The 57,671-nt window shown below is 44.6% G+C and carries 36 protein-coding genes and 1 pseudogene (1 of these 37 running past the window's edge); 34 read left to right on the top strand and 3 right to left on the bottom strand.

What is annotated here, in order from left to right:
* Positions 1 to 484: 484 nt before the first annotated feature.
* The gene (locus HQN88_RS06915; RefSeq protein WP_173109525.1) at positions 485 to 1,102 is read right to left on the bottom strand and encodes a TetR/AcrR family transcriptional regulator; all 618 of its coding nucleotides are present in this window, start codon (positions 1,100 to 1,102) and stop codon (positions 485 to 487) included.
* A gap of 298 nt (positions 1,103 to 1,400) precedes the next feature.
* Between HQN88_RS06915 and HQN88_RS06920 the strand changes: the two genes are divergently transcribed.
* The 12 genes and pseudogenes from HQN88_RS06920 to HQN88_RS06975 all read left to right on the top strand — a co-directional run bounded on the left by HQN88_RS06920 (position 1,401) and on the right by HQN88_RS06975 (position 23,286).
* On the top strand, positions 1,401 to 3,098 hold the full coding sequence (locus HQN88_RS06920) for a CocE/NonD family hydrolase (RefSeq protein ID WP_173109526.1): 1,698 nt from the start codon (positions 1,401 to 1,403) through the stop codon (positions 3,096 to 3,098).
* Between the two features lie 146 nt (positions 3,099 to 3,244).
* Positions 3,245 to 4,183 (top strand): magnesium transporter CorA family protein, encoded by a 939-nt coding sequence (locus tag HQN88_RS06925; protein ID WP_173109527.1) that lies wholly within the window; start codon positions 3,245 to 3,247, stop codon positions 4,181 to 4,183.
* Between the two features lie 233 nt (positions 4,184 to 4,416).
* Complete coding sequence (locus HQN88_RS06930; RefSeq protein ID WP_173109528.1) at positions 4,417 to 5,454, top strand: galactose ABC transporter substrate-binding protein; 1,038 nt, start codon at positions 4,417 to 4,419, stop codon at positions 5,452 to 5,454.
* An 88-nt stretch (positions 5,455 to 5,542) separates the two neighbouring features.
* The gene (locus HQN88_RS06935; RefSeq protein ID WP_173109529.1) at positions 5,543 to 6,844 is read left to right on the top strand and encodes an ABC transporter substrate-binding protein; all 1,302 of its coding nucleotides are present in this window, start codon (positions 5,543 to 5,545) and stop codon (positions 6,842 to 6,844) included.
* Positions 6,845 to 6,873: 29 nt separating this feature from the next.
* Positions 6,874 to 7,743, top strand: coding sequence for a cache domain-containing protein (locus tag HQN88_RS06940; protein WP_173109530.1), 870 nt, complete (start codon positions 6,874 to 6,876; stop codon positions 7,741 to 7,743).
* Positions 7,713 to 8,594: a sensor histidine kinase gene (locus tag HQN88_RS06945; protein WP_173109531.1), complete on the top strand. Its 882-nt coding sequence runs from the start codon at positions 7,713 to 7,715 to the stop codon at positions 8,592 to 8,594. Before HQN88_RS06940 ends, HQN88_RS06945 begins: the two co-directional genes overlap by 31 nt.
* A complete protein-coding gene (locus HQN88_RS06950) occupies positions 8,591 to 10,081 on the top strand; it encodes a response regulator (RefSeq protein WP_173109532.1) in 1,491 nt (496 codons plus the stop codon). Before HQN88_RS06945 ends, HQN88_RS06950 begins: the two co-directional genes overlap by 4 nt.
* Before the next feature lie 380 nt (positions 10,082 to 10,461).
* Positions 10,462 to 15,375: a glycoside hydrolase family 97 N-terminal domain-containing protein gene (locus tag HQN88_RS06955; protein WP_173109533.1), complete on the top strand. Its 4,914-nt coding sequence runs from the start codon at positions 10,462 to 10,464 to the stop codon at positions 15,373 to 15,375.
* A gap of 235 nt (positions 15,376 to 15,610) precedes the next feature.
* Positions 15,611 to 17,635 (top strand): glycosyl hydrolase 115 family protein, encoded by a 2,025-nt coding sequence (locus tag HQN88_RS06960; protein WP_173109534.1) that lies wholly within the window; start codon positions 15,611 to 15,613, stop codon positions 17,633 to 17,635.
* Between the two features lie 47 nt (positions 17,636 to 17,682).
* Positions 17,683 to 19,182 (top strand): glycoside hydrolase family protein, encoded by a 1,500-nt coding sequence (locus HQN88_RS06965; protein WP_173109535.1) that lies wholly within the window; start codon positions 17,683 to 17,685, stop codon positions 19,180 to 19,182.
* Positions 19,179 to 20,202, top strand: a pseudogene (locus HQN88_RS06970) (Gfo/Idh/MocA family protein). The gene HQN88_RS06965 and the pseudogene HQN88_RS06970 overlap by 4 nt, the downstream one beginning before the upstream one ends.
* A 1,089-nt stretch (positions 20,203 to 21,291) precedes the next feature.
* Positions 21,292 to 23,286: an RICIN domain-containing protein gene (locus HQN88_RS06975; RefSeq protein WP_173109536.1), complete on the top strand. Its 1,995-nt coding sequence runs from the start codon at positions 21,292 to 21,294 to the stop codon at positions 23,284 to 23,286.
* A 72-nt stretch (positions 23,287 to 23,358) separates the two neighbouring features.
* Here HQN88_RS06975 and HQN88_RS06980 read toward each other — a convergent pair whose 3' ends face one another.
* Complete coding sequence (locus HQN88_RS06980) at positions 23,359 to 24,231, bottom strand: NAD-dependent epimerase/dehydratase family protein (RefSeq protein WP_173109537.1); 873 nt, start codon at positions 24,229 to 24,231, stop codon at positions 23,359 to 23,361.
* Positions 24,232 to 24,570: 339 nt separating this feature from the next.
* Between HQN88_RS06980 and mgrA the strand changes: the two genes are divergently transcribed.
* The 3 genes from mgrA to HQN88_RS06995 all read left to right on the top strand — a co-directional run bounded on the left by mgrA (position 24,571) and on the right by HQN88_RS06995 (position 29,471).
* A complete protein-coding gene (mgrA, locus tag HQN88_RS06985; RefSeq protein WP_173109538.1) occupies positions 24,571 to 25,560 on the top strand; it encodes an L-glyceraldehyde 3-phosphate reductase in 990 nt (329 codons plus the stop codon).
* 18 nt (positions 25,561 to 25,578) lie between these two features.
* The gene (lacZ, locus tag HQN88_RS06990; protein WP_173109539.1) at positions 25,579 to 28,716 is read left to right on the top strand and encodes a beta-galactosidase, LacZ type; all 3,138 of its coding nucleotides are present in this window, start codon (positions 25,579 to 25,581) and stop codon (positions 28,714 to 28,716) included.
* A gap of 152 nt (positions 28,717 to 28,868) precedes the next feature.
* Positions 28,869 to 29,471, top strand: a complete 603-nt coding sequence (locus tag HQN88_RS06995) for a DUF1349 domain-containing protein (RefSeq protein WP_173109540.1) — start codon at positions 28,869 to 28,871, stop codon at positions 29,469 to 29,471.
* A 252-nt stretch (positions 29,472 to 29,723) separates the two neighbouring features.
* On the opposite strand, the gene HQN88_RS07000 is transcribed toward HQN88_RS06995, so the two are convergent.
* Positions 29,724 to 30,218 (bottom strand): hypothetical protein, encoded by a 495-nt coding sequence (locus tag HQN88_RS07000; protein ID WP_173109541.1) that lies wholly within the window; start codon positions 30,216 to 30,218, stop codon positions 29,724 to 29,726.
* 293 nt (positions 30,219 to 30,511) lie between these two features.
* On the opposite strand from HQN88_RS07000, the gene HQN88_RS07005 reads away from it, so the two are divergent.
* The 19 genes from HQN88_RS07005 to HQN88_RS07095 form a co-directional block, all read left to right on the top strand.
* Complete coding sequence (locus HQN88_RS07005) at positions 30,512 to 31,429, top strand: ABC transporter permease (protein ID WP_173109542.1); 918 nt, start codon at positions 30,512 to 30,514, stop codon at positions 31,427 to 31,429.
* 38 nt (positions 31,430 to 31,467) lie between these two features.
* Positions 31,468 to 32,352 carry a carbohydrate ABC transporter permease gene (locus HQN88_RS07010; RefSeq protein ID WP_173109543.1) on the top strand — a complete coding sequence of 295 codons (885 nt, stop codon included), beginning with the start codon at positions 31,468 to 31,470 and terminating at the stop codon, positions 32,350 to 32,352.
* 142 nt (positions 32,353 to 32,494) lie between these two features.
* On the top strand, positions 32,495 to 34,204 hold the full coding sequence (locus HQN88_RS07015; protein WP_173109544.1) for a type 2 periplasmic-binding domain-containing protein: 1,710 nt from the start codon (positions 32,495 to 32,497) through the stop codon (positions 34,202 to 34,204).
* A gap of 107 nt (positions 34,205 to 34,311) precedes the next feature.
* Complete coding sequence (locus HQN88_RS07020; RefSeq protein ID WP_173109545.1) at positions 34,312 to 35,760, top strand: response regulator transcription factor; 1,449 nt, start codon at positions 34,312 to 34,314, stop codon at positions 35,758 to 35,760.
* Positions 35,747 to 37,564, top strand: a complete 1,818-nt coding sequence (locus tag HQN88_RS07025; RefSeq protein WP_173109546.1) for a sensor histidine kinase — start codon at positions 35,747 to 35,749, stop codon at positions 37,562 to 37,564. Before HQN88_RS07020 ends, HQN88_RS07025 begins: the two co-directional genes overlap by 14 nt.
* A gap of 26 nt (positions 37,565 to 37,590) precedes the next feature.
* Positions 37,591 to 39,621: a hypothetical protein gene (locus HQN88_RS07030; RefSeq protein WP_173109547.1), complete on the top strand. Its 2,031-nt coding sequence runs from the start codon at positions 37,591 to 37,593 to the stop codon at positions 39,619 to 39,621.
* Positions 39,622 to 39,779: 158 nt separating this feature from the next.
* The gene (locus HQN88_RS07035; protein ID WP_173109548.1) at positions 39,780 to 40,640 is read left to right on the top strand and encodes a DUF421 domain-containing protein; all 861 of its coding nucleotides are present in this window, start codon (positions 39,780 to 39,782) and stop codon (positions 40,638 to 40,640) included.
* 278 nt (positions 40,641 to 40,918) lie between these two features.
* Positions 40,919 to 42,487 (top strand): histidine ammonia-lyase, encoded by a 1,569-nt coding sequence (hutH, locus tag HQN88_RS07040; protein ID WP_420794141.1) that lies wholly within the window; start codon positions 40,919 to 40,921, stop codon positions 42,485 to 42,487.
* Between the two features lie 17 nt (positions 42,488 to 42,504).
* The gene (gene hutU, locus HQN88_RS07045; RefSeq protein WP_246320104.1) at positions 42,505 to 44,181 is read left to right on the top strand and encodes a urocanate hydratase; all 1,677 of its coding nucleotides are present in this window, start codon (positions 42,505 to 42,507) and stop codon (positions 44,179 to 44,181) included.
* Between the two features lie 15 nt (positions 44,182 to 44,196).
* Positions 44,197 to 45,510, top strand: coding sequence for an imidazolonepropionase (gene hutI, locus HQN88_RS07050; protein WP_173109549.1), 1,314 nt, complete (start codon positions 44,197 to 44,199; stop codon positions 45,508 to 45,510).
* The gene (gene hutG / locus HQN88_RS07055) at positions 45,473 to 46,468 is read left to right on the top strand and encodes a formimidoylglutamase (protein WP_246320105.1); all 996 of its coding nucleotides are present in this window, start codon (positions 45,473 to 45,475) and stop codon (positions 46,466 to 46,468) included. Before hutI ends, hutG begins: the two co-directional genes overlap by 38 nt.
* Positions 46,469 to 46,674: 206 nt before the next feature.
* Positions 46,675 to 47,649 carry an ABC transporter permease gene (locus HQN88_RS07060; protein ID WP_173109550.1) on the top strand — a complete coding sequence of 325 codons (975 nt, stop codon included), beginning with the start codon at positions 46,675 to 46,677 and terminating at the stop codon, positions 47,647 to 47,649.
* A complete protein-coding gene (locus HQN88_RS07065) occupies positions 47,643 to 48,506 on the top strand; it encodes a carbohydrate ABC transporter permease (RefSeq protein ID WP_173109551.1) in 864 nt (287 codons plus the stop codon). Before HQN88_RS07060 ends, HQN88_RS07065 begins: the two co-directional genes overlap by 7 nt.
* 113 nt (positions 48,507 to 48,619) lie before the next feature.
* The gene (locus HQN88_RS07070) at positions 48,620 to 50,173 is read left to right on the top strand and encodes an extracellular solute-binding protein (protein WP_246320106.1); all 1,554 of its coding nucleotides are present in this window, start codon (positions 48,620 to 48,622) and stop codon (positions 50,171 to 50,173) included.
* Between the two features lie 88 nt (positions 50,174 to 50,261).
* Positions 50,262 to 52,094 carry an FAD-dependent oxidoreductase gene (locus HQN88_RS07075; RefSeq protein WP_216855654.1) on the top strand — a complete coding sequence of 611 codons (1,833 nt, stop codon included), beginning with the start codon at positions 50,262 to 50,264 and terminating at the stop codon, positions 52,092 to 52,094.
* A gap of 39 nt (positions 52,095 to 52,133) precedes the next feature.
* Positions 52,134 to 53,669 carry a tannase/feruloyl esterase family alpha/beta hydrolase gene (locus tag HQN88_RS07080; RefSeq protein WP_173109553.1) on the top strand — a complete coding sequence of 512 codons (1,536 nt, stop codon included), beginning with the start codon at positions 52,134 to 52,136 and terminating at the stop codon, positions 53,667 to 53,669.
* Positions 53,670 to 53,696: 27 nt separating this feature from the next.
* On the top strand, positions 53,697 to 55,256 hold the full coding sequence (locus HQN88_RS07085) for a response regulator transcription factor (protein ID WP_173109554.1): 1,560 nt from the start codon (positions 53,697 to 53,699) through the stop codon (positions 55,254 to 55,256).
* Positions 55,253 to 57,031: a sensor histidine kinase gene (locus HQN88_RS07090; protein ID WP_173109555.1), complete on the top strand. Its 1,779-nt coding sequence runs from the start codon at positions 55,253 to 55,255 to the stop codon at positions 57,029 to 57,031. Before HQN88_RS07085 ends, HQN88_RS07090 begins: the two co-directional genes overlap by 4 nt.
* 34 nt (positions 57,032 to 57,065) lie before the next feature.
* Positions 57,066 to 57,671 carry the 5' portion of an alpha/beta hydrolase gene (locus HQN88_RS07095; protein WP_173109556.1) on the top strand. It continues 387 nt past the right edge of the window, so only the first 606 of its 993 coding nucleotides appear in the window; the start codon lies at positions 57,066 to 57,068; its stop codon lies off the right edge, out of view.

A 57,671-nucleotide genomic window follows, 5' to 3' on the forward strand; every position in this document is an offset into this window, starting at 1 on the left:
CAACCGTAAAAGAATCCATGGTTCTTTGGGCTATGTCTCGCCGGATCGATTTGAAGAACTTTACTACAAAAGCGTTAGTTAACTTCTCTTATTAGGTGTCTACTTTCTTGACAGAGGTCCAATAATCCATCTAATTTGTTTGGGGTGGCGGAGAAAGTTTTGGCTGTAGTGGTAGAGGTAGAGGTAAAGGTAAAGGTAAAGGTAAAGGTAAAGGTAAAGGTAAAGGTAAAGGTCGGGGTAGAGGTGTAGGTGTAGGTGCAGGTAGAGGTAGAGCTAGAGCTAGAGCTAGAGCTAGAGCTAGAGGTGTAGCGGTATCAATTTCTATAGGATTATGTCCTATATGAGCACGAACCTAGACTGCCATGAGGCCCATGCAAATTGCGCATGGGCCTACTTGATTTAACTGTCAAAGCGCAGAAAAGTTACTTTCAATGGAGCAACAGTAGCAGTTTTTCCTAAGAGAATGTCCTTTATGCATTGAGAATTATTTTTTTAAACCAGCTGCAAAGAAAGGACCATTAACCGAAATTGTCGTTAGAATACGAGCCATTTCTTGAGGCGATTCTTTGCCGCCACTTTCGAGCCATTGTTGGATTACCCCTATTATTGCAGTTCCCATATAAGCGGCTAGGTATTGACCTGGAACAAGGAGATTTTCTTCTTTTACAAATGCATTTGGATTATTGCCATGCAGTGTTTCCCACATGAATTTTTTCAATCTTGTTTGAAAGGATAAATCCCCTCTTGGACCTAATACAGCTTTCATAAATCCACTTTGTAGGTGTAAATACTCAAATAAGGAAACTGTAAAAATAAAAGGTGTTAAAGTTTGAGAGTCAATTTCAAGTGCGGCAATAACGCTCGGATAGTTTTGTTTAGTAAGTCTGGACAAATCAAGCATGATTTCCTCCTCACATTTGGCCATTAAATCAAATTTGTCTTGATAGTGTGCATAGAATGTGCCTCTATTAATTCTCGCACTCGTTGTAATGTCTTTAACTGTTAATGCATCAAAACCTTTTTCATTTATTAATTCTACGAGTGCGAGACGAATGGATTCCTTGGTCCGAATGACACGTAAATCAGGGTTACTATTTCGCAAGTAAATTCCTCCTTAATTTTAACCAACACATGTTTGAAAGGTGTTCCGTAACCAACACATTTGCCATTTTTAATTATTGAACAGAGTCTATTCGAATTTTATAATTTGAGGTGTAATAAACAACAGGTTGTTCATTATCATAACTTAACATCCAGGAGGGGGACAGGCAACCTTTAAACGACATATAAATACACTTACCAAAATTCGACATCAAATAAGCCAAGTTTGGGGATACTGATGTAAATAAAAACATATGGATTCCATTTATTAATTTTATTAAGAAAGGAAGTAATTTTAGATGAATACATTCTTGGGCCGTCCTGATCTGAAACCGACTCATCCCAATGACACGATATCTGGGTTGAACAAAATAGTCATGACTACTGCGCATTATGGAAATCAAGAGATGATCTTGGAAAAAGATGTTCCGATCATAATGCGGGATGGAATCACAATCTACGTCAATGTATTCCGTCCGGATAAGCTAGGAAAGTTCCCAGCAGTAATGAGCATGGATCCCTATAATAAAGATGGTTTACCCCCGTATGATATTTTTCGTCAAGTCTGGCCGACGTTAGGTAGTATCGTCACATCTCTATTTACGCCATTTGAGTCACCTGATCCGGGTTTTTGGGTGCCAAACGACTATGTCATGGTGAAAATCGCAGCGCGGGGGAGTTCAAATTCGGAAGGCGAGCTGTATCCTTGGACGAAACAGGAAACGCAAGATTATCACGAAGTCATCGAATGGGCTGGCGTCCAGGAGTGGTGCGACGGCAATGTGGGATTAAACGGCGTGTCGTATCTGGCCATGACCCAATGGCGGGTGGCAGCTACGAATCCTCCTCATCTGAAGGCGATCATCCCATGGGAAGGTACATCTGATCTGTACCGGGAATGGTACTTTCACGGCGGAATACCGGAAACTGTGTTCACATCATCTTTCGAGGATTTATTGAAAGGCAGGTGGCCAAATAATATCGTAGAAGGTATGGTAGAGGCGCAGAAAGAGCATCCGTTACACGATGAATATTGGGAAGAAAGACAGGTCAATTTGTCCGATATTAAGGTACCTATGTTGGTTTGTGCTAGCTGGTCAACGCATGGCTTACATTCCCGCGGCACCTTTGAAGGGTTTAAACAGGCTTCATCCGAGGACAAGTGGCTGGTGGTCCATGGCCGCAAGGAGTGGGAATCCTATTATTTGCGTGAATCACTGGAACTGCAGAAGGAGTTCTTCGATTACTTCCTGAAAGGCATTGAGAATGACTGGAGGGAAACGCCTCGGGTACGCTACGAGGTCAGAGAGAAATTCTATAAGGGACATATTCGCAGCGCGAATGAATGGCCGATAGCCAATACCCAATATAGAGAACTTCATCTGAATGGCGATACGACGCTCCTGCAGGTGCCCCCTGTTCAGAACGAAACCAAACTGAGCTATCATGCTGAGCCCCGTCAATCAGAAAACAGCGATTTAAAGTTTACATTTACTGCTGATAAGGAACTCGAGCTTACTGGCAATATGAAGCTCAAGCTCTGGGTCTCCACCGACGACACGGATGATATGGATATTTTTGTTGGTATTAAAAAGTATGACAAACGCGGCAATGAAGTGTACCTGCCTGATTTTAACCATCTTGAAGACGGTCAGGTGTCTGTTGGATGGCTGCGGGTATCTCATAGAGAGCTGGATACGGAGAAATCTACGCCTTATCAACCAGTACTGAAGCACAAGAATTTATTGAAGCTTACTAAAGGTGAAATTGTGCCGGTAGAAATTGAGATATTGCCTGCAAGTATTTTCCTAGCAAGTGGAGAAAGTCTGGTGTTGGTCATAAAAGGCAGCGAGATCATTGTCGAAGATCTCCTACCAGGTGCAGCTTCAAGAGGTTATGGGCACACACAAACAGTGAACCAAGGAATGCATTCGATTTATACAGGCGGCAAGTATGATTCTTTCCTATTGGTACCGATGATTCCAACGAAAGATTAGCGAAAGTCTGAGTCCCTTCAACCGATATCCGGGCTATACAGCCCGGACTATTGGGCTTTCCAGGACCTAATCTAACCTTGATGAAGATTCTCGATGTGGCATTGGGTTAAATTTAAATTACCTGCTTATGGAAGGAGTGATAACTGATGTTACATACCTACAAATCCTCTCGCGATGGAAATCTGGAAAAGATAGGGCACTTCGAAAAGGAGTGTTGGATAAATATTACCGCACCACTAAAGGACGAACTTACGGAGGTATCTGAACTTTGTAATATTCCAATTGAATTCTTAGAAGATCCGTTAGATTTAGAAGAAAGTGCACGGATTCAATATGATGATGAGACGGATTGTACCCTAATTATCAATGATTTCCCAATTATTGATGCGAATACTGAGGCATTTGATTCTTATATTACCATTCCTATTGGAATCATCGTAGGAAAGGATTTCATCGTAACGGTTTGTAACCAGTCGAGTAACTCTTTAGAAAATATGATCAAGAAAAATGTGAACACTTCGATGAAGAGTCGTTTTGCCCTAGAGATACTAATGTCATTTTCAACACTGTATATCGAAAAATTAAAACTGCTCAACAAACAGCGTCTTAAAATAGAGAGTCATTTGCGTGAGTCATTAACAAACAAGCAACTCTATGACCTCATGGAGATTGAAAAAAGTTTAGTTTATTTCCTCACTTCTTTAAAAGCTAATGCGGATGTTATAACCAAACTTTTCCGTACCAAATCTTTAACCTTATATGAGGATGATAAAGATCTTCTAGAAGATCTAAAAATTGAAAATAATCAAGCAATTGAAACCACAGAATTGTATACAAGAATTTTGAACAGCATAACAGGGTCGTATTCTTCATTAATATCAAATGAATTAAATAAAACAATGAAAACTCTAACGTTATTTACAGTTTTTTTAACGCTGCCCACACTCGTATTTAGTTTCTTTGGTATGAATGTTACCTTACCCATTGCTGATAAAGATCCTTTCTCATGGATTATTACACTTGTAATAGCTTTAGTTATTGTTATTTGGATAGGTATTGCACTATGGAGAAGGAGGATGTTATAAATTTTTACAACGAGTTTAGTGCATAAAAGAAACGATATTATTCCCTATTAATTAGTGAATATTTGCCATAGAATGGGGTTGCTTGCAAACGGTTACTTTGGGGTGTCTCTTGTGTGCCGTCACCTGAACCTTAAAAATAGAGTAGGGGATATGAGAAAAATACATGTACATTGACTTATAAATAATCTAGGATAATGGGAATATTTATATTTTTTTATAATGGAGACTATTGGATGAAGATGAAAGTGAAATCATATATCCTTGCAACTGCACTTTTACTTATGACGGGCGGATGCAGCATCATGCAATCAGATGATCCTAATGCTCCAATAACGAACCCCCCTTTAAAAATTGGCGTCCTAATTTACAGGTTTGATGATACTTTCATGACAGAAGTGAGGAACAGCATACTTGCGGCAGCTGATAGTCAAGTCATCGTCGAGTTCGCGGATAGTCGCAACTCTCAAGCAACTCAGAATCATCAAATGGATAAATTTGTGAAAGAGAAGGTAGATGCTCTCGCGATTAACCCCGTAGATCGGACTGCAGCTGCCGGAATGATTGCGAAGGCAAAAGCAGCCAACATTCCCGTTGTCTTTTTTAACCGGGAGCCTGTGGCAGATGCTATGAAAAAATGGGACAAGGTTTACTATGTCGGCGCAAAAGCGGAACAATCCGGCACCATGTCGGGTCAACTGATCGCTGACTATTTCAAGTCGCATCCGGATGCGGATAAGAATAAGGATGATGTCTTGCAATATGTGATGTTGAAAGGAGAACCAGGCCACCAGGATGCCGAGTTGCGAACCAAATTCGCCATTAAAGCAGTAGAAGATGCGGGTATTAAGGTGGAAAAGCTAGCTGAGGATACTGGAATGTGGGAGCTCTCAAAGGGCAAAGCGAAAATGTCGACATTTCTAGGCGAATATGGGAATCGAATAGAGGCCGTTTTTGCTAATAACGATGATATGGCACTCGGTGCTATTGATGCCATACGAGAGAACGGCTTTATGGCGGACGATCGTATTATTCCCGTTGTTGGGGTCAATGCCACAGCCTCGGCTATTAAAGCGTTGAAAGACGGGACACTTCTGGGAACCGTGCTGAATGATGCAGTAAATCAAGGAAAAGCAATCTATGCAGTGGCACATATTTTGGCCTCTGGGCAAACACCGGAGAAAAACAACATTGGCTACGAAATGGCAGATGGTCTATATGTCTGGATACCTTATAAAAAGATGATGAAAGAAAATAGCAGCGTTGTTCCATAAAACAGGAAAAAGTAAGCGTTATCAGTTTGAAAAGAAAGCGTTTGGCATCAAGGAAGATAAATGACAAGTTTTTCGGAGGCTGCATTTAATGAGAAAATATGGAGGTATACTCGCCTATTTGCTGCTTTTCGCCTGTCTCCTGCTATCTGGTTGCACGACAGCGGATACAGGGCGATTCAATCAGCAGGAGCAGGGGACTGCGGATGATAGTCGAAAGATCGCTTCTTCAGGTGAAGTAAAGTTATCCGTCTACATGTATGTGACCGATGTAAGAGTACAAAACGTGTATTATGATATTGCCCGCTCCTTTGAGGCCAAACACCCAGAAATTAAAGTAGAACTGCAATTCCCTGGCTTTCAATATGAAGAGATTCTGAAAGTTAAGCTTGCCACTAACGAGTTGCCTGATATTTTTGATACGCATGGTTGGGCCAAGATTCGATATGGAAAGTATTTAGTGGATCTGAGTAATGAACCTTGGGCGAGTCAGTTAACCAATACGATTAAACCGGTCGTAACGGATGACGAGGGGAAAGTGTACGTATTGCCCATTAGTGAAGCAAGGGATGGCTTCTCCTATAACATAAATGTTTTGGAGAAATACCATATTCAAGTTCCAGTTACTTTTGATGAGTTGATGGCGGCGGCAGAAAAGATTGTGAAGGAAAGTCATGGAGAAGTCGTTCCTTTCTTTTTTTCCGGCATTGATTCATGGACGATCGGACAGTATTTTGATTATTACGCAAGTTCTCTATTTGAAAAGTCAGATGTTTTTAAAAAATACCCGCTGACAGCATCAGATTCGGAATGGAGTCAGTGGAATGTGCTAGCCGTAAAATGGAAGGAAATGTTCGATAAAGGATATATCAATCAAGATGTCTTCAAGGCTAAATATAGCGATTTACCCAAGTTGTTTGCCGAAGGCAAAGTCGCATTTTCATTTGCATCTCCCTCGTTTGCAGACGATGCTTATGAAGTAAACCCGAAAACACGAATTGGAATTATGCCAGTTCCATCGTTAAGCGTGGGAGGAAGAACTGCATTTTCAAGCGGAGAACGCAACACAATGGGCATCTGGAAAAAGTCCAAACATCTGAATGAAGCAAAGCTGCTGGTGAATGAATTCGCCAAGCCGGCAAATATGAAAAAAATCGCAGACGTGGTAAAGATTCCACCTGGATTGACGGGAGTAACCCCCGAGCATGAATTCGTATCGTTTTATAATCTATATGATCAAGTACTTGTCACCCCCTATTTCGATCGTATATATCTGCCCAATGGTATGTGGGACGTGATGCGGAGTCTGGGAATTGAGTTGATAGCAGGAGATGTAGCTCCAGAGAAGTTCGGTAAATTGATGAAACAAGAAGTCGCGCGACTTTCCAAATAAAAGGGCTAGAAGTAAGGAGGCAAGAACACGTGAGATCGGATTCTTTTCGTTTTAAGCTCATGATGTTATATTTCTGGACGATTGTTATTCCAACGGTTATCATCGTATTCTTTCTACCGAACTTTTTTCAAAAGCTGCTGCTGCATAAGACAACAGAGTATACCGAAAGCACAGCTGCTGCCTTTACGAAAAACATTGAAAGCTATCTGAATGAACTGGAGCGGCTCACTTTAACACCGTACTTTGACAGCGATATTATGAAGGCGCTTAAATATAAAGCCAAAGAAGATCCTTTAGCGCAACTATCTCCCCTTGAGAAATTAAAAATGGATGAAGTACTGAATGAAAAGTTCCATAATTTTATACGCATGTCGAGACAGGATATTTCAGGAACAACGCTGGTCACCTCTGATGGCTCCATCTATGCCAAATCAACAGGTTTGACAGCGCCTGTTAACGACTATCCTTTTTCTTCCACAGAATGGTATCGCAAAGCGTTGGCAGCAGAAGGGTCAGCCGTCTTTATTGGAAGTCATAAACAAGATTACTTGAAGCAGCCATTAGAGGCAGACGTATTCTCGGTAGCTAGGGTAATAAGAGACCCTGATACGGAGTCAAAGCTCGCTTTTATTATTGCCGATGCAGACACAGGGGTGCTGCGTAATTTAATCCAAGATTTCCAATTTAACGTTAACGCTACTATTGCTGTTCTCGATGACAATCAACAGGTGGTATATTCTACAGCACCATTATCCCCAATAATGAGTAAAAGCGTAGGGGAGTCCTCAGATTCGATCGTTGAGGATGATAGTACGTACACGGTTATTCGCCGAAATATCGGAACAGCCAATTGGAAGTTGGTTTTTTTTTGCCAAATTCCGAAATTATCTCTCAGCTAAGATGGTTATACATTATCGGTGGATTGTTTGCCGTATGCGGACTTTTCTTAACTGTCATCGTCTTCTTTCTTCTATCAAAGTGGATTATTCGTCCATTTAAAGAGATTATCTGGACGATGAAGAAAGTCGAAATCGGTAATTTGCAAACACGCCTGCAAGTTAGGGGGACGGATGAGGTAGCGCAAATTGGACTCGCATTCAATCGAATGATTAATCAAGTGGAAGAGCTTATAGTCCGCGAATATCAGGCTAAATTTAATCAACAGCAAGCAGAGTATCGGTCCTTGCAAGCTCAAATCCAACCCCATTTTCTTTATAACATCTTAAATGGCTTTATTGGTCTTAATCGGATCGGGGAGCATGAGAAACTGGAAGAGTCCATCATTCACCTCAGTAAAATGCTTAGGTATATTCTTGCTGGGCGAGATTGGACTTGTGTTAAGGATGAGTGCGACTTTCTCGCTTGGTACTGCCAATTACAGCAGCTCCGGTTTCAAGATCGTTTGCAGTACCATATTCGATATGATGCAGAGAGCATGAGTGTTCCTATTCCAAAGTTATTACTTCAACCACTTGTTGAAAATAGTATCATTCATGGGATTGAACCTTTGAATCAGCCAAGGGAATTGAATGTCGATGTTCATATGGTGAACAATCATACACTATCTATCTCAGTTACGGATAATGGTGCTGGATTCGATGCAAGCAAAGCAGGGAAAAGTGTAGGCCTAACCAATGTCAAAGAACGCTTGCAGCTTGCATATCCAGAAGGTGAATTTGCCTTGGACAGCAGGATTGGGGAGGGCACGCGCATACATATTCAAATTCCGATCAAGGAGGCATTCAAATGAAAATAGCAATTGCCGATGACGAATATTTAGCACAACAAACATTGCTTAGTATGATTCGCCAAATTGAAGGTGAATGGGAAATAGTGGGAGTAGCAGGCAATGGCTCTGAATTGCTAGACATCCTACAAGAGCAGCGGCCAGATATCGCTTTTGTCGATATCAAGATGCCTGGTATGAATGGGATTGAAGCCATAAGAGAAGGAAAAGTTTTTTCTCCCAACACGGAATGGTTTATTTTATCAGGCTATTCGGAGTTTAGTTATGCACAAGAAGGTATACAGCTTGGTGTTCTTAATTATTTGTTAAAACCCCTTAGTATAAGGGAGTTGCGGGAAGCTTTACTTACTGCAAAGGGATTGATTCATGAAAGGGTTGCAGATAAACAAAGACAATTCGCAAATTCCGTGCAGAATCTGTGTTATGGATTTGAGCAGGATGATATTTACGTTAAAGACGAGTATACATACATGAATATTCAAATGGCTGTCGTTTTTTGGGATTGTTCTTTAGAAGTAACGGCTGAAACTTTGCTGATTAAACAGGTATACACCTCAATCAACAGGATTGTTGAAGAATTTGCGGCAAAAGGAGTTCTGCTTACCTGCTTTGCCCTCCCGAGTGGTCAGTTTACTGTCGTTGGTGCCCCACGTTACAGTGTCAAAGACAAGGAAAGCTGGAACGAATTTTTCTTGCGCTTTCAGCAAATTATTGACAGCTGGCAGACATCTGAATTGAAGCTAACGATCATTTCTTCGCAGGAGCATTTACCACTGCAGGATATCAATCAACATGTGAATCGTATCATGGAGAGCAGCATTTTTCGTATCTTGAAAGGTCTGGGCAAAATGTGGAATTGCCATTCGTTTCAACACTTTAGCAGTGAACATCACGAACTGTGCAAACTATTGGAAAAGTTGGTTAAGGCTTACCGCGAGAATCGATACTCAGAGTATATGGATGTGTTGTTTGCGATCAAGCAATACGCTGCAGCTATTGAACGTCTTCTTGAAGGTAACGGCCTTAAGGAATCTGTAGGTATTTATTTAACAACAACAATGCGTATTCAGCTTGTACCTAACGTCTCCGTGTCTAGGTGTATTGCGCTCTTGAAGGAGCATGGGGAACGCATGCTGCAAAGAATGAATAAGGATGAGCCCTCCCAGGACATTGTGCAGAAAGTTATCCAATACATGAAGTCCAATTTCAGGGATGAGATAGGGACAACGATGATTGCAGAGCATTTCCAAGTTACACCGAATTACTTAAGCACAGTGTTTCATCAGAAAACGGGGTTTACAATTATGCGTTTCTTGACTGAACTCCGTATTAACAAGGCCAAGGAAATTCTAGCAGAAGGGGCTGTCCAGATACAAGAGGCGGCGGAACTTGTCGGGTATTTCAACCCTCGTCACTTTACAAATTTATTCAAAAAAATTGAGGGACATTCTCCAACGGAGTATAAACTGATGTTGAAGAGAAACGTGTAGGAATTGGAGTCAATTGACCATAAAAATAGACAGGTCCACATTAATTATGAGACACATGGAAGCGCCATCATTCATGTTATCCTGATTGTATTGAAGCCATTGGAAGGTTATGCGATGAAAGGTGGGGACATTGTTTCTAGAGAGCGAAATGCCTCAACGCACAATGTTCGAATGGCATGAAATTTCTGAAAAGAGGTGGGATATGAAAAAGCTAGTCGATACTCTTATCCTTGCAGTGATCATATGATCATGATTTGAATTTGCTGTAAGCGCTCTCGCTTTATCAGCGGTAACACTGTAAGAGATTAAGGATAGTAAACCCGGGAATTTTGTTGCTATTACGGGGGAGACAGGGATGAGGAAAAAGAGGAGGAGTAACATTGCAAAAAAGACGTTCTACACCGAAAATCGCAGTAAAACTATTCTTAATTATGTGCTTGCTTTGTGTCAGTCTGCCATTTGGGTTGCCGAATGCGGCTTATGCCGATTCCGAACTACAAGACCCATACAATTCTGATGAAAACAACGTCACGATACCAGAAGTTTCATCGGTGTCCGAAGCAACTTATGCATCTGACCCGAATGGGGTAAACGGGGCATTTGCGGCTGTGCAGATAGCTGCGGGACCGACAAGCATGGTGCTGGATAGTGCATGGGAAGTAGAAAATCCGACAGCAGGAAAGCTTGTTGTTAATGCGGATGGAAGTGTAACTATCACAACTGAGGGTGGAGCCATTGGTGATACAGGGGGAATGAAAAACACACTCTACTATCAGCTTCCCAACCTGACGGACTATGATTTTACTGTGAAAGTAAGCGGGAATTTTACAGCCAATTATCAAGGTGCTCAATTGATGATTTCAAGCGGGAAGAACCGTGCGAATGCTGTTGGTGTGGTTCGCAGATATCATGGATATCTTGGTGGAACATATGGAACAAACTTGCTTATGGGCGTCATGCAGAATGGTGGTACACCGAACGAGTATTATGAAGGTGCTGCAAGCATCGGCAATGAGTTCTATCTGAAATTGCAGAAGCAGAACGGAAGAATCACCGGATTCTATGCAGCGAATTACAGTGATAACAAAGCAGATTGGAATCAGATTATTGATACCACTGGCGGCAAAAATTATGAATTCGTAGATAAGGGTAATGCCCTTATTGATCCCGAGAAGATTTATTTAGGAATCGCTGCGGCAAACGGTGGCGGAAATACACCAACGAACATTACGTTTTCTGATCTGAGAATTGGTGGTGAATCGGTACCTTTCGCTATAAATTCCAAGGCATTAAAATCCGTTGTGCTTGCTGGTGAAGCCGAAATGGGTGTCGGTGCTGCACATACGCAACCACTTAACGTGACAGGTACAGATTACGATGGTAGTGAGATTACAGAATTTGATTCGGTCGTCTACACAAGCAGTGATGTAGATGTGGCAACAGTTAGTGGAGATGGTGTTGTTACAGGTATACATAACGGTAATGTAGTCATTACTGCCAAAGCAACATTGGGCGAAGTGACGAAAACAGCTACTTTGGCCATTCAAGTTGGAGATATTGAGACAGAAGAATCATGGGAACTTTCATCTCCAAATGGCAATACCAAGATGAAGGTAGAAATGATCACAGGTGGAGTTCTTCAATATACTGCGGAAAAGAATGGTGTACAAAATATTGGGACATCACCACTTGGTTTAGTAACCAGTTTAGGTGACTTTACGAGTGGCCTTGTAGTCAGAGAAGCATCAGAAGTGAAAGAAATTAACGAAAGCTATAAGGTGCTTTCCGGTAAGAGTAATGAATATACCAATCACTACAAAGAACAGACGCTTACATTTGCAAGGAAGAATGATAATTCTGTTACATTTGATGTGATAATCCGTGCATATGATGACGGAACGGCATACAGATATGCTGTCCACACAGATGTGGCCAAAGAGATTAAAATCAGTGATGAAGTTTCAGGTTTGCAGCTTCCGAAAGAAGCAGATGTATATTGGATGAACTATACTTCAGCTACATGGAACTATGAAGGCCAGTATACAAAAACGACAACTGAAGGATTAGCAGCGGGCTCTACTCCCTCCATACCATTCTTATATGGGAAAAATGGTGTCTGGACGCTGTTCTCAGAAGCAGACCTCAACGGAACTTACACGGGTTCTATGTTTACAGTAAAAGAGAACGGAATGTTAGATGTTTCATTCTCTAAGACACAAGGGACGAAGGCTGTAGTGACAACGACGCCTTTTAAATCTCCATGGAGAGCATCAATCACTGGTACGCCCAAAGACATTGTCGAAAATACAATGATTGAAAACCTGAGCACGCCAGCAGATTACGCAAAATACGACTATGAATCATGGGTAGATCCAGGTTTATCTTCCTGGTCATGGGTAGCTAACTGGGGAAGTGGCATCAGTGATCAGTCGAAAAAGGAAACACATTTGAACTGGATTGAATTTGGAGCTGAAATCGGATGGGATTATTATATCCTTGATGAAGACTGGGCTCTGGGCGGTCGTGGAAATGTTACTGGTGTGCGTGACTGGTGGCCGGAAGTAAGAGATTTTGCAAAAGAAAAAGGAGTTAAATTGTGGGCTTGGGTACACGTAAGCGATATTGATACACAGGCAGAACGCGACAAACACTTCAAAGAATGGTCTGAACAAGGTATCGTAGGCATCAAGCCGGACTTCTTTGATGGGGAAGGCCAGACTAATATGCAGCTTTATGATGATCTGTATAAAGATGCGGCGAAGTACAAGCTCATGGTTCTTGCACATGGGGCCAATAAACCAACCGGTGAAATTCGTACGTATCCAAACGTATATGGACATGAAGCCATCCGTGGACAGGAAGCAGGTGGTATTACTGCGGAACAGTACACCATGATTCCGTTTATCCGAGCGGCAATTGGACCGGCAGAGGTAACGGAAGAAATCAGATCTAAAGATTATAACAAAACAACAATGGGATTCCAGTTCGCATTGACAGCGTTAATTGAAGATGGCATTCATAGTATGGGTTCTGCGCCAGATGTTTATAGAAGTATTCCGGAAGGCATGTCCTACTATAAAAATTACCCGAAAAAATGGGATAAAACAGATTTACTTGACGGTGATATTGGCCAGTATCTGAGTATAGCTAGAAAAGCTGGAACGAACTGGTATGTTTCTGGTATCAGTGTGAATCCAAGAACGATGAAAGTTCCATTAAAATCCCTTGACGCAGGCAAAACGTATACAGTTTTGCTGTACACAGAAAACGGCAGACAAGACGTGGATATGAAAATTATCCCGAATGTTACAAACGAAACCGTATTAGACATCAATGTACTTTACGGCGGCGGATATGCCTTACGTGCAGTTCCAACAGCAGAGTTGGATAGCATCACTGCAATCGTTGCCAATCCGGCAGAAGTGACAGTAGAAAAAGGTTATTTATCTAATCCGGTTGCAGTTACACTCAGTCCGAATAAAGCAGAATTCAAAGATGTTATTTGGAGTGTTGCCGACGAAACCATTGCAACTGTCAATCAGAACGGTGTAATTAGAGGCGTTGCTGAAGGTAAGACGACAGTAACGGTGGCATCTGCTTACAACAAAACTGTTAAAGCAGAAATTAAAGTAACAGTTACACCTCCAAGGTATGTTCTTGATAGTACGAAATGGTCAATCCTTAATGGGAATGAAAATGTAATTATCAATAATACCGATTCCGCAACAATTTCAACAGAAACAGGAGTACTTGGCGCTAATAACTGGAAAAACATGTTCGCTATGGACGTACCTGAAGCGGATAAAGATTTTACAATCACAGCTAAGATTTCCGGTGGTCTTAAGGCCAATTATCAAGGTGGATTTATCACAGTCTTTAGTAAGTCGAATCCAAATGGTTTATCTGTAGCAGCAGGACGGCGTTATCACAGTGGCATCATGGGAAGTCATCCGCAGGCGCTGGGCGTCATGTCAACTGCATCAGGAGCTACCGCTGAATTTTACAACGCAGATGATGATTATAATAAGGATGTTTACGTTAAGATTCAAAAAGTTGGAAATACATTTAATAATTCCTATAGCTATGATGGTGATGTTTGGACAGCAATTAGCGACAAAGGAACACCTCGTACTACGACAAATGCAAATTTGGCAGGGAGTGCAAATCTTTCTGTCGGTTTCTATGCAGGTTCTGGCGGGGGACAAACAGCAATTGATATCAAAGTCAGCGATTTTACTTACAATGGTGTAAAGGTACCGCTAGCAATTGACACCTTGGATCCAGAAGTCGTTGATAAGACGACTCTGAATGAGGCAATAGCATCTGTAGAAGCATTGAAAGAAGCAGACTACACAGCAGACAGCTGGGCAGCATTAGTAACTCAATTGAATGCAGGAAAAGATGTAGCTGTAAAGGAGAATGCTACACAGCAGGAAGTGACTGAAGCAACCGCAGCCATTCAAGCGGCAGTAGAAGCACTTGTTGGAACAGATCCAGGAACGGATCCAGGAACGGATCCAGGAACGGATCCAGGAACGGATCCAGGAACAGATCCAGGAACAGATCCAGGAACAGGTCCAGGAACAGATCCAGGAGCAGGAACAGGAACAGGAACAGGAACACCAGTGACTGAACCCGTTCAGTCGGAAGTGAAATTCATGGACAATGTCGTTGATATTGCCAGTGTGCTAACCAGCTTCGCCGAAAAAATTGAGGAAGCCAAGTCCATCCCAGCTCCGTTGAAATTTACGGATACTTCCTCTCATTGGGCTGACTCCACGATTGGTATCTTTGTGAAGTTAGGATTGGTTTCCGGTTATCAGGACGGCAACTTCCATCCAGATGCAAGCATCACTCGCGCGGAGTTCGCTACGGTTCTTGCCAAGGTATTTGGCCTTGCAGGCAACGCTGCCGGAAGCTCCTTACGTGATATTTCCGGTCACTGGGCCGAAACCTCCATCAGCGCCTTGCAGCAAAAAGGGGTAATTTCCGGCTACGAGAATGGCACATTCCAGCCTGATCGTGAAATCAGCCGTGCCGAGATTATTGCAATGATTTCCAAGATCATTAATCTGAACAGCGTTAATGCTCCATCCTCCAGCTTCTCGGATCTGGATAACACATGGAATAAGGATCAGATCGGGCAAGCGGCGGAAGCCGGAATCATCAGCGGAGTGGGAAATGGAATGTTTCTTCCAGACAAGCAGGCTTCCCGTGCCGAAGCGTTAACGATTGTACTGCACGTTCTAGAAATGAATCCGGAGCTTAAGAGCCTCCTGGGTAACCTTAAATAAGCAAGCCATTGGTTTACTAAAAAGCTCGGCCTTACGAGAAATCGTAAGGCTATTTGTATTTTTAACCTTGCAATTGACTAGATTAAAGCTCAAATACGAAGATATTACATAAAAGAAACGGAGCTAGTACATTTTTCTTGATGAACTTATGCGATATAGTAATCATACTAATTTTTAAAAAAAGGCTGTAGCGAAGTGCGACATGATCGCAAGAGAAGCAGAGAGGTGTATCATATTGATTTTACAAGCAAAAGAAACAGTGGAAATCAGGATTGACGCTCAGGAACATCAGGGTATTGGGTTAGCTTTGCAAGATTTAATTCGTGATTTGAGCCATGTGATGAACATTCAGGCCGATTGCCGAAAGTACCTTTCGGATGTAGAAGGCTTTTCAATTCTAGTAGGAAGCTTAAGCAATCCTGCTTTTTCAGATTTCTTAAAGAAGAAAAAAATAGATATCAGCGATATTGATGGAAAAAAGGAACATTATTTTGTCAAGAGTATAGGGGAAGAAGGGCGTCATCTCGTAATAGTCGGCAGTGATACCAGAGGGGCGATCTATGGGATTTACGAATTTAGCCGAGTCGTTCTAGGTGTGAATCCCTTGTATCTATGGACAGGCCATGCACCTGCACGCAAGGAAAGTCTTGATATGGGCAACATTTCGTTGACAGATGGACCTACAACGTTTCGCTTCCGAGGATGGTTCATCAATGATGAGGATCTGTTGCTGGGATGGACCGGGAAATTCGATCAGGATTTCCAGAACAATGCCTTCACGAAGCATGCGGGTTATGCGAACGCACTGGAGCCGATTATGGAGACTGCACTCCGCCTCAAACAGAATCTGCTGATCCCATGCTCCTTGTTGGATATCCTGGATCCGTCCGATGAGGATTTGGTCAGGAGGGTGTCAGAGCGCGGTCTGCTTATTTCCCAACATCATATTGAGCCGTTAGGGGTATTTCCCAAAAGAGTCCGACGTTATTGGCAGGAACGGGGAGATCTTGAGCCACTTTCCTATACGAAAAATCCTGAGAAGTATGAGGATGTTTGGCGGCTTTATGCAAGCCGTTGGGCACGATATGACAATGTGGTTTGGCAACTTGGTCTTCGTGGCATGGGCGACAAGCCTGTCTGGGCAGATGACCCCTATGCGCCGGAAACAGCGAGTGGAAGAGGTCAGTTAATTGCTGGTGCTATCGCCAAACAACATGAGATTATTGCCGAGGCGATAGGTCACAAAGACTTCGCTTCCACAGCTACTTTGTGGATGGAAGGGATGGAGCTTCTGAAGGGAGGACATCTATCTTTCCCGAAAGAAACGATCATTATTCATGCGGATTTCGGACCAACTCAGATGCTGGGTGACAGCTTCTATGAAGTGAAACGGGAACAGGATCGGCAATATGGCATTTATTATCACGTTGCTTTCTGGAGTTGCGGACCCCATCAAGTACAAGGGACTTCACCGCAGAAAATTTATTACAATCTTCAAGCAGCTGTTCAAAAAGGAAATACAGACTACCTTGTCGTTAATGTAACGAATCTCAGAGAAATGCTGCTTGGAACCCAATATACAGCGGCTATAGGTTGGAATTTCGGGAATTACCAACCAGAAGTGTACTTGCAAGATTGGTGTGTTGAACATTACGGTCAGCAAGGTGGAAGGGCAGCTGCTCTTGCTTATCAAGCATATTTCGGCGCATTCCATGTCTTGGACAACCAGGGATACTCAGGTCGTATGCTCCTGATGGACGGTATGAGCCGCAGACTTACATTGAAGCTGGTGGCCATTCTGAACGGTCAACCGTTTACCAAAGACGAGATACAGAACAAAACTCTGTTGGCTTTCGATCAGTCAGAGGATTTCATAGGCTATTACAAGAATGCCACTGAATATGCTCTTCCGAAGTGGGACATGGCTTTGAACGCTGCTCATCAGGCTTTGCAGGAAATGGAGGAGGAGCGCAGAGAGTTCTTTACGACCAACCTGATCGTTCAGCTATCTCTCATTCGCGCGCTATATCGGACCGTTCATCATCTATCTGTTGCGGCGGAGATTGTGCTTGCCGGATCTACAAGCGAAAGGAACCAGGCGCGTGGCCGAATCTTGGAGGCCGTAGCAGAGCTTCAGCAGACGTCCATTATCCGTATGCATGCGGAGAAAGGGAAGTGGAAAGGTTGGTACGATGGTGATGTACTGCTAAACCTCCCTGACCTCATCCGCCAAGTGCGAGAATGTGCAGGGAATTATTGAGTCGCATGCCGTGGAATTTATGCCAATAATGGAGAGGTGTCGCTACGATGATTACTTACACGAAGCCAACATATACGACAACAAGCTCGGATTTTCAGTTACAGGTAGACCTGAATAATGTTACTGTTGAACATTTTTTAGACTATCATTATGCTCATTTTTCTTATTCAGGTACATCTACAATAACTATCACGGCAAGTCAGCCAATTACAAGTTATGATATAAGTCCGCACAGTAGGGGGATTACCGGGAACATAAGTGGGAATCAGCTGACTTTTACGATAGATAGCGACTCGGTCAAGCCATCCTATTTGGTCATACAAATCAATGGCTTGGAGAAGCTGGTTATTCTGGCGGACCCATTGGAAAGCAACGTCCCCCCATCTTCGGGAATAGGTATTTATAATATTATCCATGCGCCTTATCAGGCAGACAACACTTGGACAAGCGATGTTACAGGTATCATCCAACAGGCGATTGATGATGCCTCTGCCGCAGGCGGGGGAATCGTTTACGTTCCTGTTGGCGTGTACAAAGTGAAGGACATACTCTACATCAAGAGTAATGTCACTCTGTATCTACAAGGCGGGGCTGTTGTCAAGTCAAATCCAGACAGAACCCTATATGATTTTACGAGGAGTAGGGAAGGTAAAATATTCATTGATCCCATGATCAAGATCGACCACGCACATCATGCCAAAATAATAGGACGAGGCACGCTGGACGCAAGCGGCATCGCGATTATGGATAAGGATCGTACATCATCAACTTATCTCGGGTACAGAAGAAACGTTATCGTAGGTAACCATTCCGATCATGTTACGATAGAGGGAATTATTATCAAAGACTCAACTACATGGACGATTAACGGTATCCAAGGTGGCGAAGGATTTACGGTCAGACATGTTAAGATTATCAATCACAAAAATGCCGACCAATATAAAATCATGAATGATGGTATTGATTTATGCGGAACTAGGAACGCCATTGCGGAAAAGAACTTTGTCATGACCGTGGATGATGCTCTCTGTGCAAAATCAACAATAACGGACTATGCCATGTATAATATTCGTTTCAAAAACAATATTGTATTCTCGTCCTGTGCGGGTCTCAAAGCGGGTCTGCAATCCCACAGCCCCATGTATGATGTCTGGTTTGAAGATAACGACGTCGTTCAGGCGCGACGAGGTATTGTGGTAGAAGCAACTTCGGGCAATCAGCCCATGAGTGATATCCATTTTGTAAATACAAGGGTGGAAAACTATGTGTTTACCTCCATGGGGAAAAGCATTCCTGTAGAAATAGAAGCGGGTACAGCACCAGTGAAAAATGTTTATATTGATTGCGCTTATTTCGAAAAGGAGGCTTTTAACCCCATACATTTGTATGGCTCAAGCGATACAAATAATGTAACCAATGTTACGTTTAACGATTTAAGCTTGTGTGGGGATGTCATTACGAATAGCTTGGATACACGAATCATTGTGGGTATCCAGGCATCAGATCTAACAGTGAAGGGACACGTAAAGGAGTCGAACCAGTCATGAACAAAATCAAAGTAGCGATTGTGGGCTGTGGGTCCATTTCCAAGAAGAGACATATTCCTGAATATGCAGCGAATCCGAACGTTGAATTGGTAGGCTTTTGCGATCTAATTCTGGCGAGAGCCGAAGGCCATGCACAAGAACACGGCGGTAGAGCCTATACCAACTATGAAGAAATGCTGAGGGTGGAAAAGCCGGATGCGGTTAGCGTTTGTACACCGAACGTGCTTCACGCTCCCTATGCAATTGCCGCAGCGAACGCAGGGGCACACGTGCTTGTGGAGAAGCCGATGGCTACGAACGAGGCGGATGCTTTGGCTATGATTGAAGCGGCCCGAAAGAACGGCGTGTTCTTGATGGTGGGTCAAAACCAACGGCTGATGCCGCCTCACCAAAAAGCGAAAGAAATTTTGCAATCAGGTAAAATGGGGAAAGTCCTTTCCTTCCGTACATCCTTCGGTCATGGGGGGCCTGAAGGTTGGAGTATGGATGGTCGCGATAGCTGGTTCTTCCGCAAAGAAGAGGCCATTATGGGCGCGATGGGCGACCTCGGCGTACACAAATCGGATTTGATCCGTTGGATGCTCGATGACGAAGTAGCAGAAGTCGCTGCTTTCGTGAGTACGCTGCACAAAGCAGGAACCGATGTAGACGATAACGCGACTTGCGTACTGCGTATGAAGAGTGGAATAATCGGCACGTTGGTTGCCAGCTGGACGTATTATAAAGGCGGCGATAATAGCACCATTTTGTGGTGCGAGAATGGCGCTATGCATATCGGGACGCATCCGGTTTGATCAAGTTATTGTGCAGCTTCGCGACGGTACCGTTGAGAAGTATCAGGTCGGCGTGATGGCGACGAATGAGAAGCAAGTGTCTAGCGGCATCATGGACGCTTTCGTGGAAAGTATTGTTACGAATACGCCACCGAGCATTTCCGGTGAAGAGGGTTTGAAGTCGCTGGCAGTTATTCTAGCTGCTTTCGAATCGCAGGATTCGAAAAAGGTTGTTTCTTTGTCCTGATTTATTTCAGAGAGATCCACGCAATTATGCGGGGTCTCTTTTTTAATAGAATTTATATGATTGGGTTTACGAGAGTCACGTTAGGGGGTTGTGGAAGCGGCCTCTTTTCTAAAAAATGGATAGGAGAAAGACTTCACTTGGGTTAACCGTTGCTGTTGGGATAAGAGCAGCAGAGGGAACCAGTTATGATGTAAGGTTAGCTTTCATTTTTTCTGCGTTACGGACAGAGGAGCCGTTATTAATAAGAAAAGCAGGGAATCCACATGCTAACGGACGCCACGGCCGTTATTGAGTCTCTTGCTACACATTTTGGCACACAAATCAGTCAATAGCGACTTTGGTGTCCATTAAAAATCAAAACTGCCTCATTTTTAGCTATTAGAGGATGTCATGTCTGTTAGAAAATCAACCATCCTCTTTTCGCGATACTCTTTAGGTTTGGGAATATGCTCGCCTGTTTACCTTGAAACATTGACAACCCACCCTATACACATCAGATTGGGTTTATACCAAGGACCTGAGGCAGAGCCTCAGGTCTTTCTAACATGGCCTACCATCAACGAATTTAGTGCATAAAAGTAACGATATTATTACCTTTTTATTGGTAAATATTTGCCATAGAATGAAGCTGTTTGCGAACGCTTACTTTTGGTTGAGGAGGTGTTTCCTGTTAACCTTCCGGCATTACAAATCCGGAGCGTAGCGAGTACCTGATGAATTAACATGGCGGTCACGAATTACAAAATTACCAACGCGAACTCTGGTAATACTGTTGAAGGTTTCGGTGGTGGTACGACTAAAGTAGATATTAGATCAGCCAATAAACCTGATTTACATGACATTGCTTGTGGACGAAGCGTGTACTGACTGTTCTTGACCCACACGATATACGAAAATAGAACATAAAAGTAACGAGTTTATTACATTTTTATTGATGGATCAATGCCATAGAATAAATTTGTATCCTATTTGCAAGCGCTTACTAGAGAGGGGGTATTCCATTTCATCGATCATGAATTACATAGTTATGGCACATAGGTTAAATGTTTGAATTATGAGCAATTACCATCATCTGGAGGCGATATAATAATGTATGTTAGTAAAGTTGATAACCGAATCGGAAATTTGTTGACAAAACTTATCGTGGTTGCTGCTCTAATCTTTAGTTTCACAGTTAGCATGGCTCAGCCTGCATCAGCGGCTACCGTCGTGACTTATCCTTCGTACTTCGGTACAAGCTCGGCTTACACGTTGAAAGTAGATTCGACTACTGTCAGGGTTGCCAGACAGTTTAATTATTCCTTTGCTCAGTTGTCTTATTCCGGAATAGCAACATTTAAAGTAACGGCTTCGGAAAATATTACTTCCTATAATATTAGTCCTCATAGTTATGGTATCGAGGCAACGGTAAGCGGAAAGGATCTAACTTTTTCTCTTCCTCAAGCTGGGTCTCGGTACTTAGTGATCAAGATCAATAACCTGGAGAATCTTGTTATTATGGCTGATCCAGTGGAAACAGATGCACCAACGCCTAATGGCGGAAGCGTGAAAAGCATTATGGATTATTCGGGCGTGGATAAAACAGGCGGTAATTTGATGACGTCCAAAATCCAACAGGCCATCAATGATGCGAATGCTCGTTCCAGCGGAGGTACCGTTTATTTCCCTGCTGGTATTTACAAATTTTCTCAAATTGAACTTAAAAGTAATGTCACACTTTATTTAGCTGCTGGTGCCATACTTCGTGGTTCATCGGATGTAAACGATTATGATTTCACTAATACCATTTTTACCAATGCCAACATCCGTATCGTTGGGGCCTCTAATGTAGCTATCAAAGGAAGAGGGATGATTGACTCCAATGGGACGACGCTCACAACGGGCGATAGTGGACCGAATCGAGAATATATCATCCATTCTTACAAAGACGCAGCGGGTACGAAGCCGAATAATCTAACTTTCGAGGGTTTCACACTCAGAGATGGCACAACTTGGAACTTTAGAATTCAAGACGCTACTAATGTCAAAATTAATAATGTGAAGATTATCAATAACGTCAACTGGATCCATGGTGATGGTTTCGATCTTGTTAATACTTCCCATGCTGTTGTGGATCAATGCTTCGCCTATACCGGCGATGACGTTTTTGATGCGAAAGCATCGACAGAAGAACCGATGACGGATGTCGTATATAAGAATTCGGTTGCTTTTACTGAATCAGCAGGTACGAAGGTAGGTATGCAAGGAAATGCAGACATTAGCGATGTTTGGTTTATCAATATTGACGTGATCCAGGGCTATCGTGGTGTTAGTGTGGACCATGACCAAGGGAATGGGGTATGGGACGATATTCATTTTATCGATATCCGCACGGAAAGGATTTTTAATAATGGAACCAGTGGCCAATTCAGAACGTCTCCTCTTCTCGTCTGGACGGCCAAATATAGTGGTAGCGAGGTTGGTCCTGTCAGCAATATTGAACTGACTCGCGTTAGCTTTGAGGATACCAGAAATTTTCATTCTTTCATTCAAGGTTATGACAGTTCTAGCAAAGTTTCCAATGTAAGCATCACGGATTTAAAGATGAACGGCAACTTAATCACGAATGCTTCTGAGGGGTTAATCGATATCGGTGCGAATACATCCAATATTACGTTTAACACAAATCCTACAACTAAAAAGATTATGAATGCAGATACAAGTAAAGCTGTTGAAGTTTTCGGTGGATCTACGACGGATGGAGCCAAAATATCGCAATGGGATTATAGTGGTGGCAAGAATCAACGGTGGCAGCTTGTTGATGTTGGCGGCGGCTACTATAAGATTAAAAACCTCAAAAGCGGAAAAGTTCTAGAAGTGACAGGTGGTTCTACGACGAATGGAGCTCTAGTCGCTCAATGGACGGATAATGGCGGAACCAATCAGCAATGGCAGATCGTTGGCGTTGGAAATGGATACTCGAAGCTCATTAATCGCAAGAGCGGTAAAGCATTAGATAGTGGTGGGACGACGGCTGACGGAGCTCAGCTTACCCAGTGGACAGATAATGGTGGAGACAATCAAAAATGGCAGTTGATGGAGTAAATTAGATATGTAGTGAAGCGTTGGGTGTGGGTGAAGTGCGAAAAAGAGAGGCTTACTGCCTCTCTTTTTCCTTTACTCTTGCTCCATCAGCTTATATTGAGGTTCCCAGTCTAATAGTCTTTTCGCCTTTGCGTTGGAAATAAGAGATGTTCTTCCATCTAGCGGGGAGCGAATATCTTTGATGCCGGGTAGGTATTGTTCGACTAACTCCTGGGTAAGCCGGTTCGACGAACTATCATCGGCAGCAATGATCAATGCCTCCGCGCCAAGCCCATCCGCTTCAATGGCTTTCAGACATGCAGAAGCAACGTCTCTTGCATCGATATAAGACCACAGGATTCGTAAACGCGCTTCCGTATCATCGAAGTTGGCTTTCAGCTGTGCATAGCTCTCGGGGACAAGAATATTCCCTAGACGGAAACTAACAACCTGCATGCCGGTACGCCGGTTGAAAGCCTGCGCGGTTACTTCGTTCACAACCTTGGACAAGCCATAGCTGTCTTCCGGAAGCTGGGGATGTTCTTCGTCGATCGGCAAATACTGAGGCTCGAAAAATTCGCTGGCAAAACATATGCCATAAGACGACTCACTCGAAGCGAGCACGACTTTTCCAATGCCCAGGTTTGCAGCAGCCTCCAAAATATTGTAGGTGCTCATGACATTATTTCGGAAGCAGATATCGTTCGTATGCGTATAGGCTTGAGGGATAGCGGCAAAATGCACAATACCCGCCACCTCTTGCCTGCTCCGGGTGCTAAACTGCGAAAGCGCGTTATGCACTTGTCCCAAATCATTGAGATCTGTAATGATCGTCTGACAGATGGGCTCCGTTGGAGCCTTGACGTCCAAATTAATGACTTCGTAATTATGTTGAACAAAATGTTTTAATATCCACTGACCTGCTTTACCACTGCCACCAGTAATAATGATACGTTTTTTCTCCATAAGTCCTCCTTAGGCCGAATCAGCCGCTCCATCAATCAATTGTTTGCTTCACAGCTAGTATACAGGGAAAGAAAAGAATCCATAAGAGCTGAAAAGTTTGTCAGTTAGTAACGTTGGAGTAAGTAGGCAAATAAAAATTTGGACATTCACGAATATAAGACATAAAAGAAACGAGTTTAGTACATTTTTATTGATGAACGTATGCCATAGAATGAAATTGGCTTATAAGCTAGCGCCGGAATTATTAACTTGTGCAAAGAAAATACGAAATTGAAATAATGGAATAGGGAACTCTTTGTCCATTGACAAGGGGTTCTCTTCCTAAATGGAGGTTGTTTTATGTCTTATGCACCTAGAAATGAACGATATTCTAACATGACGTATACAAGGTGCGGCAACTCAGGTCTCAAACTGCCTGCTATTTCCCTCGGACTTTGGCAAAATTATGGTGGTGTAAATGACTTGGAAACCCAACGAGAAATGCTGCGCCGTGCATTCGACCTTGGTATTACCCACTTTGACTTGGCCAACAATTATGGGCCGCCTCCAGGAACTGCTGAAGCGAATTTTGGCAGCCTATTTAAAGCTGATTTCGCTCCTTACCGTGACGAGTTAATGATATCTACAAAAGCAGGTAATCCGATGTGGGCAGGCCCTTATGGAGATGGTGGCTCTAAGAAACATATGATGAGTAGCTTGGATCAAAGCCTTAAGCGATTGGGACTTGATTATGTCGATATTTATTATTCACACAGATGTGATCCAGAGACACCTATGGAAGAAACGATGCGAGCACTTGATTTGGCAGTACGTCAGGGAAAAGCATTATATGTAGGTTTGTCTAATTACAGCGCAGAGGAGACCAAACAGGCGGCTGGCATTTTGAAGGAACTGGGTACGCCATGTCTGATCCACCAACCGAAGTACAATATGTTTGATCGATGGATAGAACGTGGGCTGCAGGATGTACTGAAAGAGGAAGGAATGGGGTCAATCGCCTTTTCACCTTTAGCCAAGGGACTCCTGACTAGCCGATATCTCACAGGAATTCCTGCCGATTCAAGAGCTGCGAGTTCAAGTCGAGCTTTGAGCGTCAATGCCATCACAGATGCGGTTATGTCCAAGATCATTCGTTTGAATGCTATTGCGCTTGAGCGTGACCAAAGTCTTTCTCAGATGGTCATCGCTTGGGTACTGAGAGAAGGACGCGTCACCTCGGCTCTCATTGGTGCAAGTAAGGTAAGCCAGATCGAAGATAACGTTGCTGCGCTGAAGAACATGAATTTTAGTCAGGAAGAGTTGCTGCGTATTGAGGAAATATTGACTTAGATGGGAGTTGGATTGGATATGAATAACGATTGGGAAAATCACAAGCTGTTGCAGCGGAATCGGCTGCCAGCCAGAGCAGCATTCATACCGTTCGCTGATGATGAGAGTGCTTTGTTCAATGAACGGGAGTTATCGCCTTACTATGTTCCGTTAAATGGGAATTGGAAATTTAATTACGCGCCGACGCCAGCACATGCCCCTTTGAGCTTTCACCTGGAAGCGTTCGATGCGAGCGACTGGGATGATCTTTCAGTACCATCTTGTTGGCAGATGCATGGCTATGGCAAGCCGCATTATACGAACGTCGTTTACCCGTTCCCGGTTGTCCCGCCGCTTGTGCCGACCGACAATCCGACGGGTTCTTACCGTCGTGAATTTACAGTTCCGGCTGGCTGGAGCGGGCAGCGGATAACGCTTCATTTTGAAGGGGTAGACAGCGCGTTCTTCGTATGGGTGAATGGGAAGGAAATTGGCTTCAGTAAGGGCAGCCGCATGCCGTCGCAGTTTGATATTACCGATTTCGTGCACGAGGGGACGAATGTTCTTGCTGTTCGCGTTATGCAGTGGTCAGACGGCTCTTATATCGAGGATCAGGATATGTGGTGGCTGAGCGGGATTTTCCGCGATGTGTACATGACAGCAGCTCCGCAAACACACTTATATGATTTTTCCGTTCGTACGCTGCTTGATAGCGAATACCGTGACGCCTCGCTTGAAGTCAGATTAAGCTTGCGCAGTAGTAATGGAGAGAAGAAAGCAGTTCGTGTCGAGCTGCAACTGCTCGATGCATCTGGGAGACAGGTTGAAGGTGGTCTTGCAGAGGGATTCGTAACAGGCGGTGTTTTGAAGCAAGAGCAAGAGAGCTTATTTACGCTACCTATCGTCAAACCTAGGAAATGGTCTGCCGAAGATCCGTATTTATATAAACTGTTGATTCGGGTAATTGATGAAACTGCACAGCAGGTTACGTCTACCCGTGTTGGATTTCGTTCTATCGAATTGAGTGGCGGATTACTACTTGTTAATGGGACGCCAATTAAGTTCAAGGGAGTCAATCGACATGATCATCATCCCGACCTTGGACGTACCATACCTATTGAATCCATGCTACGAGATGTACTTCTGATGAAGCAGCACAATATTAACGCTGTGCGCACCTCCCATTATCCAAACGATCCACGCTTCTATGATCTGTGTGACGAATATGGGCTTTACGTCATCGACGAAGCTGATTTGGAATGCCACGGCTTTCATCGGACAGATAATTCGAATCAATTGAGCGATGACCCTGAGTGGGAACCGGCTTATCTAGATCGGATTGAACGGATGATTGAGCGGGACAAGAATCATCCATCCATCATCCTTTGGTCGCTTGGGAATGAATCGTACTACGGCTGTAATCATGCAGCGATGTACCGCTGGGCTAAGGAGCACGACCCCACACGTCTGGTTCACTATGCAGAAGATAGAGAGGCCGCGACGGCCGACGTGTACAGTACGATGTATAATAGGATTTGGCAGCTGCACGAGCTTGGCCAACGTGAAGATTTGGACAAGCCCCATATCGTTTGCGAATATGCGCATGCCATGGGCAATGGTCCAGGCGGTTTGAAGGAGTATTGGGAAGTCTTCTATACCTACAAACGGTTGCAGGGTGGCTTCGTGTGGGAATGGGTGGACCAAGGTATCCGGCAGCGGACATCGGACGGTCAGGAATTTTTCGCCTATGGAGGTGATTTTGAAGAAACACCAAACGATATGAATTTTGTCATCGATGGACTTGTTAATCCTGATCGAGTTCCATCGGCAGGCTTACTCGAGCTCAAGAAGGTAATGGAGCCTGTTATCATTGAAGCGTTGGATGTGCAGGCTGGAATGGTAATGCTCACGAATCGATACGATTTTGTACATTTAGATCATCTACGACTTGTTTGGCATGTCATGGCCGATGGGAAAGTCGTAAGCTCGGGTAAGAGCGAACTACCTGAGATTGCGCCAGGATCTACGGGCGTTGTGAACATTCATTATGTGCTGCCAGAGCGATTACAGCCTGCGACCGATTATTGGTTGAATGTCGGCATTGTGCTTGATGCGGATACGACGTGGGCTGATGCTGGCTTCGAGGTTGCGTGGTCTCAGTTTGAACTTCCTAACAAATCGGAGATCAAGCCTACCATTGAATTGTCTGACTACGCGCCACTATCTGTTACGAAGAATGGCGTGATGCTGGAAGTGCGGGGCGGTGAATTCGAACTTCAGTTTGATTGTGTTTATGGCATTATCGCTGGCTGGAGTCAGGGCGGTGTCCGCCTGCTGGAGGAAGGACCAAGGCTCGATTTGTGGCGCGCTCCGACGGACAACGATATGCGACCGATCGGCGATTGGAGGACCTCCCTCGCAGATGATCAAAGAGCAACCGTCCTATGGAAGCTGAAAGGGCTGCACTGGCTGCAGCATCGTGTCATGAGTGTGGACTGGAGTCTTAACGGAAGCGGAACGATCGTTACGATTACTTGCAGGGTACGTGTGGCGCCGCCGATTCTCAAATGGTCGGTAGATACGTTATATACGTACACGATTTATGCCAACGGAGACGTGACAATTGCCGTAAACGGATCGATTGAGGGCGGCGATGCTCCGGCTACGTTTCCTCGTGTCGGACTGCGTATGGCACTGCCGAATGGCTGTGAGCGGGCGGAGTGGTACGGTCGCGGTCCTGGCGAAACCTATGCGGACTCCAAGCAAGCCGCGAAGTTCGGCATCTATCGGCGTACTGTACGCGAGCTGTTCACCGAATATATCGTACCGCAGGAAAACGGCAATCGTACCGATACACGTTGGCTCGCTATGACGAATGAGCAAGGAGCAGGTCTGCTTGCGACAGGGTCTCCGCAGTTCGGGTTCACCGCTCGTCGCTATACGAGCGATGACCTAGAGAAGGCGAAGCATACGTATGACTTGAAGGAACGTGATCGTATCTTCTTGCACCTGGATCTTGCGCAGAACGGCATCGGCAGCGCCAGTTGTGGTCCAGGTGTACTTCCGGAGTATGTGTTGAAAGCGGAAGATTTTCACTTCCAAATCCACCTCACACCGATGACCTCCGGGTCGGGTTCGCCAACACAACTTGTTAAGCGTGTGCCGCTGGTTCGCTAGAATATGACTAACCCCGCTGCTCACGCTTACTCCTGCAGCGGGGTTTTCGATGATACACTGCTGGTCTCGAGTTTAAGTGACATTCAAGGTATACTACAGAGTGAGCACAGCATGACTGTCCAATCAAAAAGTAGGAAATGGCGGGATTTCAAATGAAGCAAGTTGAATTTACAGGTAGTGACATAGGCAGCCCAGCATTAGAAGGAAGTACGAAGCAATTGGTTGATGGCTACGAGGTACAAGCAGGAGGGGCAGATGTTTGGGGCTTAATGGATCAGTTCCATTTCTCTCATCTCGTTTGCGAAGGAGATTTTGATATCAAAGTTCAGTTAGTATCTTTAGAAGCGGCGCACTTATATACGAAAGCAGGACTCATGGCGCGCGAATCCTTAGATCCGGATAGTGCACATGCTTATTTCGTTGTTTTTCCTGACAATAGTCCCCGAAACAAGAACAATGGGGGATATGAATTTCAATATAGGTCGATGAAGCAAGGTGATAGTGCTGCAATCTATCCAGATGACTATACATCGGAACCCCCGCTATTCCCAGTTAATTATCCGGATACATGGTTAAGGTTGCAACGAAGCGGCAGTGATTTTCATGCATGGTATAGTGCGAATGGTGTGGAGTGGGTACGTTTTTCTTCAAAAGTTGTAGCATTAAACAATTCCTTATTGGTTGGACTTGCCGTTACTTCACATGATGAGAATAAATCGACAAGGGCGATTTTCAAAAATATTTCCTTCGTATAAATAGCAAAGTAGTCAATCCTCATGGAACCTAGCACTGGAAAGACTTGCTAGGTTTTTTTTGTCGTACATGCTGAGATTCAGCTCGCTTGCAGCGCGAGCGCTGCGCTGTAAGGCCCGAAAAGGGCCTTACAGTCGCGCCTACTCGCGCGAATTCCCGCTGTAGCGCCCAAAAATGGCGCTACAGCCCAGGATCCCGCACGCCCGAGCGCCAGCGCTGCGCTGTAAGGCCCGAAAGGGGCCTTACAGTCGCGCCTACTCGCGCGAATCCCCGCTGTAACGCCCAAAAATGGCGCTACAGCTAAAATCCCGCACGCTCGAGCGCCAGCGCTGTGCTGTAAGGCCCGAAAAGGGCCTTACAGTCGCGCCTACTCGCGAGAATCCCGCTGTAGCGCCCAAAAATGGCGCTACAGCCCAGGATCCCGCACGCTCGAGCGCTAGCGCTGCGCCGTAAGGCCCGAAAAGGGCCTTACAGTCGCGCGTTCTCGCGAGAATTCCCGCTGTAGCGCCCAAAAATGGCGCTACAGCCCAGGATCCCGCAAGCTCGAGCGCCAGCGCAGCGCCGTAAGGCCCGAAAAGGGCCTTACAGTCGCGCCTACTCGCGCGACTCCCCGCTGTAGCGCCCAAAAATGGCGCTACAGCCCAGGATCGCGCTCGCCCGAGCGCTAGCGCAGCGCTGTAAGGCCCGAAAAGGGCCTTACAGTCGCGTGTATTCGCGCGAATCCCCGCTGTAGCGCCTAAAAATGGCACTACAGCCCAGGATCCCGCGCACCTATTCACTCTCTAGCTCATCTAGTTCACTCTCTAGCTCACCTATATCACTGAATCCACTCGCCCAACCTCGCCACCAATCCTACCAATAACGAACATATTACATAAAAGAGACGATATTATTACATTTTTCTTGATGTTGTTATGCCATACAATAAAAACATCAAATAACATTGCGAAGCACAATCAATAAAACGTTTTCAACAAGGAAGGAAGTCGAAATACAGCCAACAAACCTAAGACAGAACTTATCGCTTCAGGAGGAAACCGAAATGACAAACAGTGAGAAACTACACAGAAAAATTAGAATTAAAGAAAACATACCTTTGTATACCATGATAGCACTGCCACTTTTGTTTTTTATTATTTTTGCCTATGTACCCATGTTTGGCGCGGTGATTGCTTTTAAGGATTATCGATTCATAGACGGTATTATGGGAAGTGACTGGGTAGGGCTTCGGAATTTCAAAATGATATTTGACCAGCCACACACGGTAGAAATCATCAGGAATACGTTAGTGATTAGCTTGCTAACCGTCCTTGTTTCATTCCCGTTTCCAATCATATTAGCCATTCTGCTCAATGAAATAAGAATGAAATGGTTCAAAAAAGCCTCGCAAACGGTTCTATACTTGCCTCACTTTTTCTCATGGGTCATCGTAGGCGGTATTATTATTAACGTTTTCTCTGTTAAAAATGGCCCCATCAACTTTATCATTGAATACTTTGGCGGCGAACCTATCCAGTTTTTATTTAATCACACAGCATGGATGACCATTTTCCTGGGAAGTGGGATTTGGAAAGATGCAGGTTTTAATGCCATTATCTACTTAGCAGCACTTTCGAGCATAGATCCTACGTATTACGAAGCGGCGGTTGTCGATGGCGCTAACAAGTGGAAGCAGATTACGAAAGTTACCCTTCCTAGTTTGGTCCCAACCATCGTCCTAACGTTTATCTTAGCAACTGGGAAAATTATGGAAGTTGGATTTGATCGGATTTTCGTTCTTCAAAATCCAGTTGTAAAGAATATGACGGATGTTGTGCCCACCTTTATTTATGAAATGGGTATTCAACAAGGCGAATTTAGTTTAACGACAGCCATGGGATTGTTCGATTCTGTGATCAGTTTAATCCTTGTGCTTGTGGCGAACCGATTAGCCAAGATGTCAGGGAATGCCTTATTTTAAACGACTAACAACTTAGACATATGAAGGAGGGACAAGCTTTGAAAATATCGACGGGAGAAAAAGCCTTTTATAAAATTAATAACATTGTGCTTTTTATCATATCGCTGTCGTGTTTACTTCCGCTCATCTATATTATTGCTACTTCATTCAGCAGCGGTTCAGCTATTGAATCAGGCAAAGTATTTTTATGGCCGGTTGATTTTACACCAGCAGCTTACAAAGTTTTAATTGTATCCACAGATTTATTTAAATATTTTAAGAATAGTGTCGTTGTTACCGTAGTTGGGACTGCGCTTAGCATGATTTTCACAATTCTCTGTGCGTATCCCTTGTCCAAAAGGAAAATGTTTGCTAGAAGAAAAGTAACCTTTCTAATCGTCTTCACGATGCTGTTTAGCGGCGGTTTGATTCCAACCTACCTATTGGTGAAATCACTTGGATTAATGAACTCCTACTGGTCCATTTGGTTAACAACACTAATTAGCCCTTACAATATGTTGATTATGAAGTCTTTCTTTGAAAATATATCCGAAGAGTTGGAAGAAGCGGCTAGAATTGATGGTTGTTCCGAATGGCGAATTTTACTTCAGATGTATCTTCCGCTTTCCAAAGCTGTAATCGCTACATTAGCCCTCTTCTACGGAGTTGCGTACTGGAATAGTTTCTTGAAAGTACTGATGTATATCAGTGATTCGAGGGGATATACCCTACCGGTGCTCATACAGCAGATGGTTTTCCAATTAGAGCAAATAAAATTGGGGACGAGTCAAGATTTAGGTGCTGTTTCTGGTTCAGGTGAGGTCATTTCAGAATCAGTTAAGTCTGCTGGTGTAGTTGTGCTGATATTGCCGATGCTTGCCGTATATCCATTCTTACAAAAGTATTTTGTTAAAGGTGTTATGTTAGGATCTGTTAAAGGTTAAGTCAAGCGCTTTGTAGCTATGATTAGGGAATATTTGTTGATTGTAAAGGGTACGATAATTACTTCGTATTCTTCACATATATCGAAAGCGATTTCATTTTTTTCGATCATAATTTTCATAAAAAAAGGGAGGCAACACAAGTATGAAGAGAAAGTTTCAAAGTGTGGTTGCATTATCACTTGTAATGGCTGTATCTGTTGGTTTAACTGCATGTAGCACTACAAAAGAAGAACCTACAAAGAGTGGCAGTAACACTAGTAACACGGCAAGCGTAACCCCTAGTGGCCAAGTAAAAAAAGGTAAAGTATCGGTCATGGTTTATGATCGGGGACTTATTCCAGCTTCCGAAGGTACGTATGATAATAACCGTTGGACAAAGTGGATTCAAGAAAATGCGCCGTTCGAAGAAGTGAAATTCATCATTGTACCTAGAACAGAAGCTCCACAAAAAATGAACATGCTGTTTGCAGCTGGCGAAGGTCCGGACGTCGTAGCTAACTATGAAGATATGACGCCATTTATTTCCAAAGGGCAAGCTTTGGAAATCACAGATGAATTGCTTGCGAAAATGCCTAATTATAAAAAGACGTTAGATAAATATCCGGCACTACAAAAGCTTACGACAGTCAATGCAAAACGTTACACGATCGGAACCGTATCACCTGTTTCCCCTAATCATGCTGCCGTTATTCGTGCAGATTGGTTAGAAAAGTTAAATCTTCCTATGCCAAAAACACCTGAAGACTTGCTTGCTGTAGCAAAAGCATTTACAGAGAAAGATCCTGATGGGAATGGCAAAAATGATACCTATGGATTGACGTTAAATGCGGATTCCCAAAGAGTACTCTCTCACATGTTTGGCTTTGGTAATCCTGAGAAGTATGCAGTCGTTGATGGCAAGCTGACATTTGTATGGGATCGCATCCAAGATTGGTTGAAGTTTACGAAACAAATTGTTGATGCGAAGGTTGTTGATCCGGACTTCTTACTTGATAAAGGCGACAAAGCATTAACGGATTTCACGAATGGAAAAATCGGTATTTTCTTGACAGGGAAATTTAGTCAACTGAATTCACCAACATTTGCGAATTTCAAAAAGGCTAATCCGACTGCTAAACTGGATACATTTGATTTGCCTGCGACAAAGTATGGAACTTTTGAAGGCTATATCAATGGTGGACCATCCGCAGTTGGCTTTATTAATGCAGCAACCAAAGATCCTGATGCGGCTGCTAGATACATTAACTGGCTAAACGATCCGAAAGTTTCCGATTACTTAGTAAATGGACCTGAAGGCGTTTATAAAAAGAGAGATGCTGAAGGTACTGTAGTTGTAGTAGATCCGGCGAAGAATAAAATTGAATATGATTATGCAACAGATTACAGTATCATTCGAACTTTCGATTTTAACTTAGGTTCTGCAATTAGTCCTTTAGCCAATGAATATTACAATTCATATCTCAAATCAAGCGATCCTGTTCTACAAGAGTTTGGCGATTTGTACTTTAAGATGGCGCAAGTTGTTAATAAACCAGATGCCATTGATCCAAGAAAATGGCAACAAACATTGCCAGCACTTGCTTCTGATACGCTTTTGAAGAAAACGAATGGAACCAAAGCTGTAGACGATTTCCTCTTAAAAGCACTTGCACAACCTAATTTGACAGCTGAGAAAGCGATCGCAGATGCGAAAGAACTTTGGAAAAAAGCTGGCGGTGAAGATGTGGATGCGTTCTACAACGACTACTATCAAAAAAATAAAGATAAGATGTTATCTCCAGAAGATTTCAAACAACTAAAACTTGCTCCAGAATTGTTGCCTTCAGCGAAGAAAAATTCTAAAATTAAATAAAACTGGTTATGCTAGTATTAGTATAAGTCAAGAAAAAGGGAACTCTTTGTCCACGGATAAAGAGTTCCCTTTCCAGATATTAATGGCAGAAATGTGGTGAATCCTGTATGTATCGTGTAGTCATTGTTGATGATGAACCTTGGGCTTTGATCGGTATTCGTAAATTAATCGAGCGCAACGGGAATCGATTTAAAATTATTTGTGAAACGACCGAACCAGCCAAAGCTTTAGAAGTGATTAGTGAAGAACATCCTGATGTCGTCTTTACGGATATTCGAATGCCTGACATGACAGGGATTGAACTGATGCAAAGGACGAGAGCACAGGGGATAGACACTGATTTTATCGTGATTAGCGGGTTTGCAGAGTTCTCTTATGTGCAGCATGCACTTCAGGAAGGTGCGATGGATTATCAATTAAAGCCGCTGGATATGGAAAAGGCGGAGGACATGTTAGACAAGCTTTATAGAAAGTTAGAGAACAAACGCAGTACGAATGATTTAAGTTTATACATGACTTTGCTGGAAGAATTTAAGGATAATCATTCACTTTTGAATACGCGTTTGCGACATAAACCTTACAAGAAATATCAGATTGTCACGGTGTATTTTAATAATGCAGAATATGATGATGTCGTCTTATTGGAATTAGGAAGTCGTGCACAACTTACTACTTTAAAACTAGGTCCTAGAAAAACGGTGTTTATCATTAATAGTGATGAAGATCAGAGTGAGCTGATCTATCGTAGTCTTATTTCCAAAGAGCATGTCGTGGATAGGGCAGGGATTAGTTTATCCAGTGATGGAGCTGACCATGTATCCATGTTTTTAAAAACTTCGGATATCGCAAGTAATGATTGTTTCGTTGATCGTTCAAAGCGAGTTTCATTATACAAAAAGAGTAAAAAAAGTGTAGTTAAACAATTTGCTGAAGGCATAATTGAAGCACTTGAACGAGTTCAATATAAGAACATGAAGGAATTGTCTACCGTGATAACGGCCTTTTTTAGCGAACACCATTTAGGCATTGAAGATGCGGTATTTTTATGGAATGAATTTGTTATGCATACTTTAAAAGACAGTGATAGCAGTAGTCAATTACTTGATTTTGAGTATCTGGATTATAGCGAAATGAAAGAAAAGTTCATGAATTTAGAATCGCTAAGCGAATATGTATATGAATTGCTATCGGATCCTGAACGAGATCAACAAGGGGACGCTAATAATAAATTTAAGGAACTGCTGCATTATACGAATAAACACTTCCATGAAGAATTGTTTCTAAAGGACTTGTCCACGAAATTTTTCATTAATGTGAGCTATTGTTGTGAGTTGTTTAAAAAAGTTACAGGCATGACGTTTTCCCAATATATGACGGATCTACGGATGAAAAAGGCTTCTGAATTGCTTCAGAATAGTAACTTGTCTATTGCAGATGTATGTAAGAGTGTAGGATATAGTGATTATTTCTATTTTAATAAAGTATTTAAACGGAACTTAGGGTGTACACCTTCCAAATATCGTAAAACGAGTGGGGACTTGAATGCGCTTAATTAGTAATCTGAAGCTCAAGCACCAAATATCGTTGCTAATTCTGATTGCACTCATAATGATGATCTTGATACAGAGTATGTATAACGTTTTTTTCAATTCGCTTACTCGGGAACGTGCAGCTAAGTATGCGAGCAATATGATGGAACAGGTAGCGTTAAATGTAGATACGATTGCTAAAAGTGTGGAAAGAGATTCTATTACGGTTAGTTATAGTAAGTATGTGCAGGAATTGATGGTGTCGACGAATAGTATTCGGAGTGCAGAATTAAATGACTATGTCTCTGAAATTTTTACGCACACAAGGAATTCAAATCAGAATATTTATAGTATTGTTCTCTTAAATAATAATGACAGACAGATCTCAGATAATATGCATTACAACAATGATATATTGAAAGCTTTGGCGAAAATGTATGATTTTCAAAGCAAAGAGTTTACAAAGCCTGTGTTTTCATCGATTGTGAGAGACAGCAGTGATGCGTTTTATTACTATTCGTATATTTCACCTATCTTTTCTTCTTTTGACGCTACGGGGGATTATTCCAAAATCGGTAACTGTATTTTCCTACTGGATACGAGGGAATTAGAGAAATTAGTGAACACAACTGAATTAACGAAGAATTCACTCTTTCTGATCCTTGATTCCGACAATCGGGTGATCGTAAGCAATAAAGGGCTTAAAGCAGGTGAGTATTACGAGAATGTTTTTTGGCAAGAAGGTATAAGCAGCACAGCTAAAGATGAAATTGTGTATGAAGGTAAAAAATCCCTCGTTCAATATAAAAAAATGGAGAATGTAGACTGGAAAGTCATAAGTGTTCTTCCTATTGCAGAGCTTACCAGTGATATGAAGCCGATCGTTTCCTTAGGGATCTGGTTGAGCATTATTATGATCGTCTTATTGACGATTATAGGCAGTATTTTTATGTATAATACGACACGTCCTGTCATGTTAATCGTGAGATTCCTATCACATGTGGGTGAGAGGAATTTAAAGCATAGATTAAAAATACCGTCCACAAACGAAGTAGGTATTATTGCTACCCATATTAATCAGATGCTGGATAACGTAGAGACGATGACGCGAGATATTGTTGAGAACCAAACGTCTCTTTATGAAGCCGAGTTATCGAAAAAACAAGCGAAACTGTCAGCACTGCAAAGCCAAATTAATCCTCATTTTCTCTATAATACGTTGAACTGCTTGAGCAGTATTGGCTTGGCTTATGATGTAAGTGAGGTCGTCAGTATATCTTCCGCGATGTCGCGCATATTCAGATATAGCATTAAGGGCCAAGAAATCGTAAGTATCAAGGACGAAATGAGCTGTATTAAAGATTATCTGTTAATTATGGACATCAGGTACAAGGGTAAATTTGAGATCGTAATTGAGATGGAAGAGTCTTTCTTAGAAATGAAATCGTTGAAAATGATTCTTCAACCGATTGTGGAAAATGCGATGTACCATGGCCTGGAAATGAAATCAGGCGTTGGACGTCTGTTTATTCGCGGACATATATCCGAGCAAGGTTATATGCAAATTGATATCGAGGATAATGGCGTAGGTATGACGGATAAACAGTTATCTGAACTACGTAAAGGCATTCGGGATGACGAGAATGCAGAACTGTCTGGAACGGACAAACAAAGCATAGGCCTAGGCAATATTAATAAACGATTAAAACTACAATTTGGATCGCCATATGGCTTGGATGTCGATAGCGAAGAGGGTAAAGGAACCAAAGTTACCGTCAGGCTGCCTGTTATTGAACCTACGGGTAAAATTATCTTATTGCCTGATCGTTAGCTTTTAGAAGAAAGGAGATCCGCTAGATGGATTTACACCTAACGAAACATGGTGTTTGTCAGCTAAGTATTGAGATTTGCTATAACAGTGGCATCATGACGAACAATGCGGTGAGCTTGTTGATCGAAGAATGGCGAGACGAGTATCAAGTTAAGAACCTTTCATTGGGCACGGAATCCAGTGAAGGAAATCGAATTCGTATTCTCGAGCCGCAGGTATTAGAGGGGTATTGTGAACAGACGTTTGTCATTTTTACAGTAATGAAAGACGGCTATTATCATATCAATCTATCTGGTGCAACTGAACAAGCTATCCTCTATGGCATATGTGAAATTCTTGATCAAACATACGTTCTTAATGGTGAAGTGCGGCTTCCCCGATTAAATATGACCTCTTCACCTGATATTAAAAAAAGAGGCGTAGAGCGACATTGGGGTCCCTCGATGACATCGATGGCAAACCTGGAAGAGAACCTCAACCTAATTAAACTTTTGTCCAGGAAACGAGTTAATCATCTGATGTGGATCGATAGCTGGATTAGCATGAGCTGGTATCAATTCCTTGATTTTCGATATTTCCCTCGATTGAGAAGAGAGGATGCGGAGGGCAAGATCAAGCTTGCCAAGGAATGTCTGCGTACTATCATTAATGAAGCGAAAAATTGGGGTATGGATTTTTACCTATCCTGCACCGAGTTTAATATCCCTGAAGATCTGCTTAAAGTACACCCGGACATGTTTTATCGCAATCCCGATACGGGTCTATGTGTGCTGCGATTAGATAGCGAGGATACTTGGCTATTCTACAAATCCAAAATCAAAGAGGTTATGGTGGACTTCCCAGCCCTTTCTGGTATTGAACTGTGGACAGGAGAGGCCATGGAAATCTGGCAATGTTATCGTCCTGAGTCAGATACAAGATCAATTGGGAAGCTTTTCCTCGAGATGTATGAGAAAGGCCTTGAGGCCATGGATGAAGCAGGCAGAAGTGATGCGAGGATTATTTGTTCTAGCTTTACCCATCATCCTGATTGTGAGAAAGTGTATGAAGATATTCTAGGTAAATTACCTGAACGCTGTGATTCTCGAAGTAAAATGCAGGTTGAGGATTTCTATCGGTTTCATTCACCAGCGACACTCCCAGGCAGACTTTCTCCGGGCAGAGAATGGGTAGAGTTCGATCTCGGAGGCGAGTACAGGGGCGATTGGGCTGGCTGGATTACTTGTGCGCTGCAATTCATACCAGATCGGATGAGGCATTACTACGATAAGGGAATCAGCGGCTTCATGTGCAGGATACGGGGATATGCCCTAGGACCAAACACCACATTTATCGGGGATTATGACGTATTGAAAGGCGTACAGTCGATTAAATATGATGTGTATTTCAAAACCTGTTGGGATATGAATATCCAAATCGCCGACGTATGGCGAATGTGCAAGAGAAAGGGATTTCCTGATCCCATGCTGACATTCTTCCAATTGTCGGAGAAAGTCGCGGAACTAGCCCATTATGCCAATGAATCTGTCGTGAATAATTTCCATTCCTCCTTTATTGGCTCTATAGAAAGATATGAGTGGCAGTTGGCTTACATGGATCATCCTTATAATACAGCGGGTCAGGAACGCAAATGGATTTTAGAGCCTACGGAAGAAAATCTAACCATTATTCTTGCTGAGAAAGAACAGGCACTTATCCATAGTTTGAAAATGAGTGAAATCTTAGAACAATGTAAACGTGAGCTTGTTGAAGAGGACTATGCGACGTTAAGGACTTGTCTAGATTTTCAGATACAAGTAGTTAAGGTCTTCAAAGTGCACACGGAGATGTTCTTCAGGTATAGAATGTTAATGATGACGAAGATTGAAAATAGGCATGCGCTTTTGATGGAAAGCATGAAAAGGTGTGAGAAGGAAGTCACACTGCTTCAGGCTTATGATCAGGTACAGGCTAAACATGCTTATGCGTTGATTAGCGATATCAAATGGCGGCTAAGCAGTGATATGAATGGCCAGTATTATCATCTGCTAGGGTATCATGGGGTTTGTAAGGTATAACGGGGAGAGAATTGGGAGGAGTTGCTTCGGCAGCTCCTTTTTTTGGCTATTCATGTATTGTATCGATTGGAATAATTTCCTTTTATTTGCATAAATTACACGCAATCAACAAACAATTGAATACAATTGGAATTTGGAATATCAAGAGGAGGATTATCGTGTTAGATTGGGTTGAAATTGTATTACGTACATTTTTATCAATTGTGGTGCTTTTCCTGATGACGAAGCTGTTGGGTAAAAGGCAAGTGACCCAGCTTTCCTTCTTCGAGTACATAACCGGAATTTCCATTGGTAATCTCGCGGCGTATATATCGTTGGACACGGATACGAAATGGTATCTAGGATTGGTTGCTATTGGGGTATGGGTATTGTGTACATTAGGCATAGAATTTCTGCAGCTGAAAAGTAAAAAAAGCCGAGATTTCATTGATAGCAAAGGGACAATCCTCATTAGAGATGGTAAAGTCATGGAAGATAATTTAAAGAAAGAACGCCTAACCTCTGATGAACTAATGGAGCAACTGCGCAAAAGATCGGTATTTAAAGTGGCTGATGTGGAATTTGCCATAATGGAACCAAGTGGTGAAATTAATGTTCTCTTAACACGCGAGAATCAACCGCTGACGCCCAAACATTTAGGCATAAAGGTTGCGCCTGAGAAGGAGCCGCAGGCAGTGATCATGGATGGTGTAATCATGGATGAACCTTTGGCTACCCTAGGTTTTAGCCGGGCATGGTTGAATTCAGAGTTAGTTAAAATAGGTGTCACGGTCGAAAATGTATTTCTAGGTCAAGTGGATTCTTATGGCCAATTGTTTGTGGACTTGTATGATGATAAGATCACCGTACCTGTGCCACAGGAAAAAGCATCGCTATTTGCAACGTTAAAAAAATGCGAAGGCGATTTAATGTTGTATGGATTGTCCACCAATAATAAAAAGGCCAAAGGGATGTACGAGCAATGCTCGAAGCAAATGGAGGATATCCTTGCACAATTGGAACCGATACTTAAGCGTTGATGCATAGTTCGACAAGACACGCGGCAACAACCCCGGCAACAACTAGGCTTTCAGCCATCTTGACAGTTCGCGAACTCGCGTGTGAAAATTAGACTAGGTAAGATAAGGAAAACAAAATAATGATAAAGTGGTGATCGCGATGAAGGATCGGCTGGAGCTTGATACCGGACAATCGCATACAACCCTCTTTTTTGAAAAAAGGGACCGTATGGAAGCTAACAACTTCCGTACGGTCCCTTTCTTTTGGTAAAGCGAGAAAGGAAGGAGTCTGAGTTGACATGGCGATGGTATACAAACAGCAGGAAAATGACTTAGAAGCGACTCCGGTTGTAATAGACGGAGTGCAATTGATACCAGAGTTAGTAGCGTCGGTTGTTTATGATCATGTACCGGTCGAACTAGATAAACAGGCATTGTGGCGTGTAGTGGCGTGCCGCAAAATGGTGGAAGAACTGCTCGCAACAGGTCAAGTGGTTTACGGGGTCACGACGGGCTTCGGTAAATTCAGCGACGTGACGATTTCACCGCAAGACGCGGTCCAGCTGCAGGTTAACCTGATCCGCAGCCATGCCTGCGCAGTTGGCAGACCGCTGCCGGAACCGACGGTACGCGGTTTGATGCTGCTGCGAGCAAACGCGCTGGCCAAAGGACATTCCGGCATTCGTCCGGAAACGCTGCGGCTGTTGATCGACTGCATTAACCGTGGCGTACATCCCGTCGTGCCGGAACAAGGCTCGCTTGGTGCTAGCGGGGATTTGGCTCCACTGTCACATTTGGCACTGGTTCTGATGGGCGAGGGGGAGGCATTTTACCAAGGTGAACGACTGTCGGGTGAGAAAGCACTCGCAAAAGCAGGGCTCAAACCGATCAGCTTACAGGCAAAAGAGGGGCTAGCACTTATAAACGGCACACAGATCATGACATCCATTGGTACGCTGACGCTTATCAAATCACAACGACTTGCGAAAATCGCGGATGTGATCGCCTCATTGACGGTTGAATGTTTGCGCGGTATCCCGGATGCTTTTGCGGAAGAGGTGCATCAGGTACGCCCGTATCCCGAGCAAATCGGCGTTGCAAAGAACTTATGCACTTTGCTGAAAGGCAGCAAGTTGACCACACGCCAAGGCGAGCTTCGCGTACAGGATGCTTACTCGCTGCGCTGTCTGCCGCAAGTACATGGAGCGACACGCCAAGTTCTTGCCTATGTCCAGGATAAGATTGTGATAGAAATGAATTCAGCGACCGATAATCCGTTGTTATTCGTGGAAAAAGGACTCGTTATTTCCAGCGGTAATTTTCATGGGCAGCCGATCGCATTCGCTATGGATTTCCTGAAAATAGGTATGAGCGAGCTTGCCAATATTTCGGAACGCCGTACTGAGCGGCTAGTCAATCCAGCGCTGTCTGGGGGACTTCCTGCTTTTTTGAGCCATCAACCAGGGGTGAGTTCCGGCATGATGATCGCGCAATATGTAAGTGCATCTATCGTTTCGGAAAATAAAGTGCTCGCCCACCCATCAAGCGTGGACTCGATTCCCTCTTCAGCGAACCAAGAAGATCATGTGTCGATGGGAACAACAGCAGCACGCCATGCCGCGCAGGTCATCGACAACGTGTCCAAGGTGCTGGCAATCGAATTGATTTGTGCAGCGGAAGCAGCTGAATTCGTGGGAGCTGAGGGGCTTGCACCAGCGACTCGTGTTCTGTACGACAAGCTGCGGGTGCTCGTTCCCCCCGTTGTGGAGGACAGATCAACTTCCCGTGATATTGAAAACGTGGCGACGGCTTTGCTGGATGGCGAGTGGCTGCAAGCGGTTGAGGCTGCGAGTGGCAAGTTATTTTAACATGAGAGGAGATTGCTATGATGAATTCCAATCCTCAAACAAGAGTAATTCGCGCCCCTCGCGGCACAGAGCTATCCTGCAAAGGCTGGGTACAGGAAGCTGCTATGCGCATGCTGATGAACAATCTTGACCCGGAAGTCGCAGAACGTCCGGAAGATCTTGTCGTGTACGGCGGTATTGGCAAAGCGGCTCGCAATTGGCCTTCTTTCGATGCAATCGTTCGCGAATTGCAGCGTCTGGAAAGCGATGAAACGCTGCTGATCCAATCCGGTAAACCGGTTGGCGTTTTCAAAACCCATGAACGTGCGCCGCGTGTACTGCTGTCCAACTCAGTTCTCGTGCCTAAATGGGCGAATTGGGAGCATTTTCGTGAGTTGGAGCAAAAGGGTCTGATGATGTACGGACAAATGACCGCGGGCAGCTGGATTTACATCGGAACGCAGGGAATTCTACAAGGTACGTATGAAACCTTTGCCGAAGCGGCTCGCCAACATACAGGGGGTTCGCTCAAAGGTACGTTGACGTTGACCGCCGGTCTTGGCGGGATGGGTGGTGCCCAGCCGTTAGCTGTCACCATGAATGAAGGGGTCGTCATTGCAGTTGAAGTTGACCGAACACGGATTGAGCGCCGAATCCAAACCCGGTACTGTGATGTGCTAGCGGAAACGCTGGATGAAGCATTGCTGCTGGCAAGTAAAGCCATGGAAGAGAACAAGGCGCTAGCCATTGGTCTGCTGGGTAACGCAGCAGAGATATTTCCCGAATTCGTGCGTCGCGGCATCAAGCCGCATTTCGTCACGGACCAAACATCGGCTCATGATCCGCTGATCGGCTATATCCCGGTTGGCTTTACGATGGTCGAAGCAGCGCTGCTTCGCGAGACGGATCCTGTGCAATACGTGAAGTTTTCAAAAAGCAGCATAGCTATCCATGTGCAAGCCATGCTCGATCTGCAGCAAATGGGGGCCGTCGTATTTGATTACGGCAACAATATTCGTCAAGTCGCCTTCGACCAAGGGGTGGCAAATGCTTTCGATTTCCCTGGCTTCGTTCCAGCCTATATTAGGCCGCTATTTTGCGAAGGCAAAGGACCTTTCCGCTGGGTCGCACTATCCGGCGATCCAGCAGACATTCGCAAAACAGACGAACTTGTGGTGAAATTGTTCCCAGACAATGAACGCCTGCACCGTTGGATTACGATGGCAAGTGAGCGTGTCGCGTTCCAAGGTCTCCCGGCGCGAATTTGCTGGCTCGGCTATGGAGAGCGCGAAAAATTCGGTCTGGCATTGAACGAAATGGTAAGGAATGGGGAGTTGAAGGCACCGATTGTGATCGGCCGCGATCATTTAGATTGTGGCTCCGTAGCATCGCCTAACCGTGAAACGGAAGCGATGAAAGACGGTTCCGATGCCGTTGGCGACTGGGCCATTCTGAATGCACTGATCAACACATCAGCAGGCGCATCTTGGGTTTCTATCCATCATGGCGGTGGCGTAGGAATGGGCTACTCGCTGCACGCAGGGATGGTTGTGGTTGCGGATGGCACGGATTCAGCAGATGAGCGTCTCCGAAGTGTGCTTACCTCTGACCCCGGTATGGGGGTAATCCGCCATGTGGATGCGGGCTACGACGAGGCCATTGAAACGGCGGAGAAGCACGGTATTCGCATACCGATACGTGAACAGGGACATTGAAGGAGGAGTGAGGAGATGGAACGGATTGATTTGCTTGTTACTGGGATTGGACGTTTGGTTACTCCACCTGGGAATGTTCCTCGCTGCGGGCAACAAATGAGGGAAGTTCATGAGATTATGGATGCAATGGTAGCTATTCGCGCTGGGAAGATCGTCGCGTTTGGCACAGCTCAAGATGTCATTAGCCTCCTAGCAAACGTAGAAATTGTAGAGACCATTGACGTTGGCGGACGCCTGGTCACACCTGGGCTGATCGATCCGCACACCCATCTCGTTCATGGCGGTTCGCGTGAGCATGAGCTGGTGATGAAGCGGTCAGGCGTTTCGTACTTGGACATTTTGGCGCAGGGTGGAGGCATACTTAATACGGTGCAAAGTACACGCGCAGCCAGTGAGCAGGAACTCTATGATAAGGCGCGTGGGAGTTTAAACGGAATGCTGTTGAACGGTGTGACGACGGTTGAGGCGAAAAGCGGCTACGGTCTTTCACTAGAAGCTGAGTTGAAGCAATTACGTGTGGCGAAACGTTTAAACGAAACCCATCCGCTCGATATTGTCTCAACGTTTATGGGGGCACATGCGGTGCCCCTGGCGTATAAAGGGCGTGCCGAGGCATACGTAGATCTCATCGTTAATGAGCTGATTCCCAAGGTGGCCGAAGAGGGGCTTGCGGAATTTTGCGACGTGTTTTGTGAGCAGGGGGTATTTTCTATCGAACAATCACGTCGGATTCTGTTGAAAGGCATGGCGTGTGGTTTGATTTCGAAAATCCATGCGGATGAGATCGAACCTCTTGGCGGAGCGGAATTGGCGGGCGAAATCGGTGCGATATCCGCTGAACATTTGCTCGCTGCAACGGATAAAGGCTTGGCTGCAATGGCGGAACACGGCGTGATTCCGGTGCTCTTGCCAGGCACTTCGTTCAACCTCGGATTGGCCAAACATGCGCGTGCACGCGCTATGATCGACACGTATGCACTGCCGGTGGCACTCGCAACAGACTATAATCCGGGCTCCTGTCCGACCGAGTCAATCCAGCTCATCATGATGCTGGCGTCGCTGAATTTGAAGATGACGCCGGAGGAGATTCTGACTGCTTGTACGATCAACGCGGCGAATGCGCTGGGACGAGGAGGCGAAATCGGTTCGATCGCGGTGGGGAAGCGTGCGGATTTAGCGATATTTGACGCTCCGAATCTCGCGTATCTGCCGTACCATTTCGGGATTAACCACACATTTGCAGTTATTAAAAATGGGAATGTGATCGTATGGAACCGTGCCCTTGTGACAGATGAAGCATGCAAGAAGGAGGGGCACGATGAGCCATGAGATTCCCTTTCTAAAACCACCTGATCAAGCTGTATTCAGAGATCATCTGGAAACTAAGGTTGCCCATTGGATTCGCCAATGGGACGGTCAAGAGCTATTGCTTGCAGGGATCATCGGCATCCCGCTGTCGAAGTCGTCGATCTCGCACTCAGGCGCTTCGACGACGCCGGCAGCTGTGCGTGCCGCGTTCAAGTCGTTTACTACCTACTCGATGGAATATGGTGTTGATCTGCAAGACTTAGCTGTTCGCGACCTCGGCGATATCCACATGCATGTGACGGATATCGCGGAATGTCACCGCCGCATCGAGGCAAGCTTGCGTTCGCTTTACAAGGTTCAACGGGATTTGATTCCAATCATTTTCGGTGGCGATCATTCGACGAGCTGCCCGTCGATCAAAGCCTTCGTGGACCGCCATCCTGGCCAAAAGGTGGGTATTCTTCATTTTGATGCCCATCATGATGTTCGTAATTTTGAGGACGGTGGCGTGACCAACGGTACGCCGTTCCGCGGCATCCTCGAATCAGGTGTGGTAGAGGGACATCACATCGTACAAATTGGTATCCGGGGTTTTATGAATGCCAAGCCGTATCATGACTACGTGAAGAGCAAAGGCGTACATGTGTATACATCACGTGATATACGTAGGATGGGCATCGATGCTGTTCTCGACCAAGCGCTTCATCTTGTGGGGGCAGGCACGGATGTGCTGTATGTAAGTTTCGATGTGGATGTGATCGACCAAGCCTATGCACCGGGATGTCCGGCAATCGGTACAGGCGGGATGAATCCGTGGGATGCGCTGGATGCCCTCTACCGACTAGGATCGCTGCCGCAGGTGCAGGGACTGGACTTTGTCTGCATCGATCCGACCGTTGATGTGCGCAATGTGACCTCGCGTCTAGCGGTACAGTTTATGCTCAGCTTCTTAGCAGGGGTCGCTGCCCGTCCGAAATGAAATTAATACGCCGCTAGTTCCCTATTGATGGAGCTGGCGGCGTTTGTTTTTGAAGAAGGAGCACAAAGGCTGAATAAGCTTGAGATGCCGCCTGCAAGAATTCGAACATTATCGCGGGATTACTGTATATTTTCCGAAGAAAGCGCTTGCTATACTGAGATCAACCCGTTACGAAGCGATGAATTAAACGAAAAAGAGGTGGTCTCATGGATAAGCAGATAACGGTTCAGCAGCGGGTGCCTGAGGTCGGAAGCAGGGCAAGGGGATCGAAGCTAAAGCTTAAAATCACACAGGTTTGGAGTTTTCGCGCATTTTATCTGATGCTCTTGCCAGGCGTGATCTTTTACATTGTGTTCAAATACATACCCATGTACGGAATCATCATAGCATTCAAAGATTTTCAAATGCTAGACGGCATCGTCGGGAGTCACTGGGCGGATCCCTGGTATAAACATTTTCAACAGTTTTTTGACTCCCCTTATTTTGGACAGCTGATGGTCAACACCCTATTGATCAGCGTATATAAGCTGGTTTTCGGGATTGCTCCACCCATTATCATGGCCCTGCTGCTCAATGAATGCAGGCTGCGCTGGTTCAAAACGATCGTACAAACAATGACCTATATGCCGCATTTCTTATCGTGGGTTATTATCTATGGCATACTGAACACCCTTTTGTCACAAACCTCCGGTATCGTTAACCGTTGGCTCGTCGAAGGAGGCGGCCAATCAATTGGATTCATGACTTCGATCGATCATTTTAGAACAATTCTGGTCGCTTCGGAAGTATGGAAAGATCTTGGTTGGGGGGCTATCATTTATCTGGCAGCGATGGCCGCGATCGATCCAACCTTATATGAGGCAGTCCGCGTGGACGGTGGCAGTCGGCTTCGCATGATGTGGCATATTACACTGCCTGGCATTCGAAATGTTATCGTGCTTTTGCTGATACTGAAGCTAGGGCATATCATGGATGCCGGATTCGATCAAATTTATATCCTTTATAACATTCAAGTCTATCAAGTAGCTGATATTTTGGATACTTGGGTATTCCGTACAGGTCTTCAACAGCTCAACTTCAGTTTGGCTGCGGCTGTCGGCTTGTTTAAATCAATCATTGGCTTAGTACTTGTGCTTGGATCCAATCAATTATCGAAGAAGTGGGGGGAGAGCGCATGGTAAGAAGTTGGGAAGATCGCATCGTCAACATAATCGTTATTTTCATTCTCGGCCTTACATCCTTAGCAGCGATTCTTCCACTGATGTATGTGCTATCCGTTTCCATTACGCCATTTTCCGAAGTACTTAAGCATGGAGGTTTTATCTTACTTCCGAAAGCAATCACATTCCATGCGTATTATGAGCTATTTACCACAACGAACATCCCACGTGCTTTTTGGATCACGATCTTCATTACCGTTGTCGGAACCGTAGTAAATCTAGTGTTGACATCGCTGATGGCTTATCCGCTTAGCCGTCGCAATCTCCCAGGTAGAGGGTTTTTCCTCCTGATGATTGTGTTCACGATGCTATTCAGTGGAGGCTTAATCCCGACTTATTTAATTGTGAAAAATTTGGGATTGCTCAATTCCGTCTGGTCGATGATTTTACCGAATGCCGTATGGAGTTTTAATGTGCTTATTATGAAAAGTTTTTTTGAGAACATTCCTGAAGAGTTATTTGAATCCGCCCGAATGGACGGTGCCAAGGAATTTCGAATTCTATGGCAAATTGTATTGCCACTTGCGGTGCCGTCCATGCTCACAGTCGGGCTGTTCTATATGGTTGGACATTGGAATGAGTTCTTCCAAGCGATTATGTACGTGACGGACCGTAACTTATATCCCTTACAAGTCGTGATTCGCGAAGTTCTTATGATGACACAGCTGCCGCTATTGGAAAATGCTGAGAACGTACTGCCTACCGAAACGATGCAAATGGCAGCTGTCATTACCGCGAGTTTGCCAATCATTCTCGTGTATCCGTTTATTCAAAAACATTTCACAAAAGGAATGCTGCTAGGCGCTGTCAAAGGTTGATCCCGCATGGCCAAAGGAAATTCAGAGGTGTTGATGAGGGCTAAAACCTTTGGTCGCGGTAACAATATAGTTCCAAAAAAATGTATACTATACGAGAGGAAGAAGGGGTTTCTATGAAAAAGAACTTATATGCACCGATGCTGGCAATGACGTTAACGGGAGCTATGCTGATTGCTGGTTGTGGAGGTTCGCCTGCGGTTGAGAAAGTTACGGAAAAGACTGGGGATAAAGCGGCAGCAAGCAGCACGCCAGCAGCCAATGCGAAGCCAGTTAAACTGGATATCATTGAAACGGGAACCGGGCTTCCAACCCCAGATCAAGATATCATTAAGCAGGAACTGGATAAAACGTTACATACAGAAATTAACCTGACCGTTTATGCGTCTCCTGATGATTACAAGAATCAATTAAATGTGCGCATGGCTTCAGCGAATTTCCCGGACTTATTTGCCGTAGACCGAGTACAGTTAAAGCAATTATCAGACCAAGGACTTCTTCTTGATTTGACGCCGTATTTAGATAAACTTAAGCCTGCAAAAGACTTCATCGGTGAGGCTAGCTTTAAGCAAGGGATGTTGAATGGCAAAACATTAGCCATCGCCAAAGCACCTACGGCTTCCAAAACGTCGTTCTGGATTCGCAAGGATTGGCTTGATAAATTAAACCTTAAGTTGCCTACTACGCCAGAGGAAATGCTCGAAGTTGCGAAAGCGTTTACGGAGAAGGATCCGGATGGCAACGGGAAGAAGGATACATTCGGCATCACAGGAGCGAAACTGAATGCGTTTAACACGTTCTTCGGTGCTTATGGCGTGGGGCTTATGGATGGCAGTCAGGTACCAGCTATCTATGTAAAAGATAATAAAGTGGTGAATTCTCTCTATGCGCCAGGTATGAAAGATGCCCTTACTTCAATCAAGACTATGATTGCTGCTGGCGTCGTTGATCCAGAACTCATGGCTACGTCGCAAACGCAGGCTATGCAAAAGGCGATCAAAGGACAAGCGGGCATCTTTTACACAGCTTGGTCGGATATGACAACTGCTCAGAACGTTGAACAGATGAAAGCGATCAATCCCAATGTGAACTGGGTACAAATCGATGCGTTGCAAGGTCCTGGCGGCAAATTCACGGCATCTTGGGATATAGGTAATCCCGCAGGATTGTATGCGCTTCCGAAATCATTGGAGAAATCCCCAGAAAAGCTCCAAAAGGTATTCGATTTGTTGAACTATGTATCTTCGAAGGATGGATCCAAGTTAGTGCAATACGGCGTAAAAGGAAAACATTTTAATCTCGAAGGGGAAAAAGTGGTTCCAACGGATTTAATGGCCAAAGAAGGTGCTTATTTCTGGCTGTACCAATTTACCGGCCGTCCAGAGATGGAATATTTGTCCGTGAAATTTGCTCCACAAATAAAGTTAATTGACTTTGCCAATAAACAGCCACGACTTCAAGCGGTGAATGGATTTATTGACTTCCCAAGTGGCTTTAACGCTGCTGATGCGAATCGGTATGTCGAAGAAGAGTTCTCCAAATTCATCTATGGGAAACGACCTCTCACTGAATATGATAACTTCCTCAAAACATTGGAGGGTTCCATGAATTACAAAGCATTCTTAGAAGCATCTGAGCAAAAAGTGAAAGAGCTTGGATACGTGAAGTAGGTAGAAAAAGGTTGAAAAGAGATGAAGGGGCTTCTGGCTTCATCTCTTTCTGTCATTCTAAATTAACGGATCGTGGAGGAGATTAGCGATGATGAGTGGAGATAGCAAGAAACAACAGGTTCATACAGATATCCTGATAGCTGGAGGTGGCGTTTCAGGTGTTGTAGCTGCCATTGCGGCTGCGAGGAATGGTGCGAAGGTGACACTTTGTCAGGATCGCTCGGTTCTGGGAGGCAATGCCTCTTCCGAAATCCGTATGCATATTGTCGGGGCGGCGCATTCCAAACGGGGGACAGCCTTGGAAACTGAAGCTAGAGAAGGCGGCATCCTCGAAGAAATTCTTCTGGAGTGCGCCGTTCGCAATCCACAGCGAAGCGCCTCGATGCTGGATCTCCTTTTATATGAAAAGTGCAGAGCGGAGCCGAACCTGACACTGATGCTGAATACGGCCATAATTGGTGTGCGGATGGATGGGAATCGCATTATATCAGCTTGGGCAACGAGGGAAAGTACGGAGCACAGCTTCGAAATTTATGCGAACATTTTCATGGATTGTACGGGAGACGGACGTCTTGGTAAAGAAGCAGGAGCGCAATTCACGACAGGGCGTGAGTCTTCGGCACAATATGATGAGTCATTCGCTGGAACAGTAGCCGATACGTATCGGCTCGGTTCTTCGCTATTATTTACGGCACGAAATATGGGGAAACCGATGTCCTTCATCCCCCCTGTGTGGGCGAAACGATATTCCGAAGAAGATTTGAAATATCGCAGTCATGCGTCTTGGGAATATGGGTATTGGTGGGTGGAGTTTGGCGGATTATTGGATACGATCTCCGATAACGAATTCATTCGCGATGAATTACTGGCTATTATGATGGGCGTGTGGGATCATATCAAAAATAGTGGCCATCATCCAGAGTCTGAGAACTGGGCGCTGGATTGGTTCGGCTTTGTACCTGGCAAGCGTGAATCTCGGCGATTCATCGGTAAGCACGTGTTGTCACAGAGAGATTTAGAGGAAGCGGTTCATTTTGAAGATGTCATCGCATATGGTGGATGGCCCATGGATACCCATCCACCACAGGGAATTGATGCCAAAGAAATGGATCCCTGCCATCAACCGCATACAAACAACGTATATGGTATCCCACTGAGGGCATTGGTCAGTGCGAATGTGGACAATTTAATGTTTGTTGGACGCAATATTTCCGCGACACATATTGCTTTTTCCAGCACGAGAGTCATGGCTACCTGTGGTGTAATGGGGCAAGGTGCTGGAACTTTCGCCGCTTTGGCCAATCAAGCAGGGATTTCACTTGAGATGGCGTATAAGAATCAAGAATTAATTCGGAAAACACAACAACGGCTTATCAGGCAGGATGCATTTCTTCCTGGTATTCCCGCGAACGATAACTTATCTAGCCAAGCGACAGTTCTGGCCTCTTCCGAGCAACCAGAAGGCCGAGCATCGAATGTAATCGATGGCTATACACGTGCGATGCATGGTACCAATGGTGTCAGACTAGACCTCGTCGTTCCTGGTTCCCACAGGTGGATGTCGTGTCCTGATGATCAAGAACCTTGGATTGAGCTTACTTGGGAAACACCGATTTCCTTAAAGGAGATCACCATCGTGCTGGATACAGGCATGCACCGAAGACTAACCCTGACGCAAGAAGATCAGCTGCATAAGAGAAATGAATGGGGGCCGCAGCCGGAAACGTTGAAGGATTTCCGCGTCCTTGCTTATTCTGCGAATCCGGACGAGGGCGCTCGTCAAGTGATGGAGATTCAGGGTAATTACCAACGACAAGTAACAAGCCATGCAGGGGTAGAACAAGTAAGTAAGCTTCGAGTGGAAGTCTTGAGCACGAATGGACTGGATCATGCTAGAATTTTTGAAATCAGATGTCATTGATGTAGTTGTAATGGACATCTGTAGGAGGAGGAAGTCGTTTTGGACGGAATATTTGAGAATGTTGATATACCAGGTTGTACGATTACGGGTGTTCAAATGGTGCCAGAAGGAAGTCTCACCTTAGAGGACGGCAGAATCTTTACGGACTTACCAGCATTTTGCCGAGTTTGCCTCCAGCTCAAGCCAACCTCAGAGTCTAACATTCGCGTGGAGCTTTGGCTGCCACAAGATTGGAATGGCAGATTCCTCGGCACAGGCAATGGAGGTAGTGCAGGTTATATTAGCTACAACCCACTTGCACTTGGCGTGCGGCGAGGATATGCCACAGCGAATACGGATATGGGCACTTCGCCAAATGCCTTCGAGGCGATTGGACATCCTGAACGATGGGTAGATTTCGGTTATCGTGCAACACATGAGATGACGGTAGCGGCGAAATCGCTCATCCAATTATTTTACAAAAGATCAGCCAGCTATGCTTATTTCATGGGTTGTTCAACGGGTGGGCAACAAGCTTTAATGGAAGCACAGCGCTATCCGTCTGATTATCACGGCATCATTGCTGGGGCGCCAGCGAACAATCGCACTCACTTGCATACTGGATTTTTGTGGAATTTTAAAGCAACGAATCAAGCAACAGACGCACACTTTTCAAAAGAACAAATTGCATCCATAACACGTAAAGTTGTCGAACATGGACGGGGGGAAAACGGCGGCGTTCTCCAAGGTGATAACTTCTTTACTGACCCAAGGGTTCTGCAATTCGAGCCAGAGACGTTGGCGGCTTCACAGGTTGACGATGACGGGATTGGCCTCACCGACGAACAGATCTCCGCATTGAAGCTGATTTATGCGGGACCAACTAATCCACGAACAGGCGAACGTATCTATACGCCACTTCCATTTGGGAGTGAGAATTGTGGAGGAGGACTAGATCTTCAACAAGATCCTGAACAGTTACCATCATCGTTGTTATATCCATTTCATTGGGTATTTGGTGCGGATTTTGATTACTCCACATTTGATTTTGATCAGGATTTGGATACGTTGAATGAGCGATTGGCGCCGATTCTTAATGCGAATAATCCCGATGTCAGCGAGATGAAAGCGCTAGGTGGCAAAATCTTGTTGTACACTGGAATGGCGGATCCGCTTGTACCGTATCAAGATGCACTCCACTATTATGAGCGAGTGATTGAACATCAGGGCAGCCTGGATCAAACCCAAGATTTCTTCCGGTTATTCCTTGTGCCAGGAATGGGTCATTGCGGAGGTGGACCGGGGTTGAATGAGATCGGGTTCCGAGGCGTCTCCAGTTTACCCACAAATAGCGAATATGACATTTTAGCCGCAATGGTTGACTGGGTTGAGCACGGCAAAGCACCGGATACACTTATTGCAACCGCGTTTATCGATGGTTTTGCTCCAAATGGCATGAGCTTCCAGAGACCTATTTACCCTTATCCGAAGCTTCCTGCTTACATTTCAGGAGATCCTCATTTGCCAGCTAGCTATCAAGGTGTTGAACGTCCTCGAGGCGGAGTTCCCATTCCAGCGGATAAATACCTAGTTTAAATGACTTCAATGACAGGTGGTTGCTAGATGCCTAATACACCGATAAGGGTTTTGATCGTAGATGATGAACTACCGTTAAGGCAGGAGCTCAGATCCATGCCTTGGCATTTGTTCGGAGCCGAATTGGTGGGAGAAGCAGAGAATGGTGAAGAAGCTTTGCTGCTTTGTGAAGAGCTGAAGCCGGATCTCGTCATCACGGATATCATTATGCCGATTATGGATGGGATGGAGCTATTGCGACAAGTAAAGCAAAGCTTCCCATCCATTCAGTTTGTGTTGCTTACGTCACATAGTGACTTTCAATACGCACAACAAGCACTCAAGCTTGGGGCTTTAGAATATGTGCTTAAGCTGACCTTTGAAGAAGAAGAAATGAAGGCAGCAGTGGACAAGGCTAGAGGGGCTATAAGACGAGAAAGTGATCTTCAAAGCTACGAACGCGAACGGAAGCGTCGTGATATTTCGCAGCTGTTGAACACGATTGCGATGGGGGGAGCTGAACAGGATGCAGAGTTATCGCAGCTATGGGAGGCTTGGAGCCGTGCCATTCCCTATTACCCGGTCAGACTTCATGTCGAAGTAAAGGAGGGAGATCGGTTCCATCTGCTGCATGAGCTTAAGAAACAGTTAGAGCGACTGGAAAGAGAATCATCCAATTTCTATTGGTCACCGATTGGTGATCAAGATTTTGCTTTCGTGTTCTGCAATCTGCATTCTGCCTTAGAAGCTTCTGTACAGGCGGAGCAAGTCATGCGAGGGATTTACCGGGTGTTAGAGATGCAGTCGATGGATCCCCACGCCGGGTTTCGACTATTGGCAGTAACAGGGGGATGTGTTAGAGAGCCTCAGGATCTCATTTCTTCTTTGCGTTCAAGTGTGATCACCGAAGCGATGAAATTTTATGATAGTTCGCTAACCTCATTAACGGCGGACCAGGCAGCAACGGGACTTGCAGGGCTAGACGATTCGCCAGATACCAATCAAATCATCAGCAAGTGGATAGACGTGGGAAAAGATAAAGAGATGCTAGTCGCATTTTTCCATGAAACCTTAAAGCCGTGGGCCCTTGGAAGCCGCTTCGAGCCAGACAAGCTGAAAGCGTTCATCCTACGAACACGTGAGAAAGTGATTACTGTTCATTCATTGCTTAGGCCAAGTGAATTCGAAGCATGTACGGTTCAACTTCAGGCGGCCCCGACGTTTCTTCAATTGTTGGAACTATTAATAAGGGAACAAGAATCAGAAGCAAGTGGAATCAGGAAGATCAGAAATGATGTGCAACTTGCTCAGAAAATCATCCTCGCGCGACTTAAAGAGGCGATTACGTTGACATCTATTTCTGAGGAAGTGGGTCTGAGCTCATCCTATTTTAGCCGATTGTTTCGTGAAGAAACCGGAGAATCTTTCAATGATTATGTCACTAGAATGCGCATAGAGAAAGCGATGGAACTTCTTCAGACAACTCAATTGAAAGTGTACGAAGTGGCAGAACGTGTAGGAATTCCTAGCTACCGTTATTTCTCCCAGCTTTTTCGCAATTGGACAGGCGTAGCGCCAAACGAGTATAAGAGGGCTGATTTTAAATGAAAAAGCTGATGTCGTGGTTTGGTGGCCAGAGCATGCTTGCGAAACACTTTCTATTTCTGTCCGTGGGTACGCTGCTGCTACTAGGTGGGCTGACATGGATTAATTTACGAGAAGCAGAGGATTTGTTTCGAAAGCAGGTGGTCTCTGACGCGCAAATCATTATTGACCGAACGAATCTCTATATGAATGCATACTTGGACAATGTGCAGAACATCCTCATGCTGATCTCGACACGGGAGGATTTACTAACCGAAGCAAAGGAATATGAAGCGACAGAGATCCTTCGCAAATATGCGAATATGAACAGTACCCTGTATCGATCCATGTATTTAGTTCGTGAAGATGGCAAGGTGATGTCCAATTCACAAACGACTTTTGAGATTATTGGCAACCCTTATATCCAGCAGCTGCTTGAGCAAGCCAAGCAAACACAGGGCATGTTTATCACAGAGCCGTATCAATCTCCCATGTCAGGCAAAACAGTGGCGTTCACGATGCCTCTAAGATCCGCATCAACGAGTTCATTTATTGGGATGGCGGTTGTTGAAATCGATCTCATTCAATTAACCAATTTGTTGTCTCAGTTTATGAATACCAAAAATCAAACATTTTCCATCATTACGAATAAACGAAATGTGGTACAAGCATTTGAGGGTACATTGCCCAGCTCTTATCGCATGCTGCCGTATAACATCTCCGTTTTTCCGCCAGAATTGGATACGGCATTTATCGATGAGATGTCAGAGCTGTCACTAGGGGTGTCTGATATAGAGGGTCCGCAAGGGAACATGGTAGCCGTGAAATCAGGTATGAATAAGTTAGGCTGGTATTTCATTGCCTTCTATAAAGATAGTTTCTTTTATCAACATATTCGTAGTCTTCATACGAACTTTACAACAGCCGGCGTATTTTGGATTTTCATCGTACTATCTAGCACGTATATGATAAGCCGTTATGTGACCCACCCCGTACGCACATTGGTTGCTAAGATGGACCGCGTACGTGATATGGAAGTGCTTCACAGCATTTCGGGGAGTGGCAAGGATGAGATTGGACGCCTAGTTCTTAGTTATAACGCAATGATGGAGCGAATTCATCATCTCCTCCAGGAGACAAGGGAATCGGAACGTCGGAAAAAACAATTTGAGTTAAAAATGCTGCAAAGTCAAATTGCCCCGCACTTTCTATATAACACGCTCGCCTGCATTAGCAGTTTGGCTAAGCAGCACAAAATCGATGAAGTCCGGGAAACCATTAAGGCGTTAGTAGGGCTGCTTTCATTTAGCTTTGATAAGAGTACGGAGTTTGTCACCTTAGCAGATGAACTGGAAGGATTGCGCATGTATGCGTACATACAGAAAGTGCGATACGGTGATAAATTCACGATGACGATAGATGCGGAGCCGGAAACGCTCCATACGACGATGCTGAAGCTAACTTTGCAACCACTTGTGGAAAATGCCATCTTCCATGGTTTGGTACCGCTCAAGCGGACAGGTACAATCCGTATCCGAACAAAGTGCGTCAAGCATAAACTCATTATTACCATAAGGGATACAGGGCTCGGCATGGATTCAGAGCGGCTCAGCAATTTATTTACAGAGCGGCATAAAGCCCCCAGTAAGCATCGCTTTACCGGAATCGGAATCATGAACGTTCATGAGCGAATTGGTTTGTATTTCGGACAAGAGTATGGACTATCGATCTTCAGCGTACCGGAAGTAGGAACGTTAATTCGAATTGAGATGCCGGCATCCCTGCATGCAGGGCAATAAACAAATCAACCATGATCGTAAAGGAGCTAACCCAATGCGTAACGAGAGAATCAACCTTTGGACAAAAGAAGAATATACGTATGACACAGGAACTGAGTTCATGCCGACATTGACAACCTACATACTTGATGGGTTGAATCGGAAACCTGCCGTTCTGATTATTCCCGGAGGCGGATATAAAGGATGCAACTCCGCGGAAGGAGAAGGCGTGGCGATGAAGTTTCTGGAGGCCGGCATGTCGGCGTTCGTACTAACGTATACAACTCGCATGAGACCTAACATGCAACCGGTACAGAAGCAGCCAATACGCGATCTATCCCGCGCGATGATTATTATCCGCGAACATGCAGAGCAATGGCGCATCAATCCCGATCATATCGCCATTTGCGGCTTTTCTGCTGGCGGACATCTTGCAGCGAGCTTGGCTGTGCATTGGAACAGGGATTTCCTGCAGGATGTTAGAGGTATCCAGGCGTACTCTAACAAGCCAAATGCTGTTATATTGGGCTATCCGGTCATCACGACGGGGGAGTTCGCGCATATGGGATCGTTCTTTAATCTGCTGGGGGAGGAAGCGACTCAGGAACAACTTGCAGAAGTTTCCCTTGAGCATAGTGTGGGATCGCACACGCCGCCTGTA

This window comes from Paenibacillus qinlingensis (assembly GCF_013204845.1).
In the GTDB taxonomy this organism is placed as follows: domain Bacteria; phylum Bacillota; class Bacilli; order Paenibacillales; family NBRC-103111; genus Paenibacillus_E; species Paenibacillus_E qinlingensis.

Bases quoted from the DNA above. Each gene is read 5' to 3' on its own strand.
- mgrA (WP_173109538.1), top strand. From the start codon at position 24,571: ATGTCTTATGCACCTAGAAATGAACGATATTCTAACATGACGTATACA.
- HQN88_RS07025 (WP_173109546.1), top strand. From the start codon at position 35,747: ATGCGCTTAATTAGTAATCTGAAGCTCAAGCACCAAATATCGTTGCTA.
- HQN88_RS07085 (WP_173109554.1), top strand. From the start codon at position 53,697: ATGCCTAATACACCGATAAGGGTTTTGATCGTAGATGATGAACTACCG.
- HQN88_RS06995 (WP_173109540.1), top strand. From the start codon at position 28,869: ATGAAGCAAGTTGAATTTACAGGTAGTGACATAGGCAGCCCAGCATTA.
- HQN88_RS06975 (WP_173109536.1), top strand. From the start codon at position 21,292: ATGTATGTTAGTAAAGTTGATAACCGAATCGGAAATTTGTTGACAAAA.
- hutG (WP_246320105.1), top strand. From the start codon at position 45,473: ATGAAGCATGCAAGAAGGAGGGGCACGATGAGCCATGAGATTCCCTTT.
- HQN88_RS06950 (WP_173109532.1), top strand. From the start codon at position 8,591: ATGAAAATAGCAATTGCCGATGACGAATATTTAGCACAACAAACATTG.
- HQN88_RS07060 (WP_173109550.1), top strand. From the start codon at position 46,675: ATGGATAAGCAGATAACGGTTCAGCAGCGGGTGCCTGAGGTCGGAAGC.
- HQN88_RS07070 (WP_246320106.1), top strand. From the start codon at position 48,620: ATGAAAAAGAACTTATATGCACCGATGCTGGCAATGACGTTAACGGGA.
- hutI (WP_173109549.1), top strand. From the start codon at position 44,197: ATGGAACGGATTGATTTGCTTGTTACTGGGATTGGACGTTTGGTTACT.
- HQN88_RS07015 (WP_173109544.1), top strand. From the start codon at position 32,495: ATGAAGAGAAAGTTTCAAAGTGTGGTTGCATTATCACTTGTAATGGCT.
- hutU (WP_246320104.1), top strand. From the start codon at position 42,505: ATGATGAATTCCAATCCTCAAACAAGAGTAATTCGCGCCCCTCGCGGC.
- HQN88_RS06980 (WP_173109537.1), bottom strand. From the start codon at position 24,231: ATGGAGAAAAAACGTATCATTATTACTGGTGGCAGTGGTAAAGCAGGT.
- HQN88_RS07065 (WP_173109551.1), top strand. From the start codon at position 47,643: ATGGTAAGAAGTTGGGAAGATCGCATCGTCAACATAATCGTTATTTTC.
- HQN88_RS06925 (WP_173109527.1), top strand. From the start codon at position 3,245: ATGTTACATACCTACAAATCCTCTCGCGATGGAAATCTGGAAAAGATA.
- HQN88_RS07075 (WP_216855654.1), top strand. From the start codon at position 50,262: ATGATGAGTGGAGATAGCAAGAAACAACAGGTTCATACAGATATCCTG.
- HQN88_RS07090 (WP_173109555.1), top strand. From the start codon at position 55,253: ATGAAAAAGCTGATGTCGTGGTTTGGTGGCCAGAGCATGCTTGCGAAA.
- HQN88_RS06935 (WP_173109529.1), top strand. From the start codon at position 5,543: ATGAGAAAATATGGAGGTATACTCGCCTATTTGCTGCTTTTCGCCTGT.
- HQN88_RS06920 (WP_173109526.1), top strand. From the start codon at position 1,401: ATGAATACATTCTTGGGCCGTCCTGATCTGAAACCGACTCATCCCAAT.
- HQN88_RS06965 (WP_173109535.1), top strand. From the start codon at position 17,683: ATGATTACTTACACGAAGCCAACATATACGACAACAAGCTCGGATTTT.
- HQN88_RS07020 (WP_173109545.1), top strand. From the start codon at position 34,312: ATGTATCGTGTAGTCATTGTTGATGATGAACCTTGGGCTTTGATCGGT.
- HQN88_RS07005 (WP_173109542.1), top strand. From the start codon at position 30,512: ATGACAAACAGTGAGAAACTACACAGAAAAATTAGAATTAAAGAAAAC.
- hutH (WP_420794141.1), top strand. From the start codon at position 40,919: ATGGCGATGGTATACAAACAGCAGGAAAATGACTTAGAAGCGACTCCG.
- HQN88_RS07030 (WP_173109547.1), top strand. From the start codon at position 37,591: ATGGATTTACACCTAACGAAACATGGTGTTTGTCAGCTAAGTATTGAG.
- HQN88_RS06930 (WP_173109528.1), top strand. From the start codon at position 4,417: ATGAAGATGAAAGTGAAATCATATATCCTTGCAACTGCACTTTTACTT.
- lacZ (WP_173109539.1), top strand. From the start codon at position 25,579: ATGAATAACGATTGGGAAAATCACAAGCTGTTGCAGCGGAATCGGCTG.